A 56,607-nucleotide genomic window follows, 5' to 3' on the forward strand; every position below is an offset into this window, starting at 1 on the left:
CGCCGACCACGTGACGATCTCCGGCTACGAAGGCGGCACCGGTGCTTCGCCGCTGACGTCTTTGACCCATGCTGGGTCTCCCTGGGAAATCGGCCTTGCCGAAACCCAGCAGACCTTGCTGCTCAACAACCTGCGCAGCCGCATCTGCGTGCAGGCCGATGGTGGCCTGCGTACGGGCCGTGACGTCGCGGTTGCTGCGCTGCTCGGCGCTGACGAGTTCGGCTTTGCCACCGCGCCGCTGATCGCGGCCGGATGCATCATGATGCGCAAGTGCCATCTCAACACTTGCCCGGTCGGCGTCGCCACCCAGGACCCGGTCCTGCGTGCGCGGTTCACCGGCCAGCCTGAACACGTGATCAACTACTTCTTCTTCGTCGCCGAAGAGCTGCGCGCGATCATGGCCGAAATGGGCTTCCGCACGGTTGCCGAGATGGTCGGCCGCGTGGACCGCCTCGACGTGAAGAAGGCCGTATCGCACTGGAAGGCGCAGGGCGTCGATCTGTCGAAGCTGCTGCACAAGGTGGAGCCTGTCGAAGGCACGACCCTGAACTGGAGCGAACGCCAAGATCACGGGCTCGAAGCTGCGCTCGACAAGGACCTGATCGCTGCCAGCGCTCCGGCCCTGGACAAGGGCGAACCGGTTCGCCTCGAACGCAAGGTCATCAACGTCAACCGCACGGTCGGCGCGATGCTCTCGGGCGAAGTGGCCAAGAAGTACGGGCACAAGGGCTTGGCCGACAACACCATCCACATCTCGTTCAAGGGTGTGGCAGGTCAGTCGTTCGGCGCGTTCCTCGCACATGGCGTGACGCTCGATCTCGTCGGCGATGCCAACGACTATGTCGGCAAGGGACTGTCGGGCGGCCGCGTGATCGTCCGCCAGCCGAGCCATGTCGATCGTGACCCGACCGAGAACATCATCGTCGGCAACACCGTGCTCTATGGTGCGATCGCCGGTGAGGCCTACTTCAACGGCGTCGGCGGTGAGCGCTTCGCGGTGCGCAACTCGGGCGCCCTCGCGGTAGTCGAAGGCACTGGCGATCACGGCTGCGAATACATGACCGGCGGCGTCGTCGTCGTCCTCGGCAAGACCGGACGCAACTTTGCGGCAGGCATGTCGGGCGGCGTCGCTTACGTCTACGACGTCGACGGCAACTTCGCACAGCTCGTCAACGGCGCGATGGTCGATGTCCTGCCGATCTCGGCAGAGCGCGACGAAGACGATGGTGCAGGCCGTCCGCAGCAGCGCGGGATCGATGTCTACGACTACGGCATGGGCGACATGCTGCGTCACGATGCCGAACGCCTGCGGGTGCTGGTGGAACGCCACCATCTCTACACCGGCAGCAAGCGCGCTCGCGAGATCCTCGACAACTGGGGTGAATCGCTCGCGAAGTTCGTCAAGGTCATGCCGCGCGACTATGCGCGGGCGCTCCGTCAGATGGAGGCCGAGCGCCTCGAAGCCGCCTCGGTCGCGGCTGAGTAAGGGTTAGATTACAATGGGTAAGGCAACCGGCTTTCTCGAGATCGATCGTCAGGACCGCAAGTACGATGCGCCTGCCGAACGCCTGAAGCACTATCGCGAGTTCGTGATCCCGCACGATGATGCCGGCCTCAAGGGCCAGGCATCGCGCTGCATGAACTGCGGCATACCGTACTGCCACAACGGCTGTCCGGTGAACAACCAGATCCCCGACTGGAACCACCTGGTCTACGAGAACGACTGGCGCGAAGCGCTGACCAATCTCCACTCGACCAACAACTTCCCCGAGTTCACCGGCCGCATCTGCCCCGCCCCGTGCGAGGCGGCGTGCACGCTGAACATCGTGGACCAGCCGGTGACCATCAAGTCGATCGAATGCGCCATCGTCGATCGCGGATGGAAGGAAGGCTGGATCGAGCCGCAGGTGCCTGCCAAGAAGACCGGCAAGTCTGTCGCTGTCGTCGGTTCCGGTCCGGCAGGCATGGCCGCGGCCCAGCAGCTGGCCCGCGCCGGCCACTCGGTGACGGTGTTCGAAAAGAACGACCGTGTTGGCGGGTTGCTGCGCTACGGCATCCCTGACTTCAAGATGGAAAAGACCCACATCAACCGCCGCGCGATGCAGATGGAGGCCGAAGGCGTCCAGTTCCGCACCAGCGTGGAAGTGGGCGTGACCGTCTCCTTCGCAAGCCTGCAGGAAAACTTCGATGCCGTGGTGCTCGCAGGCGGCGCGGAAGATCCGCGCGGCCTCAACATCCCCGGCGCCGAACTTCCCAGCGTGCGCATGGCGATGGAATTCCTGACCCAGCAGAACAAGCGCAATGCCGGGGATGACGAACTGCGCGCTGCCCCGCGCGGCTCACTCACCGCCACCGGCAAGCACGTCGTCGTGATCGGCGGCGGTGACACCGGTTCGGACTGCGTCGGAACCTCGAACCGCCAGGGTGCCGCTTCGGTCACCCAGCTCGAAATCATGCCCAAGCCGCCTGAGAAGGAAGACAAGGCGCTCAGCTGGCCGAACTGGCCGCTCAAGCTGCGCACTTCGTCGAGCCACGAGGAAGGCTGCGAGCGCGAGTTCGCCGTGCTGACCAAGCGCGTCGTCGGTGAGAACGACGTCTCGGGACTCGAATGCGTCCGCGTCGAATGGGTCAATGGCCAGATGCAGGAAGTGCCGGGCAGCGAGTTCGTGCTCAAGGCTGACCTGATCCTGCTCGCCATGGGCTTCGTCGGCCCGCGCAAGCAGGGCCTGCTCGAACAGGCCGGCGTCGAACTCGACCCGCGTGGCAACGTCAAGGGCAACGTGGTCGACTACAAGACCAGTGTGGACAACGTCTTTGCCTGCGGTGACATGCGCCGCGGTCAGAGCCTCGTCGTCTGGGCGATCCGCGAAGGCCGCCAGTGCGCCCGCGCCGTCGATCAGGCGCTGATGGGCGTGAGCGAACTGCCACGCTGATCTTTAGGCGTTAGCCGATCAAGAAAGGGGCGTCCGCAGCGGCGCCCCTTTTTTCGTTGGCATCCTTCGACAGGCTCAGGACGAGCGGACGTCGAAGGTGTCAGGCGATTGTTTCAAATAAGCCCGCTCATGCTGAGCTTGTCGAAGCATCCGACGTGAGCTTCAACCGTCGCCATCGGGCGCTACCGCAGGCATGGCCTTGGTCCGGCACACCAGCAGCTTGTCGATCTTGCGGCCATCCATGTCGACCACCTCGAATCGCCATCCCTGGTCGTGGAAGTGCTCGCCCTCGTTGGGCAGCTTCTTGAGCACTGACAGGCAGTACCCGGCTGTGGTTGCAAACTCGCGGTCATCAGGCAGGTCGAGCCCGAGCCGGTCGGCCAGGGCATCGGCGGGCAGGGCGCCCGAGATCAGCAGCGATCCATCCTCGCGCTCGACCACCATGGGCTCGTCACCGGCGTCGGCGTGGCCGACGAAGTTCCCGGCAATCGCTGCCAGCAAGTCAGCTGGCGTGACGATGCCTTCGAGGTGGCCATACTCGTCATGGACCAGTGCGATCGCCACTTCAGCTTGCTGGATCATGCCGAGTGCATCCATCGTGTCGAGCTGGTCAGGCACGATCGCCGGCTTCTTCATCAGCCGCCCGAGTTGCACCTTGCGCCCGCGCAGCAGCGTCGAGAACACGTCGCGCACCTTCACCACCCCGACGATGCGATCGACAGATCCGTCCGCAACCAGCAGCAGCGAGTGGGGACTATCGTCGATCGCTTCGCGCAGTTCGGCTTCGCTCGCCTTGCGTTCGATCCAGTGAAGCTCGGTACGCGGCGTCATCACTTCTCGCACCGGCCGTTCGGCAAGGCGCATGATCCCGGTCATGATGGCCCGCTCGTCCTCTTCGATCACGCCCGAGCGCGTGGCCTCGGCGAAGATCATGTGGAGTTCCTCGGCGGTCACTTCCTGCTCGCTGCCCTGCTTCAGGCCAAGCAGGCGGATGATCGCGCTGGAGGAATTGTCCAGCAGCCAGACGAACGGCGCGGTGATCTTCGACATCAGCGCCATGGACGGCGCCGCCAGTTTGGCAATCGGTTCCGCCGCGCGCAACGCCAGTTGCTTTGGCACCAGTTCGCCGACAACGAGGCTGAGGTACGTGGTGATGGCGATGACGATGACGAAGCCAGCGTCGTCGGCATACTGCGCCGGGAATCCCCAGGCCTGAAGCCGCTCGGCTGTCGGTCCGCCAAGGCTCGACCCCGAATAGGCACCTGCGATGATGCCCACCAGCGTGATGCCGATCTGCACTGTCGATAAAAATTTGCCGGGGTCAGCCGCCAGCGCCAAAGCAACTTTCGCGCCCTTGCTGCCCTCTTCAGCGGCGACTTTCAGGCGGGCAGGTCGTGCAGAGACAATCGCCAGTTCCGACATGGAAAACAGGCCATTGAGCACAACGAGGCCCAGGATCACGAGGACGTCAGACCAGGGAAAAGGTGTCACGCAAAGGCCCCTAACAGATTTAGGGGGAAAGGCGAATAGCGCGAGGATTGTTCCTGATGATTGCGAAACACAAGTTCCCGTTCGGGAACCGTTCAGTCGAAGTGGGCGTATTTCACCCTGTCAAAGCGGCATTGCGGCGCTAAGCTCGTGTCCGGATGCTGGTAAAAGGGGACAGGAAATGAAAATCCGTCGTGTTCTTATGTCGAGCCTGTGCGCGGTTTCGCTGGTCAGTCTGTCGGCCTGCGTCACCGATCCCAACACCGGCGAAAAGAAGGTTTCGCGCACGGCCATCGGCGGCATCGGCGGCGCGCTTGGTGGCGCCCTGCTCGGTGGGCTGATCGGCGGCAAGACCGGACGCATCGTCGGCGCCGGCATCGGTGGCGTTGCCGGTGGCGTTATCGGTTACCAGAAGGACAAGCAGATCAAGGAGCTGCGCGAACAGACCGCAGGCACCGGCGTTGACGTGACCGAGACCGATGGCGGCAACGCCATTCTCGTCAATCTGCCCAATGGCGTGACATTCGACGTCGACAGCTCGACCGTGAAGCCCGGCTTTGCCGCAACGCTCGATCGCGTCGCCCAGTCGCTGGTCCAGTATCCGAACTCGTTGATCGACGTGTATGGTCACACCGATTCGACGGGTTCGGACGCCTACAATCAGGCCCTTTCGGAACGCCGTGCCCGCGCAGTGGCTGATTACCTGATCTCGCGAGGCGTTGGGTATGCCCGCATTCGCAGCCAGGGCTTCGGCGAATCGCAGCCCATCGCCTCGAATGATTCCGAGCAGGGCCGTCAGGCCAACCGCCGCGTCGAGATCAAGATCGTCCCCATCAGTCAGGACGATGTGAACGCGGCACGCTCGGGCCAGTAAGCACTGAAGCACATGCCAGCGGCGTCGCCCACCGGGCGGCGCCGTTTGCTATGCGGAACATACGATTGGGCGTTGACCGGCGCGGGCCGAGACTGGCATCGGCTCTGACAAAGGAGACCAGTTCGATGCCCATTCAGCGCCGCAAGATCAACGGACGCGAGACCAACCCGATCGGTCTCGGCTGCATGTCGCTAAGCTGGGCCTACGCTGGCCGCCCAAGCGAAGAAGAGGGCATCCGCCTGCTCCAGCACGCGGTCGACATAGGCTACGACCACTTCGACACTGCCCGTCTCTATGGCCTGGGACATAATGAAACGCAGGTCGGTAACGCGCTGAAGGGCCGTCGCGACAAGGTGTTCCTCGCCTCGAAGATGGGCATCTTTGCCAGCGGCGAGAAGCGCGGCGTTGATTGCCATCCCGATACGATCCGCAGCGAACTCGAGATCTCGCTCAGGCTGCTGCAGACCGATCACATCGATCTCTACTACATGCACCGGCGCGACAGGAACGTGCCGATCGAGGAATCGGTCGGTGCGATGGCCGACCTCGTCAAGGAGGGGAAGATCGGTGGCATCGGCTTGTCCGAGATGTCGGCCGAGACCCTGCACCGTGCTGCTTCGGTTCACCCCATCGCCGCGATGCAGACCGAATATTCGCCATGGACGCGCCAGGCGGAAATCGCCGTGCTGGAGGCGTGCAAGGATCTCGGTACCGCTTTCGTCGCCTTCTCGCCCGTGGCACGCGGCGTGCTCGCCAATGGCCTGCGCGATCCGCAAGCGCTGCCCGATGGCGATATTCGCAAGGCCATGCCGCGTTTCATTGGCGAGAACTGGGACAAGAATCTTGCGCTGGTGGATTCGTTCAACACAATTGCGGCAAGGGAAGGGGTCACTCCTGCGCAGTTGTCGCTCGCCTGGGTCCTCTCACGTGGCGAACATGTCGTTGCCATTCCCGGCACCGGCAAGATTGCACATCTCGAAGAGAACATTGCGCGGTGGGACTGGGAAATCCCCGCTGTCGTCGCTGCCGAGGTCGACGCGCTGATCAACCAGCAGACGGTCTCCGGCCATCGCTATGCCGGCGCGATTTTGCCGACGATCGATACGGAAGATTTCGATTAAGCCAGCTTCGCTGCACGCTCCGCCAGCCGCTCAACCGCAGCGGCATGGATCGCCGGGGCGGTTACCAGCAGCCCGAACGCGCGTGGGTCGCGCTTGTTGTAGTCGAGCGGTTTGCCGAAGGCGTCGGACACGACCGCGCCTGCCTCGCGGGCGATCAGCGTGGCGGCGGCGATGTCCCATTCGAAGCCCCAGCGCAGCGTTGCCAGGAGGTCCGCCTCGTTGGCACCGACCATGGCGATGCGCAGTGCGATAGAGTTGGGCTTGTCGACGGTCACGAGATCGGCGTCGGCCTTGGGCAGGCTGTCGGCGGGCACGCGCGATCCCGCCAGCACGGTGCGCGTGCTGGCTTGAAGCTTGCTGCCATTCCGCTCTGCACCTTGGCCCGCGACTGCTGACCAGTATTCGCCCCGGGCAGGCGCGCTCAGCGCCCCGATCAGCGGCCGCCCCTCGCTCACCAGCGCAACCGAAACCGACCAGCCCGGTCGCCCGCGCACAAAGTCGCGCGTGCCGTCCACGGGATCGACGAGCCAGCACAGACCGCGCTCCAATCGTTCGGGATGATCCACCGTTTCCTCGGAGAGCCAGCCGGCCGAAGGCAGCAGCGCGCCCAGTTCACGCTTCAGGAAGGCATCGACCGCAAGGTCTGCATCGCAAACCGGGCTGCCCGGCGTCTTTTCCCACACCTGGGGGGCGTGGCCATGGCCCGGCCACAGGCCCAGCGCCATTTCACCGGCGTCGCGAACGATCTGGTGGAGGCGGTCATAGTCGATCATTCTGCGCCTCCGTGCACAGCGGGGAACCTAACAATGTGCAATTGCGAGACGTTATCAAAAATAGCTTCGAGTCTCGCATTTACGCTCCTTTTCAAGCTCCCCGCTCTGTGCTTAAGGCATTCCGAGTCAAGCGCCAATGGCGGCGTATACCTTTGCGCCAGTGCGGCGCGCCTGTTCGAAACGGGGATAACGCATGAACGTCCATGAGTACCAGGCGAAGGAACTGCTTGCGAAGTTTGGTGTCGGCATTCCGGCTGGGATTGCGGCGCTGACGGTTGAGGAAGCGGTTGCTGCGGCCAAGCAGCTTCCGGGTCCGCTCTATGTGGTCAAGGCGCAGATCCATGCCGGCGGTCGCGGCAAGGGCAAGTTCAAGGAACTGCCTGCCGATGCCAAGGGCGGCGTGCGCCTGGCCAAGAGCATCGAGGAAGTCGAGGCCTTTGCAAAGGAAATGCTCGGCAACACGCTCGTCACGGTGCAGACCGGCGAGGCCGGCAAGCAGGTCAACCGCCTCTACATCACCGATGGCGTTGATATCGCGAAGGAATACTACCTCTCGATGGTCGTCGACCGCGCTTCGAGCCGCGTCGCGATGATCGTCTCGACCGAGGGCGGCATGGACATCGAGGAGGTCGCGCATTCGACCCCTGAGAAGATCGCGACGATCACCATCGACCCGGCCGAAGGCTTCATGCCGCACCACGGCCGCGCCGTCGGCTATGCGCTCAAGCTGACCGGCGATCTCAACAAGCAGGCCGGCAAGATCGCCGAGCAGCTCTACAACGCCTTCGTGGCATTGGATTGCGACATGCTCGAGATCAACCCGCTGGTGGAAACGAAGGACGGCAACCTGCTCGTCCTCGACACCAAGATGAGCTTCGATTCGAACTCGCTCTACCGCCACCCCGACGTGATGGCGCTGCGCGACGAAACCGAGGAAGACCCGGCCGAGATCGAAGCCAGCAAGTACGACCTTGCCTACATCAAGCTCGACGGCAACATCGGCTGCATGGTCAACGGCGCCGGCCTTGCCATGGCGACGATGGACATCATCAAGCTGAACGGCGAATTCCCCGCCAACTTCCTCGACGTGGGCGGCGGCGCGACGACCGAGAAGGTCACCGCGGCGTTCAAGATCATCCTCAAGGACCCGGCGGTGAAGGGCATTCTCGTCAACATCTTCGGCGGGATCATGAAGTGCGACATCATCGCCGACGGCATCGTTGCCGCGGCCAAGGAAGTGAACCTGCAGGTTCCGCTGGTCGTCCGCCTCGAAGGCACCAACGTCCAGCAGGGCAAGGACATCCTCGCCAACTCCGGCCTGCCCATCGTCCCCGCCAACGACCTCGGCGATGCCGCCAAGAAGATCGTCGCTGAAGTCCGGAAGGTTGCCTGACCTTTCACCGGACTGCGGTTTGATCAGGGGGCGTCGGGCAACCGGCGCCCCTTTTCATTTGCCGGCCGCTCACGTCCTTTCGAACACGCCACGCTGACGAGGGCTTCTCGGCGGCGAACTTTTTGCGCCGCCCAGCACTCTAACCCTGTCGACAAACGCATAGCCAGATGTGCAGTTGACGTTTACGTAAGCGCGAATTATGCCGAGGCCTACGGAATCAAGGAAAGGACGCCTGGCGATGAAAGCCCTGGTCTGCGTGAAGCGGGTGATTGACTACAACGTGAAGCCACGTGTGAAGGCGGATGGGAGTGGTGTTGATCTTGCGAACGTGAAGATGAGCATGAACCCGTTTGACGAGATCGCGGTGGAGGAGGCCATTCGCCTGAAGGAAAAGGGCGTGGTGAGCGAGATCGTGGCGGTGTCGGTGGGCGTTGCCAAGAGCCAGGAAACGCTGCGCACGGCGCTGGCGATGGGTGCGGACCGGGCAGTGCTGGTGCAGGTTGACGAGGGCACCGAGGTCGAGCCGCTGGCCGTGGCCAAGATCATCAAGGGCATTGCCGATGAGGAGCAGCCCGCGCTGATCATCACCGGCAAGCAGGCGATCGACGATGACAGCAACCAGGTCGGCCAGATGGTCGCCGCGCTGCTGGGCCGCCCGCAGGGGACGTTCGCCAACGAAGTCTCGGTCGAGGGCGATGCGGTTGTCGTCAAGCGCGAGATCGACGGCGGCCTGCAGACGGTGAAGCTGGCGCTGCCCGCGGTGGTCACCACCGACCTGCGCCTCAATGAGCCGCGCTATGCTTCGCTGCCCAACATCATGAAGGCCAAGTCCAAGCCGCTCGCCACCAAGTCGCCCGCCGACTACGGCGTCGACATCGCGCCGCGCCTCAAGACGCTCAAGGTCAGCGAACCGCCGGTGCGCTCAGCCGGCATCAAGGTGCCCGATGTCGACACGCTGGTCGCCAAGCTCAAGGAAATGGGAGTAGCCTGATGTCCAAGGTTCTCGTTCTCGTCGAACACGACAACGCTTCCGTAAAGGACGCCACGCTCGCCGCCGTCACTGCCGCATCTCAACTGGGCGAAGTGACTGCCCTTGTCGCCGGATCGAACTGCGATGCCGCCGCACAGGCTGCTGCGCAGATCGCCGGCGTCGCCCGTGTGCTCAAGGCCGACGACGCATCGCTGGGCAACGCGCTCGCTGAAAACGTCGCCCCGCTCGTCGCCGGGCTGATGGCCGATTACGACGCCTTCGTGGCGCCTGCCACGACCACCGGCAAGAACGTCGCCCCGCGCATTGCCGCGCTGCTCGACGTGATGCAGGTCTCGGACATCCTCTCGGTCGAGGGGCCCAAGACCTTCACCCGCCCGATCTACGCCGGCAACGCCATCGCCACGGTCGAAAGCTCCGACGCCAAGCTGGTCATCACCGTGCGCGGCACCGCCTTTGCCAAGGCTGCCGCCACTGGTGGATCGGCCAGCGTCGAAGCCGTCAGCGCCACCGGCGACAGCGGCCTGTCGACCTTCGTCAGCGCCGAGATCGCCAAGAGCGAGCGCCCGGAACTGACCAGCGCCAAGATCATCGTCTCGGGCGGCCGCGCGCTGAAGGACGCTGCCACTTTCGAGCAGATCATCACCCCGCTCGCCGACAAGCTGAACGCCGGCATCGGCGCATCGCGCGCCGCGGTCGACGCAGGCTACGTGCCCAACGACTATCAGGTCGGCCAGACCGGCAAGATCGTGGCACCCGAAGTCTACATCGCCGTCGGCATCTCGGGCGCGATCCAGCACCTTGCCGGCATGAAGGATAGCAAGACCATCATCGCCATCAACAAGGACGAAGACGCGCCCATCTTCCAGGTCGCCGACATCGGCCTCGTCGGCGACCTCTTCACGCTCGTCCCGGAACTGACCGGCAAGCTCTGAACCCCATCCCACCACAACGCCACGCTGGAGTGTTTCCCCGGGGAAACACTCCAAATGGGTTAATAGCCCCGCTTGCGAGAGCGGGGCTTTCTGTTTCTCTTGTTCGTGACTAAGCTAATGTACATGAACAAGACTTCCCGGACCCTGGGCACGTATGCCGCCATCTTCGCGATGGCAGCGATCCCGCGGCCGCTGCTCGCCTCCACGCCCGAAATGCTGTCCTCTCGCACTGCATGGATCGTGCACTATGCCGATGACAGCTGCCGCCTCGGCCGGGAGTTCGGTGCCGAGGGCGACAAGATCATGGTCATGCTCGACCAGTTCGCGCCGGGCGACGTCTACCATATAACCTTGGCAGGGAAGGGCACGGAGCGGCTGGGAAAGACCGGCAGCGATGCCGACATGGGTTTCGGCCCGGAGCTGGCTCTGCAGAAGCAGGTGGGTCTGATGCGAGGCACGAATACGGCGGGCGAGCCGGTCGTGGTGCTCGGGCCGCTCGACTTGCTCAACCGCGATTCTGAAGGGGCCCATCCGTCTGCGACTGCAGCCGAAGTTGCGAAAATTCGCGAGTTGCGGATCAGGAGAAAGTCGGAGGACCTGACCTTCAGACTGGGAACGATGACTTCGGCACTGGCTGGAATGAGGACCTGCACCGCGGATCTCGTCAAGCTGTGGGGGCTTGATCCGGTCCAGCAACAGAATCTCGCCAGCCTTCCTGCTCCTCTGACGTCTCCAAGCAAGTGGCTGAAGTCGTCCGACTATCCGAAGAAGGCGCTGCGCAAGAACGAGCAGGCCCTCGTCAGCTTCAGCCTGATGATCGACGCAAGCGGGACGCCGACGCTCTGCCGGATTCAGGTCGCCACCCAATCGCCCGAGTTCAAGGAGCTCACGTGCGAGCTGCTGATGAAGCGCGCCCGCTTCGAGCCTGCGAGGGACCGGTCGGGCACCGCTGTGCCCAGCTATCACGTCAACACGGTGAGATGGATTGTCGCCGACTGAGTTGCATGCCATGCAACTGCAAATCTGTCCTTCGCACTTGCAGAATCGGGCTCGGAATCGCACATAGGAGAGGCCTTTCAGGCATCCTCTCCCAAACTTTCCAAGGCTGGTCTTCGGACCGGCCTTTCTTTTTGCGCAATTGACTCGTGGGAAGGTAGCTGTGGCCTGTCAGGCCCTGCGATAGTCCGCGATGATCTCGCCACATTCGGCCAGCTCGGCCTCGTGGCCTTCCTCGCGCCACGCTTCGTCCAGTGCCTCCGCTTCCCACTGCCGCATTGCCGGGTGGTCGAGCATGTGATCGACCCAGGCCTGTCCTTGCCCGACATCGAGGCCATAGGTGCGGATGCGAAAGGCGACGGGGGCGAAGAAGGCATCCAGCGCGGTGAAGGCGGAGCCGGCGAGCCATGGGCCGCCAAAGCGCTCCAGCCCTTCCTCGAAGATCTCGCGCACCCGCGCCACGTCACGCACGAGGGCAGGCCGCATCGGGCGAGGCGTGACCCGCACCCCGACATTCATCGTGCAGTCGTTGCGCAACGCCGAGAAGCCGCCGTGCATTTCGGCCACGGCGCAAATGGCGAAGGCGCGCGCCGCTTCATCGGCGGGCCAGACGCCGTCGTGCCGCTCGGCCAGGTAGAGCGCGATGCCCAGCGAATCCCAAACCGTCCGCACGCCGTCGAGCAGGACCGGCACCTGCCCGGTGGGCGAGAATACGCGGAACTCGTTGTAGTTCGACGGCTTGGTGAACGGCTCGATGCGATCTGCGAAGGGAATGCCGAGCGCCTTCATCAGCAGCCATGGCCGCAAGGACCAACTGGAGTAATTACGGTTGGCCGTGATCAGGGTGTAGCTCATGGCGCGAACCTAGCGCGCAATGAGCCACGCGCAAGCAGGTGGCCTACTTCACCAGTTCGGCATCAATCGCCGCCACCAGCGCCGCATCATCGGGCGTGACGCCGGGAGCGAAGCGCGCCGCGACAGTGCCGTCGCGACCGATCAGGAACTTCTCGAAGTTCCACAGGACTTCCGGGTCCTCGGTCGGCGTCATGCCAAATCCCTTGAGCCGTTCGCGCATTTCTGCGGCGGGGCCCTGCTTGATCGGGGCGGCCTCGGTCAGCGCTTCATAGAGCGGCTGCTTGGCCGGACCCGTCACGTCAGCCTTGGCGAAGAGCGGGAAGGAGACGCCGTAGTTGAGCTTGCAGAACTCGGCGATTTCCTCGTGACTGCCCGGTTCCTGCGCACCGAAATCATTGGCAGGGAAGCCGAGCACCTCGAACCCGCTTGCAGCCTTGGCCTTGTAGAGCGCCTCAAGCCCCTCGTACTGCGGGGTCAGCCCGCACTTGGAGGCCACGTTGACCACCAGCAGGACCTTGCCGGCGTGGTTGCCCAGCGTGTCCGGGCTGCCATCGATGCGGGTCAATGGAATTGCGGCAAGGTCAGTGGCCATCAGGTGCTCCCTTTCAGAGATCGACGTAATGCGCCGTCGTGCGGGCGCGGACCTCCTCGGCCGATACGCCCGGCGCGCATTCGATCAGCTTGAATGGGGAATTGTGGTCGGGCCGCTGGAAAACCGCAAGGTCGGTGACGATCATGTCGACCACGCCCTTGCCGGTAAGTGGCAGGGTGCAGGCGGGGATGAACTTAGGGTCGCCGTTCTTGGCGCAGTGTTCCATGACCACGATGATCTTCTTGACGCCTGCGACGAGATCCATCGCGCCGCCCATGCCCTTGATCATCTTGCCCGGGATCATCCAGTTGGCGATGTCGCCATTTTCGGCCACTTCCATCGCACCCAGCACGGTCAGGTCGATCTTGCCGCCGCGGATCATCGCGAAGGACTGCGCACTGTCGAAATAGGCCGAGTGCGGCAGCTCGCTGATGGTCTGCTTGCCGGCGTTGATCAGGTCGGCGTCCTCTTCCCCGGCGTAGGGGAACGGGCCGATGCCGAGCATGCCGTTTTCGGACTGCAAGGTCACGGTCATGCCCGCCGGCACGTGGTTGGCCACCAGCGTCGGGATGCCGATGCCGAGGTTCACGTAGAATCCGTCCTGCAATTCGCGTGCGGCGCGCGCTGCCATCTCGTCGCGGCTCCAGCCGGTCTTCAGCCCGTCATGCGTGGTCATCGGTCTAAGCTCTTTCGTGTCGGATCACTTGATGGGGGGCGGCGCCAGGAACCAGCCTGCGCCGATGAATTGTTCGAGCGCGATGCCGACCGGACCGTCGGGATTGCGCAGATAATCGAAAACCTCGTCGAAATCGGCCTTGCGATCACCCACGATGGCCAGGACGCACCACTCCGCGTCGGCTCGGTCAAGCAGTTGCTGCTTGCGCGTTTCGGCTCCTGAGAGGAGCATGACCTTGTCGATGCCGAGCGGGTCCAGCCCGGTCGCCTTGAGCGTCGTGCCAAGCCGCTTCGACTGCGTCTGCGGCAACGAGGCGACCCAGACCACTGCCGTACCGGTGCCGCGAATGCGCCGGAGATGATTGGCGAGGCCTTGTTCCGGCGCAGGCGGATCGTCCAGATCGAAGGCGGCATTGCCGGGATCGAGATCGATCAGCACGGCGCTGCGCTGGTCGGCGCAGGCGCGCATGCGGGGAACCTCGACCAGACTGCGCTGATCGAGCAAGGCCGATTTGCGGTCCTTGCCAGTCCTGCCGGCCTCCGCCTGTGCCAGCACATAGGCAGCCATCGCCGCATAGGGATCTGCGCTCTCGGCCAAAGATCCTGCCATTCCTGCAGGCTGGGCAGCAGGGGGCTGGACCGGAATTGATGGCGCAGAATCGGCCTCGGCAACGGCCGGAGCCAGCAGCGGCGGGACAGCGGAAACCCCTTGGCCAATCGAGACTTCGGGGCGTGGCGTCGTGGCAGCGGCTTCGCCGCCGCCCTTTCCCTTGGCAGCCTTGGCCCCCAGCGCACCGGTTGCTGCCAGCGGCGCGATGGCGGCAGCGACGCAGCCCGAAAGCTGCGTTGCCGCCAGCGCCGCCAGCAGGGGCAGCGCGCGACGGATCACGCGGCCTCCCGCTCGCGCACGGTGCGGAACTCGATCTTCTTGTCGTAAGGCGCGCCGACGATCATGCGCTGCACATAGACGCCGGGGAGGTGAATGCTGTCCGGATCGAGCGAGCCTGCGGGCACGACTTCCTCTACCTCGACAATGCACACCTTGCCGCAGGTGGCAGCGGGCACATTGAAGTTGCGTGCAGTCTTGCGGAACACGACGTTGCCAGTCTCGTCTGCCTTCCACGCCTTGACCAGCGCGATGTCGGCGAAGATGCCGCGTTCGAGGACATATTCCTGGGAAGTTCCGTCTGGGCTGGCAAAAATCTTGGTTTCCTTGCCCTCGGCAACGAGCGTGCCGACGCCGGTCTTGGTGTAGAAGCCGGGAATGCCGGCGCCGCCAGCGCGCATGCGCTCTGCCAGAGTGCCTTGGGGGCAGAATTCGACTTCGAGTTCGCCCGAGAGGTACTGCCGTTCAAACTCCTTGTTCTCGCCGACATAGCTGGAGATCATCTTCCTGACCTGCCGCGTGCGCAGCAGCTTGCCGATGCCCTCGTTGTCGATTCCGGCATTGTTCGAGGCGAAGGTGAGGTCCTTGACGCCCGAATCGCGCACGGCATCGAGCAAGCGCTCTGGAATGCCGCAAAGACCGAAACCGCCGCAAGCAATCAGCAAGCCATCGCGCAACAGGCCATCGAGCGCAGCAGTGGCATCGGCATAGAGCTTCTTCGACATCGGCAGACTCTCCTTTTCGCCCGAGGTGCTAGCACAGGATACAAATTGAAAAGAGCGATTGTTTTTTATCACAATCGATAACAGTCTCTGATCAATGAAACGGATTGCGATCTACCACCTGGAAACGCTGCTGTGGATCGCGCGGCTCGGCACCTTTCGCGCTGCGGCCGAGAGGCTGAACACCACGCAGCCCGCCATATCCGCCCGCGTGCGCGAGATCGAGGAGCAGTTGGGCATCGCGATCTTCCGCCGAGAGGGGCGCAACATGGTGTTGACCGCGCGCGGGCGGCGGCTGGTGCAGGAATGCGAGCCGCTGTGGGCAGGGTTCGAAAAGGCGCTGCTGACGGCGTCCGGCTTCGAGGGTGCCAGCGGCGTCGTGCGGATCGGTTCGGGCGAGATTGCCGCAGCATCGTGCTTGCCGGGCTTCGTCCATGCTATCGAGCAGGACTTGCCCGGAGTGACACTGGAGCTGGAGCTGGACCTGACCGCGCGCATGTTCCAGCAACTGCTTGGCGGCACGATCGACCTTGCTTTCCTGGCGGGACCGGTGGCGAGCCCGGGCATTCGGACCACGCCTATCGGTTCCGTCGGCCTCGTCTGGGCAGCGAGCGCGCGGACGGCAGCGGCGGGCGGGTTTGCCAATGCCTTGCCGGTGTGGTCAATTCCGGATCTCTCGCCGCTGCACGGCGTGACGATGGAGACGCTCGAAGCCAACCGCGTCACGCCGCGCTCGATCGGCACCTGCAACAACGTGCGCACGTTGATCGATATCGTTACCGGTGGCGGCGGCGCGGCAGTGCTGCCCGAGCCGATGGTGCGGCCACTGCTGGAGGCGGGCATACTGGCCGAGGTTCTGCCGCCTCCCGCCCGCAAGATCCGCTTCGAAGTGGCCATCCGCAATACCGAGAGCGATCCGCTGGTGCTGGAACTGTTCCGGCGGGCGAGCGAGCTGAGGATCGATGGCACGCCCGACTGACACACGAAAAAGGCCACCGTTTCCGGTGGCCTCGTTCGTTTCGCCTGTCAGGCCTTGAAAGGCTTATTCGCCCTTCTTGTCGGCCCAGACGTTCTTCTTGGCGAGGTATGCCAGGACCGTGGCGACCAGCAGGAAGCCAAGGACGGCCCATCCGGTCTGCTTGCGCTTGTCCAGCTTGGGTTCGGCGGACCAGATCAGGAAGGCCGAGACGTCCTGAGCCATCTGGTCGACGGTTGCCTTGGTGCCATCCGAATAGGTCACCTGACCCTCGCCGGTCAGCGGCGCCGGCATCGAGAGGTTCAGGTTGGCGAAGTACGGGTTGTAGTACAGGCCATCCGGAGTCTTGGCATCCGGGAACTTCTTGAGCAGCTCGGCAGGCTGTTCCTGATAGCCGGTCAGCAGCGAGGCGACGTAGGCACCACCGTTGTGACGGGCCTTGGTGATCAGCGACAGATCGGGCGGGCTGCCCTGACCGGCGTAGTACACGGTCGGGAAGTAGTCCGACGGGATGTTGTCACGCTCTGCGCGCTCACCGGTCTTCGGATCGAAGGTGGGCTGCTTGGTGCCCCACTCCTTGGCGATCGCCTTCACTTCGGCTTCCGAGTAGCCGAGGGCGGCGAGGTCACGGAAGGCGACGTGCTTGAGCGAGTGACAGGTGGCGCAGACTTCCTTGTAGACCTGGAAGCCGCGCTGCAGCTGCTGCTTGTCGAACTTGCCGAACGCCCCGTCAGACGCGAACTTCACGTCCTTGGGGTGCAGGTGGAACTCGTGCTCTGCCGTGGGGGCAGCGGGTTCCGAGATCGCCGAGTAGGCGCCATTGCCGAACGACCAGAGCAGTGCGACGGCGAAGAAGAGGCCGACTAGGGGGCCAAAAAGACGGACCATGGGGTTCTCTTTCTCTTGCGCTTCGTACCGGCTCAGGCGGCCGCAAGGTTGGCGTTGAGCACTGCGCTCTCATCCTTGCCGAGCACGGCTTCGGTGATCGAGAACGGAAGCGGTTCCGGCTTCTCGATCGACGAGACGATCGGCAGGATGATGAGGAAGTGCGCGAAGTAGTACAGCGATGCCAGCTGGCTGAGCATCACGTAGGGTTCCGCAGCCGGAGCGCCACCGCAGTAGAACAGCACGGCCATGGTCGGGATCAGGCCGAACCAGAAGAACTTGCGGAACAGCGGACGGTAGTGGCCCGAACGCACCGGCGAGGTATCCAGCCAGGGCAGGAAGAACCACACCAGGATCGCGCCGAACATCGCCAGCACGCCCATGAGCTTCGCCGGAATGAAGAAGAAGTCATAGGTGAAGGCGCGCAGGATCGCGTAGAACGGCCAGAAGTACCATTCCGGAACGATGTGCGCAGGCGTCGAAAGCGGGTTTGCCGGGATGTAGTTGTCCGGGTGACCCAGCGCGTTCGGTGCGAAGAACAGCACAGCGCAGTAGATCAGCAGGAACACGCCCAGACCGAAGCCGTCCTTCGCCGTGTAGTACGGGTGGAACGGAACGGTGTCGCTTTCGCTCTTCACTTCGACGCCGGTCGGGTTCGACGAGCCGGGGATGTGCAACGCCCAGATGTGCAGGATGATGACACCCGCGATCACGAAGGGCAGCAGGAAGTGCAGGCTGAAGAAGCGGTTGAGCGCAGCGTTGTCGGGCGCATAGCCGCCCAGCAGCCACACCTGCAGCGGTTCGCCGACGACCGGGATCGCGCCGAACAGGCCGGTGATGACCTTGGCACCCCAGAACGACATCTGGCCCCAGGGCAGCACGTAGCCCATGAACGCCGTTGCCATCATCAGCAGGAAGATGACGACGCCGAGCAGCCAGATCATCTCGCGCGGGGCCTTGTACGAGGAGTAGAAGAAGCCGCGGAAGATGTGGAGATAGACGACGACGAAGAACGCCGAAGCGCCGTTGGCGTGCGCGTAGCGCAGCATCCAGCCCCAGTTCACGTCGCGCATGATGTGCTCGACGCTATCGAAGGCAACGCCAGCGTTCGCGGCATAGTGCATCGCGAGGATGACGCCGGTCACGATCTGAAGCACGAGGCAGAAGCCGGCGAGAACGCCGAAGTTCCACATGTAGTTCAGGTTGCGCGGAACCGGATAACCAGCGCCGACTGCGTTGTAGACGAAGCGCGGCAGCGGCAGCTTTTCGTCAAGCCACTGCGTCAGGCCATTGGCCGGCTTGTATTCGTTTGCCCAGGGAAAGCTCATGTTGCCTGTCCTCAGCCGATCTTCACGACAGTGTCGGAGATGAATGCATATTCGGGCACCTCGAGGTTCTTCGGTGCCGGACCCTTGCGGATGCGTGCGGCGGTATCATAGTGCGAACCGTGGCACGGGCAGAAATAGCCGCCAAACTCGCCCTTCACTTCACCTTCGCCCGCGCCCAGCGGCACGCAGCCGAGGTGGGTGCAGACGCCCATGGTGATGAGCCAGTTGGTCTTGCCTTCCTTGGTGCGCTCTTCCAGCGTCTGCGGATCGCGCAGCGAGGATGCATCCACCTTGTCGGCGGCAGAGACTTCTTCCGGCGTCAGGTTGCGGATGAACACCGGCTGCTTGCGGAACACCGCCTTGATCGCCTGGCCCGGCTGGATCGCCGAAATGTCTATTTCGGTCGAGCTCTGCGCCAGGACGTCCGCCGACGGCGCCATCTGACTTACCAGCGGGACCAGCACGGCAGCGCCGCCAACCCCCGCAAAACTCACCGCCGCGATATTGATGAAATCGCGCCGGCGCACGCCTTCTTCGGCCTGTGCCGAAGTGTCGATGCTTGCCTGTTCAGCCATTGAAATTCCCTGCCTGCTGCCGCCGCGCACGCGGATCGCGCACGGTCCAACTTGCCCCTTTGGAACGGCTCTGGAAATTGCCCATGGGGCTAACCACATGAACACCGGAACCGCACGGGAACCGGGCACGCGCAAATGCACGGCCCCGGCCCCCACTTGGCGCGCCTGATAGACGCAAAGCCACGGCTTTGCCAACAGGCATTTTGGTGCGGGAAACAGCCCTTATCAGGCCCTGTATTTTTGGGCGATTTCAAGCTTGCGACAATGGGTGGGGCGCGGTTTGCGCCTCAGGCGAATCCGGCGCCCTGTGGCCAATGCGGCCCTGCGAGTCCCATGACCTTGAACAGGACACCCATCTGCCCTTCGCCAGTCAACCGTTCGCGCGCGGCCTGGATTGCCTCGGCATGGGTCGGCGCATAGGCCGCCAGCGCGTCTGCCCGCGCATCGATCCCCAGCGCGCGCAGCCAGCGCCCCTGTTCGACCGTGCCGAGCCATTGCACTCCGCGCGATAGCGCGATCGGAGCCAGTGCCGAGAAATCGACATGCGCGGTGAGGTCCGCGTCGCCCGGATTGGAAAAGACATCGACCTTGCGATGCCCGCGCACCGCCTGGAGCGAGGAGCCTAAGCGCGGCTCGGCATGGCCATAGTCGATGAACAGCGCGGCGCCGCCCTGTCCGGCCAGCCTGCCTGCCACCTCGTAGACGACCGCTGCCGAAGCCGGGGATGTTTCGAGAATCGTGCCTTCCGGTGCTTCATGCCGACTCTGCGGCACAGCGGCATCCATCGGCGCCGTCCCTGCGACCGGGATCAGGCGCCCGTCGGCAATGCCGACCATGCGTTCGCGCCAGCCAGCCGGCGTGCGCACAAGCTGACGCACCGGCAGCGCATCGAGGAACTCGTTGGCAATGATCAGCAGGGGGCCGTCGGTCGGCAAGGTCGACAGGTCGGCATGCCAGAAGGCTGCGGGATGGAGTTCGAGCTGCAGCGCCTTGAGCGCGGTGCTCGTCTCCACGAAATGCACGCGGGGCGTCAGGCCATAGCGGCGCGCCGCGCCCAGCGCATCGCGTGCCAGCGTGCCGCGCCCCGGCCCAAGCTCGACGTAGTGAATCGGCTCAGGCCGCCCGGCGCGAATCCATATGTCGGCCATCCACAGGCCGATCAGTTCGCCGAACATCTGGCTGATTTCGGGCGCGGTGATGAAATCGCCCGCCGTTCCGAAAGGATCGCGGCTGGAGTAATAGCGCGCGTTGGATTCTGCCATGTAGTGCGCCACGCTGATCGGACCGGTATTGGCGATCAGGCGGGCGAAGGTCTCCAGCAGCGATGCACTCACGCCGGAAGCGCTCCGCCCGTTGCCACGGGTTGGCGCATCAAGCCGCGCAGCAGGAAGAACAGACCCACGGCCATCATCGGGACGGTCAGCCACTGCCCCATCGAAAGGCCGCTCTGCATGGCAAGGTCCAGCAGCTGGGCATCGGGCTCGCGGAAGAACTCGACGGTGAAGCGCGACAGGGCATAGCCCAGCGTGAAGGTGCCGACGAGCAGGCCCGGCCGCCAGCGCGCCCTGGTCTTCCAGAACAGCACAAGCAGGACGATCGCCAGCACGAGTCCTTCCAGGATGGCCTCGTAGAGCTGGCTGGGGTGACGGGCGACCGGACCGCCGCCGGGAAAGACCATCGCCCAAGGCACGCCGGGACCGGCCTCGCGGCCCCACAATTCTCCGTTGGCGAAATTGGCAAGGCGGCCGAACAGCAGGCCGAACGGCACGCAGACCGAGATGTAGTCGCACACGCGCACGAAGTTGAGCTTGCCGCGCCAGGATACCCAGGCGATCGCCAGCACAGTGCCGATCAACCCGCCGTGGAAGCTCATCCCGCCTTCCCAGAGCTTGATCAGGTTCTCCGGATGCGTCAGCAGTTCGGGGGCATAGAAGATCGCATAGCCCAGCCGCCCGCCCAGGATGATGCCGAGCGTTGCATAGAAGAACAGGTCGTCGGCATGGCGCTGCGCCATCGGCGCACCGGGCTGACGCAGCATCTTCAAAAGGTGCCAGTAGCCCAGAACGATCCCGGCAAGATAGGCCAGCGAATACCATTTGAGCGCAAAGAACCCGAGATCGAGCGCGATCGGCCCCACGCCCAGATCCTCCCAGCGAATCGGCGTATGTCCGGCAGTTGCGGATGCCGACGCTACGGCAAGCGCGGTTGCTGTTGACACTAGTGACAGCAAGAGATGAACTCCCTAGAACTTTCAGGACAGAATGTTTTGGTTGGCCCGTTTTCGTGCTGTCAAACGCGCCCAATGGGGTAACGTATTGGCACAGGGAAAAGGTTGCAGGCAAACCCGAAAAAGGCGCGAAACAAGACAGCGTCAGGGTGAGGAGACGAAAGGGTAACATGAAGACCGAGCTGGACCTCGCCATGGACAGCGCCTTTGGCGCGCTCACTGCCGAAGGTGGCATGTTCCACACCGTCCCGATCGAGCGGTTCGGGCAGCAGTTGCCGATGATCGCCGCCGCACCGCCGCACCTGCCGGCCTACTTTGCCTACTTCTGCGCGACGCAGGGCGAGAAGACCTTCATCGTCGATGGCGACACCCGCCTGAGCTTTGCCGATGTCTACAAGGCGGCGCGCCATGTCGCGGGTGGTCTTGTCGAAGGGCTGGGCTTGCAGAAGGGCGAACGCGTCGGGCTGGCGGCACGCAATTCGGCCAACTGGGTCATCGCCTACATGGGCGTGCTGATGGCAGGCGGTTGCGCCACGCTGCTCAACGGCTGGTGGCAGGGCGAGGAACTGGCCCACGGTATCGATCTGGTGAAGTGCCGCTTCGTCATTGCCGACGCTGCGCGTGCCGCCCGGCTCGAAGGTCACGCGCACGGCGCGCAGCTCCTGCCGATGGGCCACGATTGCCCTTACGAAGAGGGCCTTGCCGCGCTGCTCGCAAACGGTGGCGGAATGGAAACCATCCTGCCCGACCTTACCGGAGACGATCTGGCCACGGTGCTATTCACCTCGGGCTCCACCGGCATGGCCAAGGGCGCCTATTCCGATCACCGCGGTGTCGTGCAGGGCACGATGAACTACGTCTGCCAGTCGGCGGCGATGCTGGCGATCCTGACGGCGCGGGGCGAAGGCCCGGCAGAAGGTTCGCAGCCGGTAACGCTGGTAAACGTGCCGCTGTTCCATGTGACCGGCGAAGTGCCGGTGTTCCTCCAGTCCTTCGCGCTGGGTCGCAAGCTGGTACTGATGCCCAAGTGGGACGCAGTGGAGGCAATGCGCCTGATCGAGCGCGAGAAGGTGACCTATTTCGTCGGCGTACCGCTGATGAGCTTCGAGATCGCCACCCATCCGGACCGCGACAAGTACGATCTTTCGACCTGCGTCTCGTTCGCCGCCGGTGGCGCGCCGCGCCCGGTCGAGCACGTCGACCGCATCCGCAAGGCACTGCCCCATGCCTTCCCGTTGCTGGGCTATGGCCTGACCGAGACCAATGGCGTCGGCTGCGGCAACCTGAACGAGAACTACCTCGCCAAGCCCGGCAGCACCGGCACGGCCTCGCGCCCGCTGGTCGATCTCGCCATCCTCGACGATGATGGCAAGCCGCTGCCGCAAGGCCAGGTTGGCGAGGTGTCGATCCGCTCGATCTGCAATTTCCTCGGCTATTGGGACAACGAGAAGGCCACGCGCGAAGCGATCATGCCCGATGGCTACTTCCGCACCGGCGACCTCGGCTACCTCGATCCGGAAGGCTACCTGTTCATCGTCGACCGCAAGAAGGACATCATCATTCGCGGTGGCGAGAATATCTCGTGCATCGAGGTGGAAAGCGCGATCTACGCTCACCCCTGCATAGCCGAAGCCAGTGTGTTCGGCCTGCCCGACGAGAAGTTCGGCGAAGTGCCCGCCGCCGTTTACCTTGCGAAGGAGGACTGCTCGGCCACCGAGGAGGAACTGCGCGAATTCCTCAAGGCGCACATCGCGCCATTCAAGATCCCGGTGCGCTTCTGGGAAGTGACGGAACCGCTCCCACGTCTCGGCACCGAGAAGGTCGACAAGCGCACCCTGCGCGAACGCTATACCAAGGAATTCCTTACGGCTTGACCGGCTGGGCAGGTTCGTGAGTTCAGACGCTCACGAACTTGCCGGCCGCGCGGTCCTTGCGAACCTTGAGGCCATCGAACACCTGGCCGCTCATCGCGATCCACACGCCGGGCGCCGCCACCTGCGCCGTGGCGAAGGCCATGCCGAGATTGAAGTGCGCGTCGGTCTCGGCAAAGCGCGCCGGTGACAGGGCGCCCGTCAGCACGATGGTCTTGCCGGCAATGTCGCTGAGTGCCTTGGCCGTTTCGGTCATCGTATCCGTGCCATGGGTAATGACGACATGGCGCTCGGGCGCCTCGCGCACCGCGGCGGCAATCAGCGCGCGGTCGGCGTCGGTCAGTTCGAGGCTGTCCTTGCGCATCAGTTCCATCACCCGGAACGGCAGCGCCACGCGCGCCTCGGCGATCAGCGCGGGGATTCCGCTCTCGACGATCTGGTATTCGCTCAATGCGTCGAAATAGGCCTTGTCGATGGTGCCGCCGGTGGTCAGCACGAGGATCGGTTCTTGTTGCATGGCCAAGCCCTTAGCCCAGCGTCAAGGCTGCGGCTAGTTGCCCGGCGGGGGAGGTGGCGGCGGGGCGGACCCCGTTGTCTGGCTGGGCAGCGCCTGCCCGCCCGGAAGGCCTGCGCCCGGCGCCCCGCCCGAAAAGCCCCAGCCCTGCTGCGGTGCCGGCGGTCCCATCAAACCGCGCGGCAATGCCGGGCGGGGCGAAGGGTCGGAAGTAGGCCCGGCAGTCTCGCGCGAGGGCTGCGCCGGGGTCGACGCAAGCTGCGCTTCGGGCACTGCCACGGGCGGCGCTACCGGGACCGACTCCTGTGCATCCGGCCTCTTTTCAGCCGCCGCACCGCTTCCGCGCGCCGCCGGAGGCAGGGGGACTTGCGCCAATTGCACCGGAGTTTCTGCCGCAGGCACCGCGATTGCGGAGGGCTGGGCTGCGGGTTGCTGCCGCGCCATCACAGTGGTTGGCCCGCCCTGTTGAACCGGGTTGTGCGCTGGCTGGCCAAGCAGCACGACGGCGGCAATAGCTGCCGCAGCAGCGGCAAGGCCGCCGACGGCAAACCGCACGCGCGAAGGCGCAGCCACCCGAGCGGGGCGAGCTTCAGTGCCAGTGAATGGAATCACCTGCGCCGTTTCGCGCGGCGTCGACGGCTCTGCGAGGGGTGCGGCTTCGGCGGGAAGCTGCGGCAACGCCGTAGCCTGTGCCACGATCCGCGCCGCAAGCCCCGGCGGCATTGCAGGACGCGGCGCCTTGTTCAGCATCGCATCAAGCGCCGCGCTGGCCTTCGCGGGGGAGACGGGAACCTCGCGCGCCATCACGCGTGGGCCTCGAGATCGGCACAACCGACGTCGCGCGCTTCCAACAGCGTGCGCATCTGCCTGCGGGCCCTGAACAGCAGCGATTCCATCGCCTTGATATTGAGATCAAGCACCTCGGCTGCAAGGGCGTTGGAAAAACCTTCGTAATAACAAAGGACCAATGCTGCGCGATAACGCTCTGGCAAGTCCGCCAGCGCGGCAGCTACGGCCTGCGAAGCTTGGTCTGCCTCGATCCGGCGATCGGCAGACGGGGTCTCGTCAGCGGGATCGGGCATCGTGTCGACCGTGACCACCCGGAAGCGGCGCTTGCGATCGAAGCACAGGTTCATCGTCACGCGGTGCAGCCAGCCGACAAGGCCAGCGCCGGTCGGCGTCCAGCGCGGGGCGTTCTGCCACAGGCGGGCAAAGCAGTCCTGCAGCACGTCCTCGGCCTCGGCCGCATCGGACAGCATGCGCATGGCCACGCGATAGAGCGCGGGCGAATGGCGATCGACCAGCAGCGTGAAGGCGTCGACCGACCCGCGCGCAACCTCGCGCATGAGGGCCGCGTCATCCAGCGCCTCGCGATGGATCGGATCCGCAGCGGGAATCGGGCTGTCCTCAGCCGACACCGCTTCCGAGCGCAGATCGCCGTAGAAGGTCAAGGATACCCGCCGTTTCGCACCAATCCCCGGCCCAGCGCAGGGGATTCCACGTACCCTGCCTGCCGGTTCCCAAGTGAACAACAGATTTACGGGAACTTAAGACACGGTTCGTCGCAATTATTTGCACGCCCCGGCGAAGGGTTGGCCGGCGCGCTCCGTTAGGTCCCGCGGAGGCAACCGGCTTTGCGGCCACAAGTCCTCCGACCTGTCGATCGGACAGCGGGGCCTGCCTCGCCATCCGGCACTCGGCCCGCGCCGACCGCACCCCGGCGCGGGCCATCTTTATCGGAATTCATGAGGGGTTTATGGACCGTCTTCACAGCACAACCATTCTGTCGACGCTGACTGGAGCCTCTCTGGCTCTCGTCCTCATGGCGCCTCAGGCGGCCCATGCCGACACCACCGTCAGCACCAGCACCACCGCGCCGCTCAAGACCTCGACCGCCGGGAACGTCACCGTCGCCAGTGGCGGCACCATCACGCTGGGCTCGGGCGGCACCGCGGTCACGGTCGATTCGAACAACACCGCCACCGTCGCATCGGGCGGCACCATCACCAACACCGGCGGCAAGGACGGCGACACCGGAATCACCGTCGAGGCCGGGCGCAACACCACGGTGACCAACGGCGGCACGATAACCGTGACCGAAAGCTTCAACGGCGCCGATACCGACAACAACGGCACCGTCGATGGCCCGATCGCTTCGGCCAGCAACCGCTATGGCATTCTGGTCGGCGCAGGCGCGACGACCACGGCAACGCTCAAGAACACCGGCACGATCACCGTCGAAGGCCTCAATTCGGCCGGCATGGTCGCCAAGTCTGACCTCACCGGCAGCGTTTCCAATACCGGCACGATCAAGGTACTGGGCGACAACAGCGTCGGCATCGGCACCAGGGGCGTGTCGGGCAACGTGACGGTCGAAGGCACCGTTGCCGTGGTCGGCGCGGGCGCGCAGGGCCTTGTCGTTGGCGGCAATGTCGGCGGCGCGGTGCGCATACAGGGCGCGATCTCGCAAAGCTCGTCCTACACCAATGACGCCGGCACCACGAAGACGCTTTCCCGCACCGACTTGCGCACCGGCAAGGCCGCAGTGGAGATCGGCGGCAGCGTCGCGGGCGGCATCCTGCTCGACGCGGCCCCCTATGACCTCGACAGCACCAAGACCGACGAGGACAACGACGGCGTGGCCGATGCCTCCGAAGTCACCGGCACGATCAACTCGGTCGGCAACAGCCCCGGCATCCTCGTTGGCGCGGCGAGCGACATCGTGATCGGCAAGGTCAAGGGTCGCGACGGCGAATTCTCGCTCGCGCTCGACGGCAACGTCACGGCCAATGCCGTCTACAGCAATACCGATGCCTATGCGGTCGTGATCGGCGGCAAAGGTGGCACGGTGACCATGGCCAACGGCATCGGCGTCTCGGGCACGGTCAGCGCGACGACGGTCGACCAGAAGGCAGTCGCCATCCTGATCAACGAAGGCTCGACCGTGCCCAGCCTGTCGAACAGCGGCACGATCAAGGCCACGCTGTCCTCGCCGGGCGAAGGCACTGCCTATGCCATCCAGGACAAGTCGGGCACGCTGACCAGCCTCGACAACACCGGGTTCATCTCGGTTTCGGGGACAAGCGGCGATGACCTGCGCGCGATCGACCTGACCGCCAACACCAGCGGCGTGACGATCAAGCAGTACCTCAACGCGATCGACAAGAAGGCGCAGGACGCCGAGAAGGCCGCCAGCGGCTACAACTCCGCCAACCCGACGATCTACACCTCGATCACCGGCAACATCCACACCGGCAGCGGCAATGACGTGCTCGACGTGGCTTCGGGCCGGATCTTCGGCAACAGCTTCCTCGGCGCGGGCAACGATTCGGTCCTGCTTTCGGGCGACAGCGGCTATGTCGGCAACATCGATTTCGGCGCGGGCACGGCCACGATGACGATGGGTGACACCGCCTTCTTCATCGGCAAGCTGGACATTGGCGGAAACGCGGGAACGCTCACCCTTGGAGGGACCTCGATCTTCTCGGGTACCCTTGCCAATGCTGGCCAACTGGACGTCACGGTCAACGGCGGCAGGTTCGGCGCAAGCAGCGCGGCGACCCTCTCATTTGACAGCCTCACCGTGAACTCGGGCGGTGCGCTCAACGTCTATATCGACGGCAGCACGGGCACCTCCTCCCTGATCGACGTCAACACCGCGACCTTCGCCACCGGCTCGAAGGTCACCGCCACGATCACTTCGCTCGACAAGGCGGTCGGCAACTACACTTTCCTCAAGGCAGACACGCTGACCGGTGCGCCGGTGTTCGATGCAACCAACACCCAGCTGCCGGTCCTGTTCAACGGCGCGATCAACCGCGTCGGCGAGACCCTGGTGCTGGCCGTGACGCGCAAGACCGCGGCGCAGCTTGGCCTGACCGCGCCGCAGGCCGCCGCCTATGATGCGATCTACAAGCAGGGCACGGCCGTGGCCAACCTTGGCAGCAGTTTCCTGCAAGTGGAGGATGCTGCCGCGCTGCAGGGCCAGTTCAATCAGCTCCTGCCCGACTATGCCGGTGGCGTGTTCGATTTCGTCACTCGTTCGGGCCGGATCGCATCGCGCCACCTGATGGACGACAGCTCGATCTTCGACATCAGCGAAGTCGGCGGCTGGTTCGAACCGGTTTACTTCCGCGGGACCAAGGACCAGACCGGCACGGCGGCGTTCGAGGTCAAGGGCTGGGGCCTGTCGGCCGGGTTGGAGCGCGATATCGGCGCGGGCTATCTCGGCCTGTCGTTCCTTTATACCAAGGGCGACATCACCACCTCGGACTACCAGAAGACCGATGCGAGCAACTACGAGCTTGGCCTGTTCTGGCGTCTCGCTTCCGGTCCGTTCTACGCCTTTGCCAAGGCCTCGGGCGGCCGTGTCTCGCTGAATTCGACGCGGCAGTTCACCGGCGCCGTCAATGGCTCTGCTCTTTCGTACACCGCCAATGGCCGGTGGAAGGGCTGGACCGTAGGCGGCCAGGGCGGCGTGTCCTACCGTGCCGATCTCGGCGGCAACCTCTCGCTCAAGCCGATGGCCAAGTTCGATTACTACCGCCTGAGCGAAAAGGGCTACACCGAGACCGGCAGCGAACAGATCGCGCTGTCCGTCGCCAAGCGCACCTCGGACCTGCTGACCGGCACCGGAAGCCTCACTGCCGCATGGAGCGCGGGTGAGGTCAACCGCGACGAGCGCCCGCTCACGCTTGAGCTGGAAGGCGGCTACCGCGCACGGCTCGCCGGAACGCTCGGCGATACGGTGGCGAACTTCGAGGACGGCGACCAGTTCCGCCTGGTGGCCGACCGCATGAAGTCAGGCTGGACGTCCGAAGCGCGCCTGCTGATGGGCGGCATGGACTACACCTGGCAGCTGGCCGGCGGTGCCGAACAGATCCAGGGCGGCGTCGATTACTCGATCCGCGCCTCGCTCAGCATCGCGTTCTGATCGAAGCGACATCGAAAAGGGGCGGGCGGCAGGACAAACTGCCGCCCGCTTCGTTTCGGACCTCTTTCGTTTCAAACCAGCGCGTTCGCCCTGGCAATCGCCCCCAGCACGCCAGCGCTCGGCTTGGCCTTCCGCTCGAACGTCACCGGGTCAAAGCTGGCAAGACCGAACTTGGGCCGATAGCCGAAGATCCACTCGAAGTTGTCGACCAGCGACCAGTGACAATAGCCGATCACCGGCACGCCATCGTCGATCGCCTGCTTGAGGCCCGCGAGTGAAGGCGGAATGAACGCCGCGCGCACGGCGTCGTCATCGGTGCCGACACCATGTTCGGAGACCAGCACCGGGCGTCCGGTCGCCGCATGGGCATACCGCACGGCGCCCGCCAGTGACGGTGGCCAGACTTCCGTGCCTGAAAAGTTGCGCACGCCGCCTTCGGGCGGAGGAAGCCTGCCCTTGTCGCCCCACAAGGCGCGCTCGTAGTTCTGCACGCCGATGAAGTCGTCGGCCCTGGCCACTTCAAGCCACGACCCGTAAAGCTCGCTACGCATGCGATCGCGGATTGAGTTCTTGCCCACCGCCTGATCGTCCAGCATCGCCAGCGATACGCCGACCGGAAGGTCCGGCCGCACCGCCTTGATCGCCGCGCGGCCCGCCTTGTGCGCGGCCAGCAGACCGACCTGCAGTGCCGGCAGGTCTTCATAAGCCGCCACGTTGCCGCAAACCATTTTTTCCACGCCGAGCCGCTTGGCCGCCGTATCGAGCGTCAGCTTCTGGATGTCCCACACCGGCTTTGGAAGCATGGGCTTGAGCAGCAACAAGATGTTGGGCTCATTCAGCGTGATCGCACTGTGCATCTGCGCGCCCATCGCCTGCGTCACGCGGGTGCAGTAGCGGGCGAACAGCTCGGCGCTTTCGGGGTTGGTCCAGCCGCCTTGCGCGCTGAACCACAGGGGCGCGCTGAAGTGGCTGTAGGTGACGACCGGTGCGAGTCCCCGCGCCCGGCAGCCTTCGACGATCCGCCGATAGTGCCCCAGCATGCCCGTGCTGAACCGCCCCTTGACCGGCTCGATCCGCGCCCATTCCACCCCGAAACGATAGGTGTTGAGCCCGATCGACTTGGCCAGGTCGAGGTCACGCTCCCACAACAGGAAACTGTTGGCCGCATCGCCCGAAGGCTCGGCAAAGACGGTGGGCTGCTGGTGTTCGAGATACCACAGGTCTGACGTGGTATTGTTACCCTCGATCTGGTGCGGCGCGGTCGATGCGCCCCATAGGAAACCCTCGGGAAAGCGTGGGCTGGGGGCTGGTTTGCGGGTGGCCTTCGCAGACAGCGAGGCACCGCTTGCAGCAAGGGCAGCAACGCCCCTGGCGAGAACGGAACGGCGATCGATCATGGTTTCTCCCAAGGCTTTGCCGCCCGGCCTACGCCGCGCAAGCCATCAGGTAAAATAACCGATTATCGCCCCGTTATCGGCCCAGCCTATGCCTCGGCGAGGACATCCAGCATCGCCCGCCCCAGCGGCGGCAGTCCCCGCTCGGCCAGATAGCGCACGCCCACGCTGCGCTCGAAGGTCGCCTCGCCGATCGCAATGGCCCGCAACACGCCGATGGTCAGCTCTGCCGCCGCTACCGTACGCGGCAGGATCGTCACGCGGTCGCTATGGCGGACGATGGCCTTGGTCGTCAGCAGCGAATCGCAGCGGATCACGTTCTGCGGCACAGCCACACCGGCAGCCAGGAACAGCGCATCGACCTGGCGCCGGAACGCGCCTTGCGCCTCGGGCAGGACCCACGGCAAGTCGGCCACCTCGCGCAGCGAAACACTGTCGCCCAAGGCATCGTGCCGCCGCCCCACGATCAGGGCAAAGGAATCGCGCGAGGCCGTCACTTCAACCAGATCCGGCGGACAGGCTTCGATCTCGGTCGTCACGAAGGCAAGGTCGAGCGAACCCTTGCGCAACAGATCGGTCAGTTGGGGATCGGGCCGCTCGATCACGCTCAGCGCGAAGGGACCGACGCGCTCCTCCAGCCGCGCCACTGCCTGCGGCAACAGGCTGACCAGCGCGCCGGGCGTCCCGCCGATCCGCAACGGCCCGGCCACGTTGCGCGCAGCGTGGTCCACCTCGACTGCCGCCGTCTCCAGCAGCCGCACCATCGCCTCGGCCCGCTCGCGCAGAGCTTCGCCCTCGCGCGTCAGCACGATACCGCTTCGCGACCGCGCGAACAGCGTCACCCCCAGCCGCTGCTCCAGCAGCGAGATCGTGTTCGAAACTGACGGCTGCGAGATATTCAGCGCCCGCGCCGCGCCACTGATCGATCCGGTCTCACACACCCGCCAGAACGTGGCGACAGCACGGGGATCAAGGCGGAGGCGCGAAGGGGGCTTGCTCATGACTCTGGCTTAGCCTGCAAGCATAGCCTGTGTCTATGTGATAAGCCTCAGGGATCTACCCTACGGGCCTTGTCACCCCCGTGACGATCATTGTCATCGGACATCGCGCACCCCCCGCGATAGCTGGAATGCCATCATCCAGTCGCGAGGGGTACGATGGCGACCAAGCACCTTTTCCTGCAGGCGACGGCCTGCGCCATGGCCGTGGCTGCCGCGCTGCCAATGCCCGCGTTCGGCCAGGCGAACGAAGCCGAAGCCCGCTATGCCGCACTTGCCGCGCAGGAGCGCCAGAAGGCCGGCGACCCCGCGTTCGACTACGCCCTCGGCCTGGCAGCTTCGGACGCCGGGTACTATGGCGAAGCCATCGTCGCCCTGCAGCGGGTGCTTGCCCGCCAGCCCGACAATGCCCCGGCCCGCGCCGAACTCGCCCGCGCCTATGCCCTGGCCGGTGACATAGACACCGCCCGCAGCCAGTTCGCCACCGTGGTCGACGATCCGACCATCCCTGACCCGGTCCGCCAGCGCTTCACCGGCTTCGTCCGCCAGTTCGACAGGCAGATCAAGGGCGGCGGCTCCGACCTTTCGGGCTTCGCGGAAAGCGCTTTCGGGCACGACAGCAACATCAACTCCGCCACCCAGCTCACCTCGATCACCATCCCGCTGTTTGCCGCGCTTGGCCCCGGCACCCTGGGCAACAACGCCCGCGCCAAGAAGGACAAGTTCTACGACATCTCAGGCGGCATCTCGGGCGTCAGCGCGATCAGTCGGCAGGACCGCGTGTTCGGCTCGCTCCTCGGCAACTTCCGCGACAATCTGGACTCTGCCGCCTTCGATCAGGCCAGCCTCACCGGGACGGCAGGCTTTGCCCACACTTTCGCCAACCGCGATGTCGCCTCGCTTTCGGGGCAGGTGCAGAAGTACTGGCTCGGCCACAAGGGCTTCCGCACCGCCTATGGCGCGATCGGCCAGTACACCCACATGCTGAGCGGCGGAAAGGCACTGTCCGCCTCGGTGCAGTACACCCGCTTCGATTACGACCGCGACCCCTTGCGCGATGCTGACCGCTTCGCCGTGGGCCTCGGCCTCGCCGCCCGCCAGTTCTCCGTCAACCTGATCGGCGGGCACGAGGAAACCCGCGCGCAGGCCGGCGATGCCGAATCCAACACGTTCGCCGGAGCCAGCGCCGGTGCCGAGATCCAGATCGCGCCCAAGGTCGCGGTGGTCGGTGGCGTGGCCTTCGACTTGCGCCGCTATGACCGCGCCGATCTGCTGTTCATGCGCAAGCGCCATGACGAGCGCGTCGACGTGACCGCTGCCGTCAAGTTCGCCATCCTGCCGCGCCTGTTCCTCCAGCCCAAGGCCGCCTGGTCGCGCAACTGGTCGAACATCGCCCTCTACGATCACGAACGCTGGACCGTGCAGGCCGGCGCGCGCTTCGAATTCTGATCCGGGAGACCAGCCCCATGAAAGCCTCAGCCCTCACCGCCCTCCTGATCGGAGCCTCCAGCCTCGCACTCGCCACCCGCGCCCACGCGCAAGAGATGGTCTTTGCCGACAATGCCGACCTTGCCGCCGCCGCCCTGCGTGGCGAGCGCGTGACCCAAGAGTCCGGCATCACCCAGATCCGCCTGTCCAGCGGCGCGATGCTCTCGTTCGTCGAAGGTGCGGAGTTCCAGCTGCGCCCCGATGGCTCGGTCGATCTGTTCAAGGGCAACGTCACCGTGACCGGCGCGGGCATGAGCGAAACGCTCGTCCGCCTCGGCGGTCAGGGAACGGGCAAGATTGCGGGCGCAGGCTCGTCGGGCAGCTTCTCGGTTGCCACCGACGCCAGCGGCAAGACGATGGCCACGGGCCGCGTTCTGACCGGCCTAACCAGCATTGCCAACGGGCGCGAGGAGCGGCGCTTCAACGCCGGGCAGGCATGGGAAGTGGCCAACGGCCACCCGCGCCTTGCCACATCGGCCCCCGTCGCGCCCGCCCCGCGCATGACCCCGCAGCGGCAAGCGCAGCTTGCGGCACAGACGCCCGTGCCAACTCCGGCACCAGCGCCCGCATCAACACCGGCGCCCGAACCGGAAGTCGCCTCGATCAGCGAAGGCGGTCCCGCCGCTGCTGCCGAGAACGGCGTGCCCGTGGTCCTCGGCGAAGCGCTCGCAGCAGTTGGCGCTTCGGGCGATATCGTCTCGTCAGGCCAGCGCATCGAAGCGGCTGTGGCCAATCCCAGCCTCGAAACCTTCCCTTCGAATGATCTTGCGGTTCTCGTCGCCTATGCCGCCCGGCTTGAAAGCCTCTACGGCGGCCAGCCCTTCAACCAGGCCCAGGCCGACGTGATCCGCGCCTACCTGAACTACCTCGCCAGCGGCCAGACGCAGGCGCAGTTCCTCACCGTCTATGCCGGGCTGATGGTGCAGTTCCTCGACCTCGTCCGTTCGGGCGCGGCGCCGTCCTCGTTCAGCGGCACTTCGCTGGCAGACATCAACGCCTTCATCTCCTACCGCTCGCGCACCGATGGCTTTGCCGCGCTGTCGAGCCAGAACCGCGTGCTGGTCGATACCTATCTCGCCTTCGTATTGGGTGGCGGCAATGCCGACCAGTTCGTCACGCGCTACACTTCGCTGACCAGCGCCTACTTCGCCTATCTGCGCAGCGGCGGCGATCCGCTGGCGTTTGCAGGCGCGACCCAGGCGACGCTTGCCGCCTATATCGGCTTCCTCAACGATTCCGGCCTGCTTGTGCGCCTTGCCGAAACCGACCGCGCGCTGTTGCAGGCCTATCTCGCCAATGGCGGCACCGCCTTTATCCACCAGTACCAGACCGCGCTGACCGCCTACTTCGCCTACCTCCAGAGCGGCCAGTTGCCGAGCCAGTACGGCGCCGCCGATCCTGCCGCACTGCGCCAGTATCTCGAAACTCTGCAGGCCACGGGCCTGTTCGAACAGGTCCTCGGCGCACAGGCGACGTTCTACGCGCAGTATCTCGCCTACCTGAAGCAGGGCGGCACCATCGACGGCTGGCAGGGCCTGCCCGCCAATGTCTTTGCCGGTTATGCATCCGCACTCAGCAGCTATCAGGCCTATCTCGCGGCGGGTGGCGTGCCCTCGGCCTATACCGCGCTCGATCCCGCCGTGCTGCGTCAGTACCTCGATGCCCTTGCCGCTGCTGGCGCGCTTGACCGGTTCCTCGGCGCACAGGCCACGTTCTATGCCCAATACCTGGCCTACCTGACCGGTGGCGGGACGATCGATGGCTGGCAGGGCCTGCCGTTCAACGTCTTCACCGGCTACGCCACGGCGCTCCAGGCCTATTACGAATTCCTGCAGAACGGCGGGCTGCCGTCTGCCTACACCGCACTGACGCAGGACGAGATCCGCCAGTATCTCGCCGCGCTTTCGGCAGTGGACGCGAACGAGGCGTTCCTTGGCCAACTCGCCAGCTTCTATTCGGCGTTCTTCGCCTATCTCGCCAATGGTGGAAACCCGGACCTCTATACCGGCCTGCCCACCCCGCCGAACTACGAAGCCTTTGCCGATGCGCTTTCGGCCTATGTCGCCTACCTGCAGGCGGGCGGCGTGCCGAGCGCCTATACCGGGGCCGACCTTGCCCTGCTGCAACAGTACATCAAGGCGCTGATCGACAGCGGCAAGCTTGCCACGTTGCTCGGCACGCAGGCTGAATTTCTTACCGCCTACTACGCCTTCCTTGCAGGCGGCGGCACGCCCGATGGCTACACGGCGCTGCCTGTCTACGCGACGTATGTCACCGCGCTCGAGGCGTACTACGCTTTCCTCGCAGGCGGCGGAAAGCCTTCGGAATACACGGCACTTACGCAGGCGCAGATTCTCGCCTACCTCAAGGCGCTGACCGACGCCGGCGTGCTGGCTGCCCTGTTCGACGGGGCGACGCTGGCCTTCGTCCAGAGCTACTATGTCTACCTCGCGGATGGCGGCAACCCCGACCAGTTTTCCGGTCTGCCCGGCACCAGCGCAGCCAAGGTCGGATACAACACCAGCGCCGAAGCCACGCTGATCACCTCGCCCGTCACTGCCGACATTACTGCCGAGGGGAAGATCAACCGCCTGCAGTTTTCGCAGAACGGCCGTCCGCTCGATTTCAACTACGCGGCAAACCCGGTCAACGTCGCCAAGGAATACGGCCGCTTCGGCGATGACGTCGCCTGGACCCGCTACTTGTCGGACACCTCGAACAATGCGGTGAACTTCAACAACCACCTCATCGTCGGCACGCCATCGGCCACGATCCCGGCCAGCGGGAAAGTCGACTATCGGCTCGTCGGCGGCACCGCACCGACTGACTACGGGGCGGCAGAAGGCGAAGTCGGGACATTCACCGGCAGCCTCGCGGTAAGCTTCGGCGCCGCGCCCAAGATCGGCGTGGCCATGGATGTAGTCGCGGGGAGCCGCAGCTGGCATGTCCAAACCGCAGGCGGCGCCGCCGATCCGACCAATGGCGGTTTGCTGATCGGCACGGACCGCGCCTTCGTCGGCACCAACGCGAACCTTGCCACCACCTCCACTTCCGGCGGCGGGTGCGTCTCGGCCTGTGGCACCACGCTCAACGGAAACCTGTTCGGCCAGAACGCCGCTTATGCCGGTTTTGCCTACAGCCTGTCGGACAGGTCCCTGCCCGGCTCCACCCAGATCAACGGCGTCGCCGTTTTCGGACAGACCGGAACGACGCTCGCCTATCTCGGAAAGGCTCCTGCATCGAATGTGCTGACTGGCTATACCGGCGGCTTCAACGGCACGTCCCCGCGCATAAACTTCATAACCACCCTGCGCCTCTCGAGCAGCACCCTGCTGGCGGGCAGCGAGCAGGGTTTCGATGCCCTGTCCTACACGCTCGATAGCAATGGCGGACTCACCAGCTACACCCGCGCTGGCAACTTCACCCGCACGCTAGGCACCATGACGATCAGCGACGTCGCAGGGGATGCCGATGTGCTTGTCGGTCGCTGGTCCGATGGCACGAACACCGGCGCAACTCCCTTTACCCTGACGGCAGATCAGGGCTTCCACTACATGCTGACCCGCGCCACGCCGACCGGCTTTGCGGTGCCGACAACCGGGACGATCGCCTACGACCTCCTCGCCGCCACCAAGCCGACATGGGTCGATGGCTCGGGCGCGCCCGGCACCTTTACCGGCAGCTTCAAAGTCAACTTCGGCCTCGCCCTGCCCAAGATCGCGATGGAGGCGAAGATCGTGATGCCGACCGGCGGGGCTGGCGGCGGCGCCTATACCTTCGATTTCACCACGACCGGCGGCCTTGCCGACATCACCCAGTCGACCAGCAACTTCAATGTCTTCTCCAATCAGAGCTTCAGCTTCGTCGTCCCCGGCGACGACGACTCTGGTTCGTGCAATGGCAACGTCTGCTACCTTGCCGCCTTCGGCAACTGGGCCGGCAGCACCGACAAGCTTGCCCTGACCTACACCGCCGTCAGCACCGCCGGAAACGCCAGGAACATCATCGGCGCGGCAGCCTTCAAGGTTGGAGCGGGGGCGGGAACGGGAAGCGGCAACACGACGCCCGCGGCTGCGCCGGACGGCATCGTCAAGTATGTCGGCTATCTCGGCGGCGGACGCTTCTCCACCTTCGAAAACGCAACGCCCGTCACCACCGACAGCAACGGCGGGCTCACGAAGGTTGATGGCTTCTTCGAGCAGAGCGGCGCGACCAGCACTGACGGTGGCAATGCCTCCGGAATCGTTGCCTGGTCGCGCTGGATCAATGGCAACATCACCGGCCTTGCCGGAACGCCCAGCACCACGCTTGGCACCGGCGGCCTCGCGCAAGTCTGGGGCAAGCCTGCCACCAATGCGCCGACCTCCGGCAAGGTCGACTACGCCCTCGTCGGCAGCACTCGTCCGGCAACACCCAACGCGGTTGTCGGCACGCTCGACAGTGCGAAGCTCTCGGTCGATTTCTCCACCGCCAAGGTCGGGTTCGAGGCCGGACTGACGGTGTCAGGCCAGCCGGTCACCATGGCCACGAGCGGCGGCACGGCCACCCCCTCGATCTCGCTTCGCGCCAGCGGAACGACATTCGGTGCAGGGACCGGACAAATGACGCTGACCGGTGCCAGCGGGGCCTCGATCGAAGGCTTCCTCGCCGGGGTCGGGGCGACGCATGCCGGCGTCGGGTACTATGTCCAGACGACCACCGGCAATGTTGCAGGCGCCATCGCGTTCGGACCGAAGGCACCCTGAACACGTCAACGAAGATGACCGCATTTGTCACGAGAGTGACGGGATAGTTGTGTGGGAGTTGAGGGGGAGTTGCCGCAGAGTTCGCGAGAGTTGGAAAGGGGCCGCACGGGGGTGCAGCCCCCCTTCTAGGGGAAGACCGATGCTTCGCAGGACCTTGACTTTCGCAGTGCTCTCAATGGTTTCCACCGCTGCCCTGGCGGCCGAAAAGGAGCCGCCGGTCACGCTCACCAAGTGCGACAAGAGCTATGGCTCGGTCGCGCTCGTGGATGGCGATACGCAAGGCTGGACCAAGTACGGCCTGTCCTCCCCGCGCGAGCTGATTGCCGCCATGGCCCGCGAATCCGGCTGCTTTTCGCTGCACGATCCCGCGAGCGGCGAGCCCGCCACGTTCCTGATGAACGTCATCGCCGGTGACAAGGAAGAAGTCGACCAAGCCATTGAAAAGGCCAAGGGAGTCGCCATGGAAGGCCTTGTCCGCTCGGGCGCTGCAAGCGGAATGATGCGCAGCATTCCGGGCGCCGGCTCGATGCTCGGCATGTTCGGCGGGTTTGGCGGCAAGAAGAAGGTGGTCGCCGCCGGCATCCGCCTGATCAGCCCGGCCAATGGCCAGACCGTCGCCTCCGGCTCTGGCGAGGTCAAGAAGACCACGATTTCCTTCGGAAATGGCGGCGGCACCATTGGTGCAGTTGCCAGTGGGGCGACCGGTGCTGCGTATGCCGGAAGCAAGGACGGGCAGATGCTGATCGAGGCTTTCGTCAAGGCTTTCAACGGCTTGTCGGGCCAGGGCCCCGCCCTCGCATCGCTCGCTCCGGCTGCCGCGCCAGCACCGGCGGCCCCCGCCAGCGCGACCGCCGCAATCGACACCAGGATGTTTGCCGCGGCCGATCTCAAGTCCGCAGCTCTTCGCACCGTGCGCGCCGGGACCGCTCTCACACCCACCGGTCAGCGGCAAGGTCTGTTCATCGAGGTCCAGGACAGCTTCGGCACCAAGGGCTGGGTCTCGGTCGAGGACATGCGCTGAAACGCCCGCGAAACGAAGGGTTGCAAGGCCGCCGTCCGGCGTGAAATGATCGCGCCGGGCGGTTCGGCCAAGGGAAATGCCGGAGCGGGGGCAGCGAAGATGGGCAATCTCAACATCCTCTATGTGGAAGATGATCCCCGCGCCGCTCAGGCCGTGCAGGAACTGGTGCTGGCCGATGGCGACCGGATGGCATGGGAGCAGACCGGCACGGCAGGCCTGCAGCGCGCCGGGGCCGAGGACTTCGACGTGATCATCCTTGATCGCATGCTGCCCGATCTCGACGGCCTGACCATCGTTTCGCGCCTGCGTTCAGCCGGGGTGGGCACCCCAGTGCTGATGCTTTCGGCGCTGGGTCGCAGCGAGAACCGCATCGAAGGGCTGGAAGCGGGCGTCGACGATTATCTTGCCAAACCTTACGAGCCGCAGGAGCTGGTAGCGCGGCTGCGCGCGCTGCACCGCCGCGCAGCGGGTGCGGTTCACGGCGCAGTGATCATCTACGGCGCGTTCGAATGCCACGTGAAGGCGCGGACTGCATTCCGTTCGGGCAAGCACATCGCGCTTTCGCCCCGCGAGTTCGCGCTGTTTCGCTATTTCATGGAAAACGCGGGCGAAACGGTGACGCGCGAAATGCTGCTGCGCGACGTATGGAACATGAACTTCGATCCCCAGACCAATGTCGTCGACGTCAACATCGGCCGCATGCGCCGCAAGCTCGAGGACGGTTTCGCCGCGCCTGCGCTTGAGACGATCTGGGGCGCGGGCTATCGGCTGACGAGAGGCGAATGAAGCCAGCGCGCGTCCGGGCACGGTCGATCTTTGGCCAGCTGACGACAGCCTCGATACTGATCGCGGTCATCGCCGTGGGCGTGCTGTTCGCAGTCACCACGATCACCGTGCAGCGCCAGGCGCGGGCCTCGCTTTCGGCCACCGTCTCGACCGACCTCGCCGGCCTGATCGACATATACGCAACGGCCGGGCGCGAGGAACTGCTGCGCCGGGTGGCCGACCGGCAGGCCGTGGTCAGTCTTGAAGGGCGGCGTTCGCATTACATGGTTGCCGATGGTGCGGGGCGGCTGCTGGCGGGCGACGTGCGCCGCTGGCCGCAGATCAACTCCGCGCGCTCCGAAGAGGGGTTCGTGACGCTGGCCGATGGCACCGAGGTCTATGCGCAAGGAGCCAGGCTTGCCCCGGACCTGCAATTGCTGGCAGCGCGCGAATATGACCGCGACCGCTCTGCGCTGGCGGTTCTTTCGGCGGCGTTCCTGGCGGTTGGCGCGGCGATTGTCGGTGCGGTGGCCTTCGTTGCGTGGATCACCGCCAGGCATCTTGCCCGCCGCATGGATGCCGTGAACGCCGCACTGGGCGCGGCGGCTGACGGACGCGCCGCGAGCTTTCCCGCCGGTCAGCGTGGGGGGGACGAGATCGACGAGGTGGCGGGGCACGGCGCACGCCTGCTGGCCCGGCAGGCGCAATTGCTCAAGGCCTACAAGCAGGTTTCAGAGCATGTCGCGCACGAGGTGCGGACGCCGCTGATGCACCTCGACAATCGGCTGGTGGCAGCGATGCAGGCTCGTCCCGAGAACGCGGGCGGCCCGATCGGCCAATCGCGCGAGGACATCCGGGCGATCCTTTCAATGCTTGATTCGCTGCTCGACATCGCCTCTGCCGAAAGCCGCCGGGGCGATCTGGCAGGGCTTGCCGAGATCGACATGAGCGCGCTGGCGGAGAGCCTTGCCGACCTTTACGAGGGCAGCGCCGAGGATGCCGGGCTGACGCTGGAAACCGCAATCGCGCCGGGCGTGACCATGCTGGGCGAGCGCATGCAGATCACCCGGCTGCTTTCGAACCTGCTCGACAACGCGATCAAGTACGTGCCCGAAGGAGGGCGTGTGCGCCTGATCCTCCGTCCGGGGCCAACCGTGACCATCGAGGACGATGGCCCCGGCATTCCGCGCGACCAGCGTGACCGGGTATTCGAACGCTTCTCCCGTGCAACCACGCCCGGCGATAAGCCCGGCCACGGCCTTGGTCTCGCCCTCTCGCGCGCGATCGCCGAACGCCACGGCCTTGTCCTGAGGCTGGGCGACGCCCCGCGCGGCGCGCAGTTCATTCTGGAGCCTGCCCCATGAAACCCTTTGCCCTGACTGTCCTTGCCTGCGTCGCCGCGCTGGGCGGGTGTGCTGCCAAGACGCAGAGTGCCGACCGCGAGGTGCCAGTGAAGGTGGTATTGACCAATTCCTCAGGGCCGACCGAAGCCGTCGCCACACTTCTGGCCGAGGCGGACAGTTCGCAGGGCGATCCGCAGAAGTTGGGCATGATCCTTGCCGCGCTAGACTCCTTCGGAGCCCGCGCGATGCCCGGGGAGCCCGATCCGGTGGCCAACTGGCGCGCAAGGGCCGTGATGCCCGATACGCCGCCTTATCGCGGGCGCGTGCTGGGGCCGGCATACAAGGCGGGCATGCTCAACCCGGGCGCAACCGTACGCCTGCCGCAGTTGTTCGATGGGGGACGATCCGCCCGTGTTTCCGTGGCGACGCCCGGACAGGCCGCGCTAGATTTCACGGTACTGGACGGTGAGGCCAGGCCAGTCTGCCCGCCCGCCAAGGCACGGACCCGCGAATGCATGTGGACACCGCTGTTCAGCGGACGCTTCGAGATCGTGCTGACGAATCCGTCCAGCAACGCCGCGGGCTATTACCTGGTGATAGACTGAAGAAGCGGCAGCCCTGGCAAGTGTGGAGGCCCGAGCCGGAATCGAACCGGCGTAAACGGATTTGCAATCCGGTGCGTAACCACTCCGCCATCGGGCCTCGATCGCAGGAGCTGCGTGGTTCGGCGCGGTTAGCCGGAAGATCGCGCTGCCGCAAGCGGTTCTTGTGCAGGGGTCAGCTTACCGGCGCGAACTGGAGACGGCGCTGCTTGCTGTCGACACCGGCAAGGCTCAGGTCCACGCGCTGGCCCGGCGCAGCACCGGCAATGCGGGCGCGGGCCACTACGGGCATGTCGAGCAGCTGCACGCGCGCCGAATCGCCGTCCGTATCGGTCACGCAGGCGCGGAAGGTCTCACCCTCGCGCCCCTGGAGCATGACTGTCTCGGCAAGGTCGATGACTGCGCGTTCGATCTGGCCGGAGAGCGCTTCGGCCTTGGCCATGACCGCAGGGAGGCGCTGGAACGCAGCTTCGACTTCCGGCTCGACGGGCTTGCCGTTGGCGATGGCAAGCACGGCGCGAATCACGTAGCGGTCAGCGAGGCGACGCAAGGGCGCAGTCGCGTGGGCGTAAGTGGCGGAGATGGCTTCGTGCCATGGCGTGACGCCGGGTATCCACGGGGCATAGCCAGCGCCGCCGCCTGCCCGCCGTACCGCAAGCATGAAGGCGGCGTGGTCGGGATTGCGCTGGTCGAGCGTGCGTTCGAGGGCCTTGAGGTCGACATGTTCCGGCCAATCGAGGCCAAGGCCCGCCGCCGTGCTGCGCAGACGCGCCATTGCCGCTGCGGTCGGGCCTGCCATGACGCGGAACAGGCCGGTCCCGGCTTGCTGCAACGCTTCGGCAATGGCGAGGTTTGCGGCAAGCGAAAGCGTGGCGTTGGCCCGTTCCGAAGCAAGCAGGGGGCGGAAGGACAGGGCGTAGCGTCCACCCCCGAGCGCTTCGACTTCCTGCTCCGGCGGATCGACGCGGGCGGCGCCGCGCGCAGCTTCGGCGGCGGTCATGCGTTCGGCAAAGCGGGCGAAGTCGGCAGGGAGCTGGTCAGGGCGGACGCTGTCGTAGGCGAGCTTGGCCTGGCTGCGGATCATAGCGCGGCGGGCGGCATCGAGCCGCGCCTGGCCATCAGGCGCAAGGCGAACAGTGAACACGACCGCCGGGCGCGGGCCATCGGGCAGGAGGCTCGCGGCACGTTCGGCCAGGGCAGGCGGGTAGAGCCCCGCCTTGCCATCGGGGAGGTACTGCGTTTCGCCGCGCTTCCACGCCTCAGCGTCGACCGGATCGCCATCGACCACGAACCAGGCCACGTCGGCAATGGCGTAGTGGAGGATCAGGTCGTTGCCGGATGCTTCGATATGGAAGGCCTGATCAAGATCGGTGGACGTTGCCGGATCGAGCGTGACGAAGGGCTCGTCGGTGCGATTCACGTGCTCTTGCCCCGGTGTCCTTGCCGCCGCCAGTTCCGCCGCAGCGAGAACTTCGGGCGGGAAGCCTTCGGGCACCTGGAACTGCTGGCGGATGGCAGCAAGGCCGGAAGCAAGAGCGCCGGACGGATCGTGGATGGCCTTCATCCCACAAGGACTAGCAGGCTGTTACGGATCGACAAATTCTCCGGCGCGCTTTTCCATGCCCGCGCGCACGGCTTCCAGCTGATTCTTCGAATACATCAGCTCGTGCTGGGCCACGGATTCGGCCATCAGCACTTCGTCCACGGTCATGTCGGGCGTGCGGTTGGACAGCAGCTTGGCGCCGCGCACGGCAGTGGGGCTTTTCGATGCGATCGTGCGGGCAAGAGCCATGGCACCGGCCAGCGGGTCGGCGCTGACATGGGTGGCAAAGCCGAACTGCACCGCTTCCTCGCCGCTGAACTCGCGGTGGGTATAGGTCAGTTCGCGCAGCACGTCGTCGCGCACATTGCCGCGCCACAGGGCGTATCCGGCCATGTCGGGGACGAGGCCCCACTTCACTTCCATCACCGCCAGCCGCGCATCGGGCGCGATGAAGCGGATGTCCGCACCGCTCGCCACCTGCAGGCCACCGCCGAAGCATACGCCGTGGACAGCCGCGATCACCGGCATCGGCAGCTTGCGCCAGACCATGGCCGCCTGCTGGGCGCGGTTGGCGTTGCCGTGGGTGCGGGCAGTGAGACCACCGCCCTCGCCATCGTCCTTCCATCGGCTGGTGTTGCCCATGCTGGAAAGATCAAGCCCTGCACAGAACGATCGACCTGCGCCAGAAAGCACCACCGCGCGCACGCCGCGCTCATGGCCAAGATGGTGCCCGGCTGCGATGATCGCTTCGAACATGGCATCGTCGAGCGCGTTCATCTTGTCGGCGCGATCAAGCAGCACGTGGGCGACGTGATCCTCGATGGTGATGGTGACGCGGTCGTGGAAGTTCATTGCTGGCATCCGTTTTCTGGTTCGTCGGGGCCAAGGTGCCCGAGCGCTCGCTCCCGGTCCAGCTTCCTGATTTGACGGATCGCGCGAAACGGCAACGGCCCCCTCCGCAAAGGCGGAGAGGGCCGCGTCGTCATCCTGATCAATCGCGCGTCAGGCAGCCGAGGAATTGACGCCCATCGACTGCAGGTAGCGCTTGATGTTACGCGCGGCCTGGCGGAGGCGCTGTTCGTTCTCGACCATGGCGATGCGCACGAAGCCCTCGCCATCCTCGCCGTAGCCGACGCCCGGGGCGACCGCGACTTCGGCGTGGGTGAGCAGTTGCTTCGAGAATTCGAGGCTGCCGAGATGCTTGAGCGCGGGCGGCAGCGGGGCCCAGGCGAACATCGAGGCCTTGGGGCTGGGAATTTCCCACCCGGCGCGGCCAAAGGCTTCGACCATCACGTCGCGGCGCTTCTGGTATAGCTCGCGGTTCTTGACGACGATGTCCTGCGGACCGTTCAGCGCGGCGCAAGTCGCGGCCTGGATCGGCGTGAAGGCGCCGTAATCAAGATAGGACTTCACGCGCTTGAGCGCGGCGATCAGGCGTGCGTTGCCCACGGCAAAGCCCACGCGCCAGCCGGCCATCGAGAAGGTCTTGGACATCGAGGTGAACTCCACCGCCACGTCCTTTGCGCCCGGCACTTCGAGGATCGAGCGGGTCGGATTGCCGTCGTAGTAAAGCTCGGAATAGGCGAGATCGGACAGGATCCAGACCTTGTTTTCCTTCGCCCAGGCGACGAGGCGTTCATAGAAGGCAAGGTCGACCGTCTCGGCCGTCGGGTTCGACGGGTAGTTGACGATCAGGATCGACGGGCGCGGCACCGAGTACTTCATCGCGCGATCGAGCGAATCCCAATAGCGCTCGTCCGGCGTCGTCGGCACGGAACGGATGGTGGCCCCGGCAATGATGAAGCCGAAGGTGTGGATCGGATAGCTCGGGTTCGGCGCGAGCACGACATCGCCGGGCGCGGTAATCGCGGTGGCAAGGCTGGCGAGGCCCTCCTTCGAGCCCATCGTCATCACCACTTCAGTCTCGGGGTCGAGATCGACGTTGAAGCGGCGGCCGTAGTAGTTGGCCTGCGCCTTGCGCACGCCCGGAATGCCGGACGAGGCCGAATAGCCATGGGCGTCGGGCTTGCGCGCCACTTCGCACAGCTTCTCGATCACGTGGTCGGGCGGGGGGAGATCGGGGTTGCCCATGCCGAGGTCGATGATGTCCCTACCGGCGGCGCGCGCGGCGGCCCGCATGCCGTTGACTTCGGCAATGACGTAGGGCGGCAGGCGCTTCATGCGGTAGAATTCTTCATCCACGGTTGAATACTCGTCGAAAAGGCGCGGCAGGATCGCCGCAGCGCAGCCCTTACGCCAATTGCCCAGTTGTGGAAACCTTGCTGTCGATGGAAGCATGATCGTGATCGGCGGATGCATCTGCAGGCTAACAAGCTGTCACACGGCGTGTATAGACTGCTGAGACAAGGCCATGACGTAACGGCAGGGAACGGAAGATGACGAACAAGAACCTGGGTGATTCGCCAGCGGATTCAGTCGTGTTCGAAGACCTGTTCCGCCAGCAGGGCGAAGCGATGCGCGCGATGTTCGCGCCGCTGGTGCCCGGCGCCGAATCCGTTACGACCGATCCTGCCGATCTCCAGCACTGGGCGATGTCCGCTGCCAAGCTGCAGAAGATGTGGCTCGATTTCAGCGCCGAGCAAGCCGGTCAGGTCGAACCGATGCTGGGCCGCCTGGGCGACATTGGCAAGTGGACGCAGACGTTCATGGCCATGGCCGGGCAATTGCCCATCGCGCACGCGGAAACACAGGCGAAGCTGTGGAACGAAAGCGTGGCGCTGTGGTCCTCGGTCATGGGACAGTTCGTCTCGGGCGGAACCGGCAATGCCGCGCCCCCTCAGCTGCCGCGGCAGGACCGGCGGTTCAAGGACAAGCGCTGGCACGAACAGCCCGCTTTCGCGCTGATCCACCAGACCTATCTGCTCCTGTCGGAAAAGCTGCAGCAGATGGCCGACGAGGCGCAAGGGTTGAGCCCCGAGCGCAAGGAGCAGCTGCGCTTTGCCACCAAGGTGGTGACCGATGCGCTTTCGCCGGCCAACTTCCCGCTGACCAATCCGGTGGTGATCGAGCGGACGATAGAGACCAAGGGCGAGAACCTGGTCAAGGGTGTCGAACACCTGCTCGACGACTTGCGCAAGGGGCAGCTCACCCACACCGATCCCGATGCGTTCGAACTGGGCCGCAATATCGCGGTCACGCCGGGCAAGGTGGTGCACGAAACGCCGCTGTTCCAACTTATTCAATACACGCCGACGACCGACGAGGTGTTCGAGACGCCGCTTCTGATCTTCCCGCCGTGGATCAACCGCTTCTACATTCTCGACCTCAACCCGCAGAAGAGCTTCATCCGCTGGGCCGTGGCGCAGGGGCTGACGGTGTTCGTGGTGTCCTGGAAGTCGGCCGATGCTTCCATGGCCGATGTGATGTGGGACGATTACGTTCGCGCCCAGATCGAGGCTATCGATCATGTGCGCGAGCGGCTCAAGGTTCCGGCGGTCCACACCATCGGCTATTGCGTGGCCGGCACCACGCTGGCGGCGACGCTGGCCGTGCTGGCGCGCAGGGGCGAGGCCGACAAGGTTGCCAGCGCCACGTTCTTTACCGCGCAGGTCGATTTCGAGGACGCAGGCGATCTCAAGAACTTTATCGACGACGGGCAGTTGAAGATGCTGCAAAGCCTGTCCACCGACGGGTACCTCGATGGGCGCTACATGGCGGCCACGTTCAACGCGCTGCGCGGCACGGACCTGATCTGGAACTACGTCGTCAACAACTACCTGCTGGGCGAGGACTATCCGGCGTTCGATCTGCTGCACTGGAACGGAGATACGACCAACCTGCCCTCGCGGTGGCATCAGGCCTATCTTTGCGACCTCTATCGCGACAACCGCCTGATCATTCCGGATGCAATGGTGGTCGATGATACGCCGGTCGATCTGCGCCGCATTGCAACGCCATGCTATATCCAGGCGGGCCGCGAGGATCATATTGCGCCGCCGAACAGCGTGTGGAAACTGACGCGCCATCTGTCTGGAAAGTGGAAGTTCGTGCTGGCCGGTTCGGGACACATTGCCGGGGTGGTGAACCCGCCCGAAGCGGGCAAGTACCAGTATTGGCTCAATCCCAATGATCCAGCGAGCTTGGAGGAGTTCGTGGCCGGCGCCACGGAGACCAAGGGCAGCTGGTGGCCGGACTGGATCGAGTGGATGGCCGAACAGGCACCCAAGCGCGTGGCCGCCAAGGGCAAGCGCATTCCGGGTGGCAAGGGCGACCGCGTTATCGAGGATGCGCCGGGACGCTATGTCCGCAGCCGCTGAGCGTTAACGGCGCGCGGCATTGGTAATTGGTCCAATACGGAATTTGTGCACCGCACAATTTTCTTGACATTTTGCGGTCGACTCCTATTTTGTGCAGTGCAGCAAGAGACGGTTCAACCCGTCCCGTGCGCAAGCAGGAGTCGCCAGGATGGTTGAAGAAACGAAGGAAAGCCCGGAAACCTCCGCCCCCGTGGTGGACGTGCCCGTCGCGCTGGCCGACGCGCCCGAAGCCGTCGCCGGAACTGCCGAGATCGAAGTTTTCGAGCCGGTTGCCGCCGAGAAGCCAAAGGCTTCGCGGCCGCGCAAGGCCAAGCCCGCTGCCAAGCCGGTCGTGGATGCTGAAGCTGCTCCGGTCGAAGCACCTGCCGTGGCAGAGCTGGTTGCACCGAAGGCACGCAAGCCCCAGGTCGCAAAGGCGAAGCCCGTTCGTCAGGCTCCCAAGCCTGCCCCCAAGGCCCGTCCGGCCAAGCCACCCGTGGTGGCCGCTCCGACGGCCGCGGTGAAGCCCGCAGCCAAGCGTCCTTTCACCGCCATTCCAAGCGTGAAGAAAACAAGCGCCGCCCTCAAGAATGCGGCGCCCAGAAAGGAACTGTTCGCAATGGCTACCACCACCGAAATGACCGAAAAGATGACCGCTGCATTCAAGGACGCTCAGGACAAGGCCAAGGCCGCCTTTGGCGACGCCGGCGAGTTTGCCAAGGGTAACGTCGAAGCCGTGGTCGAATCGACCAAGATCCTGGCTTCGGGCCTTCAGGAAATGACCAAGGGCTATGTTGCCGAGACCAAGTCGGTCTTCGAAGCGATGACCGCTGACGTCAAGGAACTGACCACGGTCAAGTCGCCCACCGAATTCTTCGAGAAGCAGTCGGCCCTGCTCCGCAAGAACTTCGACGCTGCGGTTGCCGCCAGCTCGAAGAACAGCGAAGCCATGCTGAAGCTCGCGAACGAGGCCTTCCAGCCGATCTCGACCCGCGTCAGCCTCGCGGTCGAAAAGATCAAGAAGGCCGCCTGAGCCTGACCGGCAGCGTCAACCGCGCTGCCAGCCACGAGATAAAGGGCCGGTCGGGTTCTCCCGCCGGCCCTTTTGCCGTTCTGATGCTGTCGTGCTGTCGTATCAGCGCAACAATTCGCCATCCTCATGCCACCATCCCCTTCGTGCCCCTTGTGAAGCGGGTCGGTGAGTGCGATATTCGAGGCATCATGAGAGCCGAACCTTTCGATCAACCGGACCTGTCCGTTCCGCTGCGCTGTGCAGAGGGTGACGACACACGTGGTCCGGGCGGAGACGATCAGGTCGGCATCGCTACCAAGACCCGCGCCAAGCCGAAGAAGCCCAGCCAGTTCAAGGTGCTGATGCTGAACGATGATTACACCCCGATGGAATTCGTGGTGATGGTCCTGAAGCGCTTCTTCCACATGGATCTGGAACAGGCAACGCGTGTGATGCTCCACGTCCATCAGCGCGGCGTGGGTGTTTGCGGCGTCTATCCCTACGAGATCGCCGAGACAAAGGTGAACCAGGTGATGGACTTCGCCCGGCAGAACCAGCATCCGCTGCAATGCACGCTGGAAAAGGCGTAAAGCCACCGCTGACCTGACGCAAAGCGCCAGATCGCGAAGGCCGTCAGTGTGCCGTCAAGGCTCCGGTTTCCACAGCCTGGCGGGCGAACGCACGCAGCAGCGCCGCGATCCAAGCCATGGCCAGGCTCTGGGCCTCACGCGAATGCGCGCCGACGCCGCCATCGAGAATCACCTGCGCGACGAACGAACCGTCCTTGAGGCGCCCGCCAGTGAAGATGGCATCACGCGGGATCAGCGCCACCGCGGCCGATTCGAACGCGCCGGAATCAGCAAGGACTCCGATCCAGTCGAACGCGGCATTCAGGCGTCCGCCTTCTTCCTCGGTGTGCGGCGAAGCAATCTCGAGAAGAACCCGCTCGAATCCCTTGCGCTGTTCGGTGGGGGCGAGTTGCTCGCACCAGCGCGCCAGCGCGCTCAACCTTTCCGGATCGGGTTGACCGCCGGCAAAGCCTGCGAACCACGCACTACCGGTTTGCTCATGCGACATCTTCGAACTTTCCCTCACTGGCACTGGCATTATTTCTATGACTTTCAGCGAGGCAATTCCATAACTTTCGTTATGACTTGCGAAAGTCGCGCCGGTTTTCCCTTCCACGAAGCCGTGCGAAGCGCTAGTCCGTAAAAGCTCATGGCTGGTTCACCTGTCGGCAGCCACTCGGGCAAGGCCCAGGCCCCGCCGAATATCGATCCACGAAAAGACGCCAGCACCCGCCACGTGAAGTTCCTTACCGCCACCGATCGCTACATTGCCCGGCTCGTATTCGTGCCGATGCTGTCGGTGTTCGTCCTCGCCGCGTCTCTGCTCATCCTCGACAAGATGCTGAAGCTGTTCGACTTCGTGGCGACAGAGGGCGGACCGGTCAGTGTCGTGTTCAAGATGCTGGCGAACCTGCTGCCGGAATATGCCAGCCTTGCCATCCCGCTCGGCCTGATGCTCGGCATCCTGTTCGCTTTCCGCAAGCTGGCGATGAGTTCCGAACTCGACGTGATGCGTGCGGTCGGGTTGTCCTATACCCGCCTGCTGCGCGTGCCCTACATGTTCGCGATCGGGCTTGCGGCGCTGAACCTGCTGATCGTCAGCTATCTCCAGCCGCTATCGCGCTATTACTACGAACAGCTCCAGTTCGAGCTGCGCTCGGGCGCACTGGGCGCTTCGATCAAGGTCGGCGAGTTCAATTCGCTGCAGGACCGCACCGCCTTGCGCGTCGATTCGAGCCGCGACGAAGGCCGTGACCTGCGCGGCATTTTTGCCCGCCTGCAGACCTCGAATGGGCAGGTCATGGTGATCTCGGCGCGAGAGGGACGCTTCTTTGCGAACAAGGAAAGCCCGGACACGGTGATCCTGCGCCTGACCGACGGTCAGATCGTGCAGGACGGACCGGGCATTGCCTCGCCGCGCGTGCTGACCTTTGCCAGCCACGATCTGCCGATCGACCTGCCGAGGATCGAGCAGTTCCGCCAGCGCGGCGATGCCGACCGCGAGTATTTTCTCCCCGAGTTGCTGCAGATCGGCTGGAACGACCGTTATTCCGAAGAGATTCGCAATCAGTCGAAGGCCAGCCTGAATTATCGGCTGGTCGAGGTCGTGATGATGTTCCTGCTGCCGCTTCTGGCAGTAGCGCTGGCGGTTCCGCCCAAGCGGTCGACTTCGGCACTGGGCGTATTCCTGTCGATCGTGCTCGTGGTCGCCTATCACAAGGTCAACCAGTACGGGCAGGACGTGGCCAGCCTTGGCCGGATCGACCCAGTGCTCGCCCTTTGGGGGCCGTTCGCGGTCTTTTCAGCCCTGATCCTGTGGATGTACTGGAAGATCGCCTACGTTCCCGGTGGCCAGCCAATCGGTGCCCTCGAAACCGGCTTTGCCAAGGTTTCGCGTTCGATCCGCAAGCTGTTCGAGCGCAAGCGGCTGCGCGATGAGCCTGCCCTTGTCGAGGAAGATGCCGCCCATGCAGCTTGAATTCTTCCCGTCGCGCACTCTGGCGAAATACATCGCGAAGATGTTTGCGGTGCGCATTGTTGCCGTGCTGCTGATGCTGGTACTGGTCCTGCAAATGCTCGACCTGTTGAGCGAGAGCGGCAAGGTACTGGCAGCGCCCGGAAACGGACAGGGCGAGCTGCTGACGTATGTGTCCTTGCGCATGCCGCAACTCATAAGCCGGTTCCTGCCCTATTCGGTGCTGCTGGCCACGATCATCACGCTGATGACGCTGAACCAGAACAGCGAGGTCATCGCGATGAAGGCGGCGGGCCTTTCCGCGCATCAGGTGCTGGCACCACTGTTTCTCGTTGCGGCGGTCACCTCCGCCGTCACCTTCGGCTTCAACGAACGCATCGTCACACGGTCGACAGCTACGCTCAAAGCCTGGCAGAACGTGGAATACGGGCCGATCCCGCAGGAATCGGCGATCAAATCCAATGTCTGGCTACAGGACGGTCCGAACATCCTGTTCGCCCGCTCGGTTGCCGGCGAAGGCAAGTCTATGCGGATGGATGGAGTCAGCTGGTATCGCCGCGACCCAACCGGGATGGTGACCGAAATCGTCACTTCGCCCTCGGCGGCCTATGCCAATCCGGGCTGGAAATTCCGCGATCCTGTTGTGTTCGATGTACAATCTGCCCGAAAGACGTCGATCGGCCGCGACGAGGTCTTTGCCAAGACGGTGGAACCGGTCCAGGTCACGATCAGCCGGGTCGATGCCGACGCGGAATCGTTGACCCAGCTATCGGGTTCGCTCGCCGCCATCCGAGAGGCAGGCTTTCGCACCACCGAGCTTGATGGCAAGTGGTGGCACAAGCTTTCTGGGCCGCTTTCAGCGCTGCTCATGCCTCTTCTCGGTGCCGTGGCAGCATTTGGCCTGGCGCGATCAGGACACCTCTTCGTGCGCGCGGTGATCGGCATGGCGCTGGGCTTTGCCTACTTCGTATTCGACAACGCGGCCTTGGCCATGGGCAATTTCGGCGCTTACCCGCCGCTGCTGGCCGCCTGGGCACCTTTCGTCCTGTTCTTCCTCATCGGCGAGACGGTGCTGATCCGGACCGAGGAATAGACCTTAAAATTAGATATTGCTAATTTTCGTAATATCTAATATATGGAGGCCATGACGCTTCCAACCATCACCCCTGCACAAGCCAAGGCGCTGCTCGACGAGGGCGCCCGGCTCATCGACATCCGCGACGCCGACGAACATCGCCGGCAGAGCATTCCGGGCGCGGCCAACATGCCGCTGTCGGCGCTGGAGCCGGTATCCGGCCATCCTGCGGTGATCTGGCATTGCCGTTCGGGCATGCGCACCGCTGCCAACGCCGATCGGCTCGCCGCCGTGTCCGACTGTCCCGGCTACCTTCTGGAAGGGGGCATTGACGGCTGGCGTTCGGCCGGCCTGCCGGTGAAGACCGATGCCAAGGCGCCACTCGAGATCATGCGGCAGGTCCAGATGATCGCAGGGCTGCTGATCCTTGCCGGCGTGGCGCTTTCGCTCACCGTGGCGCAGGGCTTCGTCGCGCTTTCGGCATTCGTCGGTGCGGGCCTGTTCATGGCCGGGGCAACCGGCTGGTGCGGCATGGCCAGGCTGCTTGGCCTGATGCCGTGGAACCGCCGCGCCGCCTGAGGCAGCGTGGCCTTTCCACTCAGCGCGGCATCATCGTGCTGCGCGCCAGCCTGCCGACGAGCGGCAGCAGGCCGTTGTAATTGCCCTTCTCATACGTCGAGCCAGTGCCGAGGTGCGCCACGATCCGGCGGTGCGCTTCGGCCAGCGAGTGATAGGGCATCGAGGGCAGCAAGTGGTGCAGCGCGTGGTAGCGCAGACCAACCGGCGCCCACAGCGGCGCCAGCCAGGCGGGCGGGGGTACGTTGACGGAATCGAGGTACTGGCCGGTCACGGTCATGGCCTCGCCCTCGTTCTCCCACAGATGCGCAACAAGCGTACGGATCTGGTTGAGCAGCGCGGTCAGCGAGATCACTGCAATGCCGATAAGCAGCGGACGCCAAGAATGCGTCGCGCTCCACCACAACACGAACAGCGCCCAGGCCGATGCACCCAGTTCCTGCCAGAACACCATGCGCGCAAATTCGCCTTCGGGCGGACGGCGGCGGAATTCCGGGTTGATCGATAGCGCAGAGGCACGCTCCCACACCAGGCGGCGCAGTGGCGGGATGACCGCCCCCAGCGGCACGAGGATTGCCGAGCGGATCAGCAGACCGATCGGCAGCAGCAGGGCAACCAGCGCGAACAGCGGCAGCGACCACGGTTTCATCAGCGCGAGCGGCAGGTACTCAGGGTCTTCGACCGTGCCATAGCGCGTGCGCGCATGGTGCAGCGTGTGGACACCTTCGTACATCAGCGAGGGCGTCAGCATCGGGATGCCGACCAGCAGGTTCCACGCAAAGCGGAAGCCTGGCAGCGCGTTCTTGTGGATGTGGGTGAGTTCGTGGATGAACAGAAGGGCCCGGTAGAGCGCGAGCGCCGCGACCACTCCGGACAGCGCGGCGACGAGCGGATTGCCGATGAGGATCGCGCCGGCCAGCGCGGCGTAACCAAGGGCTGCAGAGCCCAGCATGTCGGGCCAGTAGATCTCGGGCCGCGCGGTCGCGATGTCGCGCGTCAATTCGACGGCGGAGCGGAGCATTTCCTTGTCGTCAGGCGTGCCTGCCAGGCCGCGGGGAAGCTTGGCAGCTTCGGCACCGGCAGGAGCCACGTCGCGGGGAGTTTCAAGCGTATCGGTCGCAATCATGCCACAAATTCCAGTATGACCCGTATCTACCGGCTCAGGCCGGCTTTTTTGCACCAAGCAATAGCCTCTGGGCGTCCCCACACCGCGCCCTGCGGCTTGACAATGCGCCGGTCGGGACCGCAGTCCCATCGGCAACGACCCCATATCCGCAAACAAAGGCAAGATCGTGGCTCAAGGCGAAGTAATCATCACACCGGTTTCCGGCAAGGCTGACCGAAAGGCCTTCGTCGACCTTGCGTATCGCCTCAATGCCAGTGACCCCAACTGGGTACCGCCACTGCGGATGGAAGCCGAAGAGCTGATCACGCCCGGCAAGAACCCGTTCTTCGAACATGCCGACGTGCAACTGTTCCTTGCTCGCCGGGGCAGCGCTGTTGTGGGTCGTATCTCCGCCCACATCGATCATCTGGCGATCGCCATGGATCCCAGGCAGGGCATGGGGCCGGGCACGGGGAACTGGGGCCTGCTCGAGGCCGAGGACGAGGCCGTCGCGCAGGCACTGATCGGCCGCGCTGAAGGCTGGCTGCGCGATAAGGGCATGACCCGCGTGCTAGCGCCCTTGTCGATGTCGATCTGGGAAGAGCCGGGCCAGTTGACCATGGGCTTTGATCATCCACCGACAGTGATGATGGGCCACCAGCCGCAGCGCTATGACGATTATATCAAGGCCTTGGGCTACCAGCCGGCCAAGACGCTGAACACCTACGAGCTCGACATCACCAAGGGCTTCCCGCCGTTGATCCAGCGCATTGTCCAATCGGGCGAGAAGAACGCCAAGATCCGCATCCGCAATGTCGACAAGTCGAAGTTCGATGCAGAAGCCGCGCTGATCCTCGACATCCTCAACGATGCCTGGTCGGACAACTGGGGCTTTGTCCCGTTTACCGACACCGAGATCAAGTATGCCGGCAAGAAGTTCAAGCCGATCGTGCGCGAAGACCTGATCATGATCGCCGAGTACGAGGGCGAGCCGGTGGCCTTCATGATGACACTGCCCGATCTCAACGAAGTGCTGAAGCCGATGGGCGGAAAGCTGTTCCCGTTCAACTGGGCCAAGCTGCTGCTGTGGCTGCGCAAGCCGCGGGTGCGCACCATGCGCGTGCCGCTGATGGGTGTGCGCAAGCGCCTCCAGGCCTCGCGCCTGGCAAGCCAGTTGGCCTTCATGATGATCGAGGCGATCCGCCTCAACTCGGTGCGCGACTACGGCGCCTCGCGCGGGGAGATCGGCTGGATTCTCGACGACAATCAGGGGATGAACGCGATCGCCGAAGCGATCGACAGCCACGTCAACAAGACTTACGTGATTTACGACAAGCCTCTAGTCTGAGCCTGCCGGCCTGTTCGCGCCCGTCAACATGGCGGGCGGGACGGGCGGTGGAACGCTGCTTGGCTGCCCGCGTTCATCGAGATAGGTCAGATCAGGGTGCGACAGACGGTGCCGACTACGACACAGGACAATAAGAAGACGGCGCGACGAAAGTCTGGCCGTGCGCTTGGTCCTGCTCTGGTTGTGGAAGACGATGGCCTGGTTGCCATGGACATCGCCGACGCTGTTGGCGAAGCGGGTGCAGCACCGGTAACGACTTGCGCCAGCGTTGCGGAGGCAATGGCGCAGCTCGATCAGTACGTTCCATCGATCCTGGTCCTCGACGTGCACCTTGCAGACAGGGGCGATGGCTGGGCCTTGGCAGAACTGGCCATTCAACTGGGCGAGAACTCGCCGCTGATCATCTTCACCACCGCGACGCCTGAAGCCATCCCCGATACAGCCGCAGGGCTTGGCCGCGTCCTGCCCAAGCCCTTCAGCACTGCCGCACTGGTATCCTTGATACAGCAGGAACGGCCACGTGGCATTCTGGGCCGTATCCGGAGCGCCCTTGCTGGCCAATAAGTCCGGTTGAGCGAATTCCTCCCAACCCTCGGAAACGAAAGCCCCAGCCGCGCGGGGAGCGCAGCCGGGGCCGATCAACCAAAAAAAGGTCCCCGACGTTTCCATCGGGGACCTTTCGGGATCGTATCACCAGCCGCTTGGACGGGAGGGGGGGTCTCGGCGGTGACATACCCTAAACGAGCGTCCCTGAAGGCGGTTCCAAGCTCTCGAAAAATTTTTATCCTTTTAAATCAACGCTTAGATATAAGGCCGCGAAGAAAATGTGCTGCCATCGATCTTTGCGTAGGCTTTTGCCGCGGCAATATCGGGAACGCTGATGGTCGAAAGGGTCCAGTCGACCAGCCCCATGCGCCTGAGAGTCTGCAAGGTGCGGTTGGTATGCACCAGCGACAGCCCCAGCATATCTGCAATCTGCCCCTGCGTAACCGTCAGCGTAAGGACACCGCCCGGCGCAATTCCTGTATCGATGCCGCGCTGGACGAGAAACACGGCCAGAGCTGCCATCCGCTCGCGCGCGTTGCGCTGGCCGAGCGAGACGAGGTGTTCCTCCAGCGCCGCTTCCTCGTGGGCCGCAAGCCAGGTCAGGTCAAACGACAGTCTTGGCTGCTGGGCAACCAGATCGAAGAACTTCTCGCGTACGAAAGTGCACAAGGTGGCATTGGTCAGCGCCTCGACAGTGTGGCTCATTTCCGCATCGAGTGCCGCCTGCAGCCCGAGAAAGTCACCCGGGAACATGAAATTGATGATCTGGCGCCGGCCATCCTCAAGCAGGCGTGTCCGCATGAGGACCCCCGAGAGCACGGTATAGAGGAACGTCGGCCGCGTCCCCTGTGCAAAAACCTGCTCGCCCCGGGTGAAGCGCATTTCACCGTGGCGGAACGCGGCAATCCACTGGCGGACATCTGCCGGGGGCTGATGCAAAGCCTCGCAATCAGCCAGCGGGCACGCCAGGCACGGCTGTCCTCCGTTCAGCATCAAGTACCCCCCTCCTCCACCTTGATCCTGCACCATTGCGCCGACTTCCCGCCCGGCGCCGTAGTCTGCATCGTCCCTGCCCATACCCAAGCCTTTCATCATCAGTCCGCCGGACCTGCTATGTCAAAAGACAGGGTTTGTTCCCGTGATGTGCCTTAGGGTTCCCGGATGGAACCGAAAAACGAAGCTGCCGTCAGACACGGTCAGGATCTTGTCCTCGTTGTCGAAGACAGCCTTCTCGTCGCCATGGCCATCGAAGATTCCTTGATGGAACGCGGACTTACGGTGGCTGTTGCCTCCACCATTGAAGCGGCAACGGACCTTGTGGCGAGAGGCCTGCCGGCAGTCGCCTTGCTGGATCTGCAGCTTCCCGACGGCAACTCGCTGGAACTTGCATCGCGCCTGTATGAAGCGGGCTGCGCAGTGGCCATCACTTCCGGGCTGGATTCCGGATCGGTGCCGGACAGCCACGGATTTGCCATCCAGTTCCGCAAACCCACTTCGCCGGACCTTCTTGCCGATTGGGTCGTTACCACATTGCAGACGCTGCCCGCATCGCAGGCGGGGTAAGCGCATTTTTCCTCTTGTTCCCGATCGGGAACCGGATGACGTTATGGTGCGTTTGATCGCACGTTACTATCCGGGAAGGGGTGCGAATGACTCTGGGTGCCAAGGTTGCCAATCAACTCCCTTATCTGCGCCGCTACGCGCGC

Annotated in this window: 50 protein-coding genes and 1 tRNA gene (2 of these 51 only partly in view); 27 read left to right on the forward strand and 24 right to left on the reverse strand. The window is 64.5% G+C overall.

What is annotated here, in order from left to right:
- Both gltB and AC3WLM_RS09780 read left to right on the forward strand, forming a co-directional pair.
- Nucleotides 1–1,486, forward strand: the end of a protein-coding gene (gene gltB, locus AC3WLM_RS09775) for a glutamate synthase large subunit (protein WP_492477250.1). Its footprint begins 3,155 nt before the window's first position; 1,486 of the gene's 4,641 nt are visible here — the last part of the coding sequence; its start codon lies beyond the left edge, outside the window; it ends in the stop codon at nt 1,484–1,486.
- A gap of 13 nt (nt 1,487–1,499) precedes the next feature.
- Nucleotides 1,500–2,933: a glutamate synthase subunit beta gene (locus tag AC3WLM_RS09780; protein WP_193827496.1), complete on the forward strand. Its 1,434-nt coding sequence runs from the start codon at nt 1,500–1,502 to the stop codon at nt 2,931–2,933.
- 162 nt (nt 2,934–3,095) lie between these two features.
- On the opposite strand, the gene AC3WLM_RS09785 is transcribed toward AC3WLM_RS09780, so the two are convergent.
- On the reverse strand, nt 3,096–4,424 hold the full coding sequence (locus tag AC3WLM_RS09785; protein ID WP_039337184.1) for a hemolysin family protein: 1,329 nt from the start codon (nt 4,422–4,424) through the stop codon (nt 3,096–3,098).
- A gap of 178 nt (nt 4,425–4,602) precedes the next feature.
- On the opposite strand from AC3WLM_RS09785, the gene AC3WLM_RS09790 reads away from it, so the two are divergent.
- Both AC3WLM_RS09790 and AC3WLM_RS09795 read left to right on the forward strand, forming a co-directional pair.
- Nucleotides 4,603–5,295, forward strand: coding sequence for a YiaD family glycine zipper/OmpA-like lipoprotein (locus AC3WLM_RS09790; protein ID WP_039337182.1), 693 nt, complete (start codon nt 4,603–4,605; stop codon nt 5,293–5,295).
- Between the two features lie 125 nt (nt 5,296–5,420).
- A complete protein-coding gene (locus AC3WLM_RS09795) occupies nt 5,421–6,416 on the forward strand; it encodes an aldo/keto reductase (protein WP_062344195.1) in 996 nt (331 codons plus the stop codon).
- On the opposite strand, the gene AC3WLM_RS09800 is transcribed toward AC3WLM_RS09795, so the two are convergent.
- A complete protein-coding gene (locus tag AC3WLM_RS09800) occupies nt 6,413–7,189 on the reverse strand; it encodes a 3'(2'),5'-bisphosphate nucleotidase CysQ (protein ID WP_492477251.1) in 777 nt (258 codons plus the stop codon). The two genes, AC3WLM_RS09795 and AC3WLM_RS09800, sit on opposite strands and share 4 nt — an antisense overlap.
- Before the next feature lie 193 nt (nt 7,190–7,382).
- On the opposite strand from AC3WLM_RS09800, the gene sucC reads away from it, so the two are divergent.
- The 4 genes from sucC (at nt 7,383) to AC3WLM_RS09820 (ending at nt 11,504) form a co-directional block, all read left to right on the forward strand.
- Entirely contained in the window at nt 7,383–8,582 is a 1,200-nt protein-coding gene (gene sucC / locus AC3WLM_RS09805; RefSeq protein WP_039337175.1) for an ADP-forming succinate--CoA ligase subunit beta, read from the forward strand.
- A 238-nt stretch (nt 8,583–8,820) separates the two neighbouring features.
- Nucleotides 8,821–9,573 (forward strand): electron transfer flavoprotein subunit beta/FixA family protein, encoded by a 753-nt coding sequence (locus AC3WLM_RS09810; RefSeq protein WP_492477252.1) that lies wholly within the window; start codon nt 8,821–8,823, stop codon nt 9,571–9,573.
- Nucleotides 9,573–10,505, forward strand: a complete 933-nt coding sequence (locus AC3WLM_RS09815; protein ID WP_039337171.1) for an electron transfer flavoprotein subunit alpha/FixB family protein — start codon at nt 9,573–9,575, stop codon at nt 10,503–10,505. Before AC3WLM_RS09810 ends, AC3WLM_RS09815 begins: the two co-directional genes overlap by 1 nt.
- A gap of 123 nt (nt 10,506–10,628) precedes the next feature.
- Nucleotides 10,629–11,504 carry an energy transducer TonB gene (locus tag AC3WLM_RS09820; RefSeq protein ID WP_492477253.1) on the forward strand — a complete coding sequence of 292 codons (876 nt, stop codon included), beginning with the start codon at nt 10,629–10,631 and terminating at the stop codon, nt 11,502–11,504.
- Between the two features lie 168 nt (nt 11,505–11,672).
- Here AC3WLM_RS09820 and AC3WLM_RS09825 read toward each other — a convergent pair whose 3' ends face one another.
- Genes AC3WLM_RS09825 through AC3WLM_RS09845 form a run of 5 tightly spaced genes read right to left on the reverse strand, consistent with a single transcriptional unit; the run spans nt 11,673 to nt 15,234 of the window.
- Nucleotides 11,673–12,356 carry a glutathione S-transferase family protein gene (locus AC3WLM_RS09825; RefSeq protein ID WP_492477254.1) on the reverse strand — a complete coding sequence of 228 codons (684 nt, stop codon included), beginning with the start codon at nt 12,354–12,356 and terminating at the stop codon, nt 11,673–11,675.
- 43 nt (nt 12,357–12,399) lie between these two features.
- A complete protein-coding gene (locus tag AC3WLM_RS09830) occupies nt 12,400–12,948 on the reverse strand; it encodes a glutathione peroxidase (RefSeq protein ID WP_492477255.1) in 549 nt (182 codons plus the stop codon).
- Nucleotides 12,949–12,961: 13 nt separating this feature from the next.
- Nucleotides 12,962–13,624, reverse strand: coding sequence for a CoA transferase subunit B (locus tag AC3WLM_RS09835; protein ID WP_492477256.1), 663 nt, complete (start codon nt 13,622–13,624; stop codon nt 12,962–12,964).
- Between the two features lie 24 nt (nt 13,625–13,648).
- Nucleotides 13,649–14,512 (reverse strand): hypothetical protein, encoded by an 864-nt coding sequence (locus AC3WLM_RS09840; protein ID WP_492477257.1) that lies wholly within the window; start codon nt 14,510–14,512, stop codon nt 13,649–13,651.
- Nucleotides 14,509–15,234 carry a CoA transferase subunit A gene (locus AC3WLM_RS09845; protein WP_492477258.1) on the reverse strand — a complete coding sequence of 242 codons (726 nt, stop codon included), beginning with the start codon at nt 15,232–15,234 and terminating at the stop codon, nt 14,509–14,511. The genes AC3WLM_RS09840 and AC3WLM_RS09845 overlap by 4 nt, the downstream gene beginning before the upstream one ends.
- Nucleotides 15,235–15,328: 94 nt before the next feature.
- Here AC3WLM_RS09845 and AC3WLM_RS09850 point away from each other — a divergent pair, with 94 nt between their 5' ends.
- Nucleotides 15,329–16,210 (forward strand): LysR family transcriptional regulator, encoded by an 882-nt coding sequence (locus AC3WLM_RS09850; protein WP_039337162.1) that lies wholly within the window; start codon nt 15,329–15,331, stop codon nt 16,208–16,210.
- Nucleotides 16,211–16,273: 63 nt separating this feature from the next.
- Here the strand turns inward: AC3WLM_RS09850 and AC3WLM_RS09855 are convergent, their stop codons facing one another.
- The 5 genes from AC3WLM_RS09855 to lgt form a co-directional block, all read right to left on the reverse strand.
- Nucleotides 16,274–17,095: a cytochrome c1 gene (locus AC3WLM_RS09855; protein WP_039337160.1), complete on the reverse strand. Its 822-nt coding sequence runs from the start codon at nt 17,093–17,095 to the stop codon at nt 16,274–16,276.
- Between the two features lie 32 nt (nt 17,096–17,127).
- On the reverse strand, nt 17,128–18,420 hold the full coding sequence (locus AC3WLM_RS09860) for a cytochrome b (RefSeq protein WP_492477259.1): 1,293 nt from the start codon (nt 18,418–18,420) through the stop codon (nt 17,128–17,130).
- Between the two features lie 11 nt (nt 18,421–18,431).
- Nucleotides 18,432–18,995 (reverse strand): ubiquinol-cytochrome c reductase iron-sulfur subunit, encoded by a 564-nt coding sequence (petA, locus tag AC3WLM_RS09865; RefSeq protein WP_039337156.1) that lies wholly within the window; start codon nt 18,993–18,995, stop codon nt 18,432–18,434.
- 287 nt (nt 18,996–19,282) lie between these two features.
- Complete coding sequence (locus tag AC3WLM_RS09870) at nt 19,283–20,329, reverse strand: class I SAM-dependent methyltransferase (RefSeq protein ID WP_193827534.1); 1,047 nt, start codon at nt 20,327–20,329, stop codon at nt 19,283–19,285.
- The gene (gene lgt, locus AC3WLM_RS09875) at nt 20,326–21,213 is read right to left on the reverse strand and encodes a prolipoprotein diacylglyceryl transferase (protein WP_492477260.1); all 888 of its coding nucleotides are present in this window, start codon (nt 21,211–21,213) and stop codon (nt 20,326–20,328) included. The genes AC3WLM_RS09870 and lgt overlap by 4 nt, the downstream gene beginning before the upstream one ends.
- Nucleotides 21,214–21,392: 179 nt before the next feature.
- Here lgt and AC3WLM_RS09880 point away from each other — a divergent pair, with 179 nt between their 5' ends.
- A complete protein-coding gene (locus AC3WLM_RS09880; RefSeq protein WP_492477261.1) occupies nt 21,393–23,096 on the forward strand; it encodes a class I adenylate-forming enzyme family protein in 1,704 nt (567 codons plus the stop codon).
- A 22-nt stretch (nt 23,097–23,118) separates the two neighbouring features.
- On the opposite strand, the gene AC3WLM_RS09885 is transcribed toward AC3WLM_RS09880, so the two are convergent.
- From AC3WLM_RS09885 to AC3WLM_RS09895, 3 genes are read right to left on the reverse strand one after another with little or no spacing between them, the layout of a single operon-like run.
- Nucleotides 23,119–23,610 (reverse strand): asparaginase domain-containing protein, encoded by a 492-nt coding sequence (locus AC3WLM_RS09885; RefSeq protein ID WP_039337149.1) that lies wholly within the window; start codon nt 23,608–23,610, stop codon nt 23,119–23,121.
- A gap of 33 nt (nt 23,611–23,643) precedes the next feature.
- Nucleotides 23,644–24,411 (reverse strand): hypothetical protein, encoded by a 768-nt coding sequence (locus AC3WLM_RS09890; protein WP_492477262.1) that lies wholly within the window; start codon nt 24,409–24,411, stop codon nt 23,644–23,646.
- Complete coding sequence (locus AC3WLM_RS09895) at nt 24,411–25,058, reverse strand: RNA polymerase sigma factor (protein WP_492477263.1); 648 nt, start codon at nt 25,056–25,058, stop codon at nt 24,411–24,413. Before AC3WLM_RS09895 ends, AC3WLM_RS09890 begins: the two co-directional genes overlap by 1 nt.
- Nucleotides 25,059–25,363: 305 nt before the next feature.
- On the opposite strand from AC3WLM_RS09895, the gene AC3WLM_RS09900 reads away from it, so the two are divergent.
- Complete coding sequence (locus tag AC3WLM_RS09900; RefSeq protein ID WP_492477264.1) at nt 25,364–28,540, forward strand: autotransporter domain-containing protein; 3,177 nt, start codon at nt 25,364–25,366, stop codon at nt 28,538–28,540.
- 71 nt (nt 28,541–28,611) lie between these two features.
- Here AC3WLM_RS09900 and AC3WLM_RS09905 read toward each other — a convergent pair whose 3' ends face one another.
- Both AC3WLM_RS09905 and AC3WLM_RS09910 read right to left on the reverse strand, forming a co-directional pair.
- Nucleotides 28,612–29,937 (reverse strand): family 1 glycosylhydrolase, encoded by a 1,326-nt coding sequence (locus AC3WLM_RS09905; protein ID WP_492477265.1) that lies wholly within the window; start codon nt 29,935–29,937, stop codon nt 28,612–28,614.
- Nucleotides 29,938–30,023: 86 nt separating this feature from the next.
- Nucleotides 30,024–30,935: a LysR family transcriptional regulator gene (locus AC3WLM_RS09910; RefSeq protein WP_039337142.1), complete on the reverse strand. Its 912-nt coding sequence runs from the start codon at nt 30,933–30,935 to the stop codon at nt 30,024–30,026.
- 156 nt (nt 30,936–31,091) lie between these two features.
- On the opposite strand from AC3WLM_RS09910, the gene AC3WLM_RS09915 reads away from it, so the two are divergent.
- The 6 genes from AC3WLM_RS09915 to AC3WLM_RS09940 all read left to right on the forward strand — a co-directional run bounded on the left by AC3WLM_RS09915 (nt 31,092) and on the right by AC3WLM_RS09940 (nt 40,899).
- On the forward strand, nt 31,092–32,381 hold the full coding sequence (locus tag AC3WLM_RS09915; RefSeq protein ID WP_492477266.1) for a tetratricopeptide repeat protein: 1,290 nt from the start codon (nt 31,092–31,094) through the stop codon (nt 32,379–32,381).
- A 17-nt stretch (nt 32,382–32,398) separates the two neighbouring features.
- Entirely contained in the window at nt 32,399–37,165 is a 4,767-nt protein-coding gene (locus AC3WLM_RS09920; RefSeq protein WP_492477267.1) for a hypothetical protein, read from the forward strand.
- A gap of 175 nt (nt 37,166–37,340) precedes the next feature.
- The gene (locus AC3WLM_RS09925) at nt 37,341–38,186 is read left to right on the forward strand and encodes an SH3 domain-containing protein (RefSeq protein WP_492477268.1); all 846 of its coding nucleotides are present in this window, start codon (nt 37,341–37,343) and stop codon (nt 38,184–38,186) included.
- 99 nt (nt 38,187–38,285) lie between these two features.
- The gene (locus AC3WLM_RS09930; RefSeq protein ID WP_062344365.1) at nt 38,286–38,972 is read left to right on the forward strand and encodes a response regulator transcription factor; all 687 of its coding nucleotides are present in this window, start codon (nt 38,286–38,288) and stop codon (nt 38,970–38,972) included.
- Complete coding sequence (locus tag AC3WLM_RS09935) at nt 38,969–40,315, forward strand: sensor histidine kinase (RefSeq protein ID WP_492477269.1); 1,347 nt, start codon at nt 38,969–38,971, stop codon at nt 40,313–40,315. The genes AC3WLM_RS09930 and AC3WLM_RS09935 overlap by 4 nt, the downstream gene beginning before the upstream one ends.
- On the forward strand, nt 40,312–40,899 hold the full coding sequence (locus AC3WLM_RS09940; RefSeq protein WP_492477270.1) for a hypothetical protein: 588 nt from the start codon (nt 40,312–40,314) through the stop codon (nt 40,897–40,899). The genes AC3WLM_RS09935 and AC3WLM_RS09940 overlap by 4 nt, the downstream gene beginning before the upstream one ends.
- Before the next feature lie 23 nt (nt 40,900–40,922).
- Here AC3WLM_RS09940 and AC3WLM_RS09945 read toward each other — a convergent pair.
- From AC3WLM_RS09945 to AC3WLM_RS09960, 4 genes are all read right to left on the reverse strand, one after another.
- Nucleotides 40,923–40,996: transfer RNA gene (locus AC3WLM_RS09945), tRNA-Cys, on the reverse strand.
- Nucleotides 40,997–41,071: 75 nt separating this feature from the next.
- Nucleotides 41,072–42,460, reverse strand: a complete 1,389-nt coding sequence (locus AC3WLM_RS09950; protein ID WP_492477271.1) for an RNB domain-containing ribonuclease — start codon at nt 42,458–42,460, stop codon at nt 41,072–41,074.
- Between the two features lie 21 nt (nt 42,461–42,481).
- Nucleotides 42,482–43,300 (reverse strand): crotonase/enoyl-CoA hydratase family protein, encoded by an 819-nt coding sequence (locus AC3WLM_RS09955; RefSeq protein ID WP_492477272.1) that lies wholly within the window; start codon nt 43,298–43,300, stop codon nt 42,482–42,484.
- A 141-nt stretch (nt 43,301–43,441) separates the two neighbouring features.
- Nucleotides 43,442–44,641 (reverse strand): LL-diaminopimelate aminotransferase, encoded by a 1,200-nt coding sequence (locus AC3WLM_RS09960; RefSeq protein WP_062344363.1) that lies wholly within the window; start codon nt 44,639–44,641, stop codon nt 43,442–43,444.
- Nucleotides 44,642–44,835: 194 nt separating this feature from the next.
- On the opposite strand from AC3WLM_RS09960, the gene AC3WLM_RS09965 reads away from it, so the two are divergent.
- From AC3WLM_RS09965 to clpS, 3 genes are all read left to right on the forward strand, one after another.
- A complete protein-coding gene (locus tag AC3WLM_RS09965) occupies nt 44,836–46,716 on the forward strand; it encodes a PHA/PHB synthase family protein (protein ID WP_492477273.1) in 1,881 nt (626 codons plus the stop codon).
- 148 nt (nt 46,717–46,864) lie between these two features.
- The gene (locus tag AC3WLM_RS09970) at nt 46,865–47,728 is read left to right on the forward strand and encodes a phasin family protein (RefSeq protein ID WP_193827521.1); all 864 of its coding nucleotides are present in this window, start codon (nt 46,865–46,867) and stop codon (nt 47,726–47,728) included.
- Between the two features lie 188 nt (nt 47,729–47,916).
- Nucleotides 47,917–48,297, forward strand: coding sequence for an ATP-dependent Clp protease adapter ClpS (gene clpS, locus AC3WLM_RS09975; protein ID WP_230487749.1), 381 nt, complete (start codon nt 47,917–47,919; stop codon nt 48,295–48,297).
- A gap of 43 nt (nt 48,298–48,340) precedes the next feature.
- Here clpS and AC3WLM_RS09980 read toward each other — a convergent pair whose 3' ends face one another.
- Complete coding sequence (locus AC3WLM_RS09980) at nt 48,341–48,784, reverse strand: hypothetical protein (protein WP_039337068.1); 444 nt, start codon at nt 48,782–48,784, stop codon at nt 48,341–48,343.
- A gap of 228 nt (nt 48,785–49,012) precedes the next feature.
- Between AC3WLM_RS09980 and lptF the strand changes: the two genes are divergently transcribed.
- Genes lptF through AC3WLM_RS09995 form a run of 3 tightly spaced genes read left to right on the forward strand, consistent with a single transcriptional unit; the run spans nt 49,013 to nt 51,905 of the window.
- Nucleotides 49,013–50,254 (forward strand): LPS export ABC transporter permease LptF, encoded by a 1,242-nt coding sequence (gene lptF / locus AC3WLM_RS09985; protein ID WP_492478112.1) that lies wholly within the window; start codon nt 49,013–49,015, stop codon nt 50,252–50,254.
- Entirely contained in the window at nt 50,244–51,344 is a 1,101-nt protein-coding gene (gene lptG / locus AC3WLM_RS09990; protein ID WP_039337276.1) for an LPS export ABC transporter permease LptG, read from the forward strand. The genes lptF and lptG overlap by 11 nt, the downstream gene beginning before the upstream one ends.
- A 51-nt stretch (nt 51,345–51,395) precedes the next feature.
- A complete protein-coding gene (locus tag AC3WLM_RS09995) occupies nt 51,396–51,905 on the forward strand; it encodes a rhodanese family protein (protein WP_039337275.1) in 510 nt (169 codons plus the stop codon).
- A 19-nt stretch (nt 51,906–51,924) separates the two neighbouring features.
- Here AC3WLM_RS09995 and AC3WLM_RS10000 read toward each other — a convergent pair whose 3' ends face one another.
- Entirely contained in the window at nt 51,925–53,028 is a 1,104-nt protein-coding gene (locus tag AC3WLM_RS10000; protein WP_492477274.1) for a fatty acid desaturase family protein, read from the reverse strand.
- Nucleotides 53,029–53,194: 166 nt separating this feature from the next.
- Here AC3WLM_RS10000 and AC3WLM_RS10005 point away from each other — a divergent pair, with 166 nt between their 5' ends.
- Together AC3WLM_RS10005 and AC3WLM_RS10010 are read left to right on the forward strand one after the other, a co-directional pair.
- Nucleotides 53,195–54,355, forward strand: coding sequence for an N-acetyltransferase (locus AC3WLM_RS10005; RefSeq protein WP_492477275.1), 1,161 nt, complete (start codon nt 53,195–53,197; stop codon nt 54,353–54,355).
- Nucleotides 54,356–54,463: 108 nt separating this feature from the next.
- Nucleotides 54,464–54,919, forward strand: a complete 456-nt coding sequence (locus AC3WLM_RS10010) for a response regulator (protein WP_492477276.1) — start codon at nt 54,464–54,466, stop codon at nt 54,917–54,919.
- A 237-nt stretch (nt 54,920–55,156) separates the two neighbouring features.
- Here AC3WLM_RS10010 and AC3WLM_RS10015 read toward each other — a convergent pair whose 3' ends face one another.
- Nucleotides 55,157–55,894 (reverse strand): Crp/Fnr family transcriptional regulator, encoded by a 738-nt coding sequence (locus AC3WLM_RS10015; RefSeq protein ID WP_492478113.1) that lies wholly within the window; start codon nt 55,892–55,894, stop codon nt 55,157–55,159.
- A gap of 168 nt (nt 55,895–56,062) precedes the next feature.
- On the opposite strand from AC3WLM_RS10015, the gene AC3WLM_RS10020 reads away from it, so the two are divergent.
- Both AC3WLM_RS10020 and AC3WLM_RS10025 read left to right on the forward strand, forming a co-directional pair.
- Nucleotides 56,063–56,464, forward strand: coding sequence for a response regulator (locus AC3WLM_RS10020; RefSeq protein WP_052242631.1), 402 nt, complete (start codon nt 56,063–56,065; stop codon nt 56,462–56,464).
- 86 nt (nt 56,465–56,550) lie between these two features.
- Nucleotides 56,551–56,607 carry the start of a response regulator gene (locus AC3WLM_RS10025; protein ID WP_039337064.1) on the forward strand. The gene runs 738 nt beyond the window's last position, so only the first 57 of its 795 coding nucleotides appear in the window; the start codon lies at nt 56,551–56,553; its stop codon lies beyond the right edge, outside the window.

This window comes from Novosphingobium sp. FW305-C-30-35 (genome assembly GCF_058783135.1).

What these genes read in the sequence shown, in the direction of transcription:
- AC3WLM_RS09915 (WP_492477266.1), top strand. Translation starts at nt 31,092, where the DNA reads ATGGCGACCAAGCACCTTTTCCTGCAGGCGACGGCCTGCGCCATGGCC.
- AC3WLM_RS10020 (WP_052242631.1), top strand. Translation starts at nt 56,063, where the DNA reads ATGGAACCGAAAAACGAAGCTGCCGTCAGACACGGTCAGGATCTTGTC.
- AC3WLM_RS09860 (WP_492477259.1), bottom strand. Translation starts at nt 18,420, where the DNA reads ATGAGCTTTCCCTGGGCAAACGAATACAAGCCGGCCAATGGCCTGACG.
- AC3WLM_RS09890 (WP_492477262.1), bottom strand. Translation starts at nt 24,411, where the DNA reads ATGGCGCGCGAGGTTCCCGTCTCCCCCGCGAAGGCCAGCGCGGCGCTT.
- AC3WLM_RS09800 (WP_492477251.1), bottom strand. Translation starts at nt 7,189, where the DNA reads ATGATCGACTATGACCGCCTCCACCAGATCGTTCGCGACGCCGGTGAA.
- petA (WP_039337156.1), bottom strand. Translation starts at nt 18,995, where the DNA reads ATGGCTGAACAGGCAAGCATCGACACTTCGGCACAGGCCGAAGAAGGC.
- sucC (WP_039337175.1), top strand. Translation starts at nt 7,383, where the DNA reads ATGAACGTCCATGAGTACCAGGCGAAGGAACTGCTTGCGAAGTTTGGT.
- AC3WLM_RS09795 (WP_062344195.1), top strand. Translation starts at nt 5,421, where the DNA reads ATGCCCATTCAGCGCCGCAAGATCAACGGACGCGAGACCAACCCGATC.
- AC3WLM_RS09980 (WP_039337068.1), bottom strand. Translation starts at nt 48,784, where the DNA reads ATGTCGCATGAGCAAACCGGTAGTGCGTGGTTCGCAGGCTTTGCCGGC.
- AC3WLM_RS10000 (WP_492477274.1), bottom strand. Translation starts at nt 53,028, where the DNA reads ATGATTGCGACCGATACGCTTGAAACTCCCCGCGACGTGGCTCCTGCC.
- AC3WLM_RS09815 (WP_039337171.1), top strand. Translation starts at nt 9,573, where the DNA reads ATGTCCAAGGTTCTCGTTCTCGTCGAACACGACAACGCTTCCGTAAAG.
- AC3WLM_RS10015 (WP_492478113.1), bottom strand. Translation starts at nt 55,894, where the DNA reads ATGCTGAACGGAGGACAGCCGTGCCTGGCGTGCCCGCTGGCTGATTGC.
- AC3WLM_RS09880 (WP_492477261.1), top strand. Translation starts at nt 21,393, where the DNA reads ATGAAGACCGAGCTGGACCTCGCCATGGACAGCGCCTTTGGCGCGCTC.
- AC3WLM_RS09885 (WP_039337149.1), bottom strand. Translation starts at nt 23,610, where the DNA reads ATGCAACAAGAACCGATCCTCGTGCTGACCACCGGCGGCACCATCGAC.
- AC3WLM_RS09855 (WP_039337160.1), bottom strand. Translation starts at nt 17,095, where the DNA reads ATGGTCCGTCTTTTTGGCCCCCTAGTCGGCCTCTTCTTCGCCGTCGCA.
- AC3WLM_RS09905 (WP_492477265.1), bottom strand. Translation starts at nt 29,937, where the DNA reads ATGATCGATCGCCGTTCCGTTCTCGCCAGGGGCGTTGCTGCCCTTGCT.
- AC3WLM_RS09925 (WP_492477268.1), top strand. Translation starts at nt 37,341, where the DNA reads ATGGTTTCCACCGCTGCCCTGGCGGCCGAAAAGGAGCCGCCGGTCACG.
- AC3WLM_RS09910 (WP_039337142.1), bottom strand. Translation starts at nt 30,935, where the DNA reads ATGAGCAAGCCCCCTTCGCGCCTCCGCCTTGATCCCCGTGCTGTCGCC.
- AC3WLM_RS09850 (WP_039337162.1), top strand. Translation starts at nt 15,329, where the DNA reads ATGAAACGGATTGCGATCTACCACCTGGAAACGCTGCTGTGGATCGCG.
- AC3WLM_RS09935 (WP_492477269.1), top strand. Translation starts at nt 38,969, where the DNA reads ATGAAGCCAGCGCGCGTCCGGGCACGGTCGATCTTTGGCCAGCTGACG.
- AC3WLM_RS09825 (WP_492477254.1), bottom strand. Translation starts at nt 12,356, where the DNA reads ATGAGCTACACCCTGATCACGGCCAACCGTAATTACTCCAGTTGGTCC.
- AC3WLM_RS09995 (WP_039337275.1), top strand. Translation starts at nt 51,396, where the DNA reads ATGACGCTTCCAACCATCACCCCTGCACAAGCCAAGGCGCTGCTCGAC.
- AC3WLM_RS09780 (WP_193827496.1), top strand. Translation starts at nt 1,500, where the DNA reads ATGGGTAAGGCAACCGGCTTTCTCGAGATCGATCGTCAGGACCGCAAG.
- AC3WLM_RS09970 (WP_193827521.1), top strand. Translation starts at nt 46,865, where the DNA reads ATGGTTGAAGAAACGAAGGAAAGCCCGGAAACCTCCGCCCCCGTGGTG.
- AC3WLM_RS09955 (WP_492477272.1), bottom strand. Translation starts at nt 43,300, where the DNA reads ATGCCAGCAATGAACTTCCACGACCGCGTCACCATCACCATCGAGGAT.
- clpS (WP_230487749.1), top strand. Translation starts at nt 47,917, where the DNA reads ATGAGAGCCGAACCTTTCGATCAACCGGACCTGTCCGTTCCGCTGCGC.
- AC3WLM_RS09900 (WP_492477264.1), top strand. Translation starts at nt 25,364, where the DNA reads ATGGACCGTCTTCACAGCACAACCATTCTGTCGACGCTGACTGGAGCC.
- AC3WLM_RS09940 (WP_492477270.1), top strand. Translation starts at nt 40,312, where the DNA reads ATGAAACCCTTTGCCCTGACTGTCCTTGCCTGCGTCGCCGCGCTGGGC.
- AC3WLM_RS09790 (WP_039337182.1), top strand. Translation starts at nt 4,603, where the DNA reads ATGAAAATCCGTCGTGTTCTTATGTCGAGCCTGTGCGCGGTTTCGCTG.
- AC3WLM_RS09845 (WP_492477258.1), bottom strand. Translation starts at nt 15,234, where the DNA reads ATGTCGAAGAAGCTCTATGCCGATGCCACTGCTGCGCTCGATGGCCTG.
- AC3WLM_RS09930 (WP_062344365.1), top strand. Translation starts at nt 38,286, where the DNA reads ATGGGCAATCTCAACATCCTCTATGTGGAAGATGATCCCCGCGCCGCT.
- AC3WLM_RS09950 (WP_492477271.1), bottom strand. Translation starts at nt 42,460, where the DNA reads ATGAAGGCCATCCACGATCCGTCCGGCGCTCTTGCTTCCGGCCTTGCT.
- AC3WLM_RS09835 (WP_492477256.1), bottom strand. Translation starts at nt 13,624, where the DNA reads ATGACCACGCATGACGGGCTGAAGACCGGCTGGAGCCGCGACGAGATG.
- AC3WLM_RS09965 (WP_492477273.1), top strand. Translation starts at nt 44,836, where the DNA reads ATGACGAACAAGAACCTGGGTGATTCGCCAGCGGATTCAGTCGTGTTC.
- AC3WLM_RS09920 (WP_492477267.1), top strand. Translation starts at nt 32,399, where the DNA reads ATGAAAGCCTCAGCCCTCACCGCCCTCCTGATCGGAGCCTCCAGCCTC.
- AC3WLM_RS09830 (WP_492477255.1), bottom strand. Translation starts at nt 12,948, where the DNA reads ATGGCCACTGACCTTGCCGCAATTCCATTGACCCGCATCGATGGCAGC.
- AC3WLM_RS09820 (WP_492477253.1), top strand. Translation starts at nt 10,629, where the DNA reads ATGAACAAGACTTCCCGGACCCTGGGCACGTATGCCGCCATCTTCGCG.
- AC3WLM_RS09810 (WP_492477252.1), top strand. Translation starts at nt 8,821, where the DNA reads ATGAAAGCCCTGGTCTGCGTGAAGCGGGTGATTGACTACAACGTGAAG.
- lptG (WP_039337276.1), top strand. Translation starts at nt 50,244, where the DNA reads ATGCAGCTTGAATTCTTCCCGTCGCGCACTCTGGCGAAATACATCGCG.